The sequence below is a fragment of the Gordonia sp. CPCC 205515 genome, assembly GCF_048537925.1.
In the GTDB taxonomy this organism is placed as follows: Bacteria; Actinomycetota; Actinomycetes; order Mycobacteriales; family Mycobacteriaceae; genus Gordonia.
In genome coordinates this window covers 114,946-158,553 of the sequence record NZ_JBCLVJ010000014.1, presented here as the reverse complement: position 1 = coordinate 158,553, position 43,608 = coordinate 114,946, and the positions used below count along the sequence as shown (strand labels likewise).

General features: G+C 67.1%; 40 protein-coding genes, 2 tRNA genes and 1 pseudogene (1 of these 43 only partly in view). 31 read left to right on the top strand and 12 right to left on the bottom strand.

Annotated elements, in window-relative coordinates:
• Nucleotides 1-74: 74 nt before the first annotated feature.
• Nucleotides 75-1,496, bottom strand: a complete 1,422-nt coding sequence (locus AAFP30_RS21625) for a cation:dicarboxylate symporter family transporter (RefSeq protein ID WP_419232074.1) — start codon at nucleotides 1,494-1,496, stop codon at nucleotides 75-77.
• A 120-nt stretch (nucleotides 1,497-1,616) separates the two neighbouring features.
• Here AAFP30_RS21625 and AAFP30_RS21620 point away from each other — a divergent pair, with 120 nt between their 5' ends.
• Nucleotides 1,617-3,203, top strand: coding sequence for an ATP-binding protein (locus AAFP30_RS21620; RefSeq protein ID WP_419232073.1), 1,587 nt, complete (start codon nucleotides 1,617-1,619; stop codon nucleotides 3,201-3,203).
• Nucleotides 3,200-3,892 (top strand): response regulator, encoded by a 693-nt coding sequence (locus tag AAFP30_RS21615; protein WP_419232072.1) that lies wholly within the window; start codon nucleotides 3,200-3,202, stop codon nucleotides 3,890-3,892. Before AAFP30_RS21620 ends, AAFP30_RS21615 begins: the two co-directional genes overlap by 4 nt.
• 1 nt (nucleotide 3,893) lies before the next feature.
• On the opposite strand, the gene pepN is transcribed toward AAFP30_RS21615, so the two are convergent.
• Nucleotides 3,894-6,479, bottom strand: a complete 2,586-nt coding sequence (pepN, locus tag AAFP30_RS21610) for an aminopeptidase N (protein WP_419232071.1) — start codon at nucleotides 6,477-6,479, stop codon at nucleotides 3,894-3,896.
• Between the two features lie 109 nt (nucleotides 6,480-6,588).
• Here pepN and AAFP30_RS21605 point away from each other — a divergent pair, with 109 nt between their 5' ends.
• Complete coding sequence (locus AAFP30_RS21605; protein WP_419232070.1) at nucleotides 6,589-7,197, top strand: DsbA family oxidoreductase; 609 nt, start codon at nucleotides 6,589-6,591, stop codon at nucleotides 7,195-7,197.
• Here the strand turns inward: AAFP30_RS21605 and AAFP30_RS21600 are convergent, their stop codons facing one another.
• Together AAFP30_RS21600 and AAFP30_RS21595 are read right to left on the bottom strand one after the other, a co-directional pair.
• Nucleotides 7,198-8,901 carry a hypothetical protein gene (locus AAFP30_RS21600; RefSeq protein WP_419232069.1) on the bottom strand — a complete coding sequence of 568 codons (1,704 nt, stop codon included), beginning with the start codon at nucleotides 8,899-8,901 and terminating at the stop codon, nucleotides 7,198-7,200. It abuts the gene before it with no gap.
• Between the two features lie 13 nt (nucleotides 8,902-8,914).
• Entirely contained in the window at nucleotides 8,915-9,931 is a 1,017-nt protein-coding gene (locus AAFP30_RS21595; protein WP_419232068.1) for a M48 family metallopeptidase, read from the bottom strand.
• Between the two features lie 22 nt (nucleotides 9,932-9,953).
• On the opposite strand from AAFP30_RS21595, the gene AAFP30_RS21590 reads away from it, so the two are divergent.
• The 3 genes from AAFP30_RS21590 to AAFP30_RS21580 all read left to right on the top strand — a co-directional run bounded on the left by AAFP30_RS21590 (nucleotide 9,954) and on the right by AAFP30_RS21580 (nucleotide 12,258).
• Nucleotides 9,954-10,430 (top strand): ribose-5-phosphate isomerase, encoded by a 477-nt coding sequence (locus AAFP30_RS21590; RefSeq protein WP_419232067.1) that lies wholly within the window; start codon nucleotides 9,954-9,956, stop codon nucleotides 10,428-10,430.
• Between the two features lie 21 nt (nucleotides 10,431-10,451).
• Nucleotides 10,452-11,255: an Fpg/Nei family DNA glycosylase gene (locus AAFP30_RS21585; RefSeq protein WP_419232066.1), complete on the top strand. Its 804-nt coding sequence runs from the start codon at nucleotides 10,452-10,454 to the stop codon at nucleotides 11,253-11,255.
• Nucleotides 11,256-11,325: 70 nt separating this feature from the next.
• The gene (locus AAFP30_RS21580) at nucleotides 11,326-12,258 is read left to right on the top strand and encodes a PE-PPE domain-containing protein (RefSeq protein WP_419232065.1); all 933 of its coding nucleotides are present in this window, start codon (nucleotides 11,326-11,328) and stop codon (nucleotides 12,256-12,258) included.
• A 102-nt stretch (nucleotides 12,259-12,360) separates the two neighbouring features.
• Here AAFP30_RS21580 and AAFP30_RS21575 read toward each other — a convergent pair whose 3' ends face one another.
• From AAFP30_RS21575 to AAFP30_RS21565, 3 genes are all read right to left on the bottom strand, one after another.
• The gene (locus tag AAFP30_RS21575) at nucleotides 12,361-13,086 is read right to left on the bottom strand and encodes a L,D-transpeptidase (protein WP_419232064.1); all 726 of its coding nucleotides are present in this window, start codon (nucleotides 13,084-13,086) and stop codon (nucleotides 12,361-12,363) included.
• Nucleotides 13,087-13,325: 239 nt separating this feature from the next.
• Nucleotides 13,326-13,511, bottom strand: coding sequence for a hypothetical protein (locus tag AAFP30_RS21570; RefSeq protein WP_419232063.1), 186 nt, complete (start codon nucleotides 13,509-13,511; stop codon nucleotides 13,326-13,328).
• Between the two features lie 94 nt (nucleotides 13,512-13,605).
• Nucleotides 13,606-13,679, bottom strand: a tRNA-Gly gene (locus tag AAFP30_RS21565).
• Between the two features lie 181 nt (nucleotides 13,680-13,860).
• Between AAFP30_RS21565 and AAFP30_RS21560 the strand changes: the two genes are divergently transcribed.
• The 16 genes from AAFP30_RS21560 to proB all read left to right on the top strand — a co-directional run bounded on the left by AAFP30_RS21560 (nucleotide 13,861) and on the right by proB (nucleotide 32,176).
• Nucleotides 13,861-13,934: transfer RNA gene (locus AAFP30_RS21560), tRNA-Pro, on the top strand.
• 61 nt (nucleotides 13,935-13,995) lie between these two features.
• Nucleotides 13,996-15,360, top strand: coding sequence for a trigger factor (gene tig / locus AAFP30_RS21555; protein ID WP_419232062.1), 1,365 nt, complete (start codon nucleotides 13,996-13,998; stop codon nucleotides 15,358-15,360).
• A gap of 206 nt (nucleotides 15,361-15,566) precedes the next feature.
• Complete coding sequence (locus AAFP30_RS21550) at nucleotides 15,567-16,181, top strand: ATP-dependent Clp protease proteolytic subunit (protein WP_419232061.1); 615 nt, start codon at nucleotides 15,567-15,569, stop codon at nucleotides 16,179-16,181.
• A gap of 33 nt (nucleotides 16,182-16,214) precedes the next feature.
• Nucleotides 16,215-16,913, top strand: a complete 699-nt coding sequence (locus AAFP30_RS21545) for an ATP-dependent Clp protease proteolytic subunit (protein ID WP_419232060.1) — start codon at nucleotides 16,215-16,217, stop codon at nucleotides 16,911-16,913.
• Nucleotides 16,914-17,276: 363 nt separating this feature from the next.
• Nucleotides 17,277-18,557, top strand: coding sequence for an ATP-dependent Clp protease ATP-binding subunit ClpX (gene clpX / locus AAFP30_RS21540; RefSeq protein WP_419232059.1), 1,281 nt, complete (start codon nucleotides 17,277-17,279; stop codon nucleotides 18,555-18,557).
• Nucleotides 18,558-18,656: 99 nt separating this feature from the next.
• Entirely contained in the window at nucleotides 18,657-19,262 is a 606-nt protein-coding gene (locus tag AAFP30_RS21535) for a molybdenum cofactor guanylyltransferase (RefSeq protein WP_419232058.1), read from the top strand.
• A gap of 27 nt (nucleotides 19,263-19,289) precedes the next feature.
• Complete coding sequence (locus AAFP30_RS21530) at nucleotides 19,290-21,935, top strand: valine--tRNA ligase (RefSeq protein WP_419232057.1); 2,646 nt, start codon at nucleotides 19,290-19,292, stop codon at nucleotides 21,933-21,935.
• Nucleotides 21,932-23,560, top strand: a complete 1,629-nt coding sequence (gene folC, locus AAFP30_RS21525; protein ID WP_419232056.1) for a bifunctional tetrahydrofolate synthase/dihydrofolate synthase — start codon at nucleotides 21,932-21,934, stop codon at nucleotides 23,558-23,560. The genes AAFP30_RS21530 and folC overlap by 4 nt, the downstream gene beginning before the upstream one ends.
• Nucleotides 23,557-23,958: a DUF4233 domain-containing protein gene (locus AAFP30_RS21520; RefSeq protein ID WP_419232055.1), complete on the top strand. Its 402-nt coding sequence runs from the start codon at nucleotides 23,557-23,559 to the stop codon at nucleotides 23,956-23,958. The genes folC and AAFP30_RS21520 overlap by 4 nt, the downstream gene beginning before the upstream one ends.
• A gap of 122 nt (nucleotides 23,959-24,080) precedes the next feature.
• Entirely contained in the window at nucleotides 24,081-24,497 is a 417-nt protein-coding gene (locus AAFP30_RS21515; protein ID WP_419232054.1) for a hypothetical protein, read from the top strand.
• A gap of 37 nt (nucleotides 24,498-24,534) precedes the next feature.
• Nucleotides 24,535-24,951, top strand: coding sequence for a nucleoside-diphosphate kinase (gene ndk / locus AAFP30_RS21510; protein ID WP_419232053.1), 417 nt, complete (start codon nucleotides 24,535-24,537; stop codon nucleotides 24,949-24,951).
• Between the two features lie 379 nt (nucleotides 24,952-25,330).
• On the top strand, nucleotides 25,331-28,648 hold the full coding sequence (locus AAFP30_RS21505) for a translation initiation factor IF-2 N-terminal domain-containing protein (protein ID WP_419232052.1): 3,318 nt from the start codon (nucleotides 25,331-25,333) through the stop codon (nucleotides 28,646-28,648).
• Between the two features lie 222 nt (nucleotides 28,649-28,870).
• Entirely contained in the window at nucleotides 28,871-29,182 is a 312-nt protein-coding gene (gene rplU, locus AAFP30_RS21500) for a 50S ribosomal protein L21 (RefSeq protein ID WP_286318349.1), read from the top strand.
• Nucleotides 29,183-29,218: 36 nt separating this feature from the next.
• Nucleotides 29,219-29,482 (top strand): 50S ribosomal protein L27, encoded by a 264-nt coding sequence (gene rpmA, locus AAFP30_RS21495; protein WP_419232051.1) that lies wholly within the window; start codon nucleotides 29,219-29,221, stop codon nucleotides 29,480-29,482.
• Nucleotides 29,483-29,594: 112 nt separating this feature from the next.
• Nucleotides 29,595-31,064 carry a GTPase ObgE gene (gene obgE / locus AAFP30_RS21490; RefSeq protein ID WP_419232050.1) on the top strand — a complete coding sequence of 490 codons (1,470 nt, stop codon included), beginning with the start codon at nucleotides 29,595-29,597 and terminating at the stop codon, nucleotides 31,062-31,064.
• Nucleotides 31,061-32,176 carry a glutamate 5-kinase gene (gene proB, locus AAFP30_RS21485; protein WP_419232049.1) on the top strand — a complete coding sequence of 372 codons (1,116 nt, stop codon included), beginning with the start codon at nucleotides 31,061-31,063 and terminating at the stop codon, nucleotides 32,174-32,176. The genes obgE and proB overlap by 4 nt, the downstream gene beginning before the upstream one ends.
• Here proB and AAFP30_RS21480 read toward each other — a convergent pair.
• Nucleotides 32,173-32,955, bottom strand: coding sequence for an acetoin reductase (locus AAFP30_RS21480; RefSeq protein ID WP_419232048.1), 783 nt, complete (start codon nucleotides 32,953-32,955; stop codon nucleotides 32,173-32,175). The two genes, proB and AAFP30_RS21480, sit on opposite strands and share 4 nt — an antisense overlap.
• Nucleotides 32,956-33,174: 219 nt before the next feature.
• On the opposite strand from AAFP30_RS21480, the gene AAFP30_RS21475 reads away from it, so the two are divergent.
• Complete coding sequence (locus AAFP30_RS21475; RefSeq protein ID WP_419232081.1) at nucleotides 33,175-34,323, top strand: hypothetical protein; 1,149 nt, start codon at nucleotides 33,175-33,177, stop codon at nucleotides 34,321-34,323.
• Here the strand turns inward: AAFP30_RS21475 and AAFP30_RS21470 are convergent.
• The 4 genes from AAFP30_RS21470 to ectA form a co-directional block, all read right to left on the bottom strand.
• Nucleotides 34,313-35,203: an NAD-dependent protein deacetylase gene (locus tag AAFP30_RS21470; RefSeq protein WP_419232047.1), complete on the bottom strand. Its 891-nt coding sequence runs from the start codon at nucleotides 35,201-35,203 to the stop codon at nucleotides 34,313-34,315. The two genes, AAFP30_RS21475 and AAFP30_RS21470, sit on opposite strands and share 11 nt — an antisense overlap.
• 68 nt (nucleotides 35,204-35,271) lie before the next feature.
• On the bottom strand, nucleotides 35,272-35,703 hold the full coding sequence (locus tag AAFP30_RS21465; protein ID WP_419232046.1) for an ectoine synthase: 432 nt from the start codon (nucleotides 35,701-35,703) through the stop codon (nucleotides 35,272-35,274).
• On the bottom strand, nucleotides 35,700-36,971 hold the full coding sequence (gene ectB, locus AAFP30_RS21460; protein ID WP_419232045.1) for a diaminobutyrate--2-oxoglutarate transaminase: 1,272 nt from the start codon (nucleotides 36,969-36,971) through the stop codon (nucleotides 35,700-35,702). The genes AAFP30_RS21465 and ectB overlap by 4 nt, the downstream gene beginning before the upstream one ends.
• Before the next feature lie 87 nt (nucleotides 36,972-37,058).
• Entirely contained in the window at nucleotides 37,059-37,586 is a 528-nt protein-coding gene (gene ectA, locus AAFP30_RS21455; protein ID WP_419232044.1) for a diaminobutyrate acetyltransferase, read from the bottom strand.
• A 176-nt stretch (nucleotides 37,587-37,762) separates the two neighbouring features.
• On the opposite strand from ectA, the gene rsmD reads away from it, so the two are divergent.
• From rsmD to AAFP30_RS21415, 8 genes and pseudogenes are all read left to right on the top strand, one after another.
• Complete coding sequence (gene rsmD / locus AAFP30_RS21450) at nucleotides 37,763-38,320, top strand: 16S rRNA (guanine(966)-N(2))-methyltransferase RsmD (protein WP_419232043.1); 558 nt, start codon at nucleotides 37,763-37,765, stop codon at nucleotides 38,318-38,320.
• Nucleotides 38,321-38,372: 52 nt separating this feature from the next.
• Nucleotides 38,373-39,370 (top strand): annotated as a pseudogene (locus AAFP30_RS21445) (NAD(P)H-dependent flavin oxidoreductase).
• 10 nt (nucleotides 39,371-39,380) lie between these two features.
• Nucleotides 39,381-39,869 carry a pantetheine-phosphate adenylyltransferase gene (coaD, locus tag AAFP30_RS21440; protein ID WP_419232042.1) on the top strand — a complete coding sequence of 163 codons (489 nt, stop codon included), beginning with the start codon at nucleotides 39,381-39,383 and terminating at the stop codon, nucleotides 39,867-39,869.
• Nucleotides 39,870-39,985: 116 nt separating this feature from the next.
• A complete protein-coding gene (locus tag AAFP30_RS21435) occupies nucleotides 39,986-40,816 on the top strand; it encodes a DivIVA domain-containing protein (RefSeq protein ID WP_419232041.1) in 831 nt (276 codons plus the stop codon).
• Nucleotides 40,817-40,879: 63 nt separating this feature from the next.
• A complete protein-coding gene (locus AAFP30_RS21430; protein ID WP_419232080.1) occupies nucleotides 40,880-41,473 on the top strand; it encodes a YceD family protein in 594 nt (197 codons plus the stop codon).
• 6 nt (nucleotides 41,474-41,479) lie between these two features.
• A complete protein-coding gene (gene rnc / locus AAFP30_RS21425) occupies nucleotides 41,480-42,217 on the top strand; it encodes a ribonuclease III (protein ID WP_419232040.1) in 738 nt (245 codons plus the stop codon).
• Nucleotides 42,218-42,250: 33 nt separating this feature from the next.
• The gene (gene mutM, locus AAFP30_RS21420) at nucleotides 42,251-43,117 is read left to right on the top strand and encodes a bifunctional DNA-formamidopyrimidine glycosylase/DNA-(apurinic or apyrimidinic site) lyase (protein WP_419232039.1); all 867 of its coding nucleotides are present in this window, start codon (nucleotides 42,251-42,253) and stop codon (nucleotides 43,115-43,117) included.
• An 80-nt stretch (nucleotides 43,118-43,197) separates the two neighbouring features.
• Nucleotides 43,198-43,608 carry the 5' portion of an OsmC family protein gene (locus AAFP30_RS21415; protein WP_419232038.1) on the top strand. The gene runs 48 nt beyond the window's last position, so the window shows 411 of its 459 coding nt (coding positions 1-411); its start codon is at nucleotides 43,198-43,200; its stop codon lies beyond the right edge, outside the window.

The window sequence follows — 43,608 nt, the reverse complement described above, 5'->3', positions numbered from 1 at the left end:
CCAGCCCTCCCCTTTCCGCCCCCCCCGCCCCGCACCCTCCCCTCCGCTGTGGCCCCCCGCTGTTGTCGTTGGTGTCAGTGACTGACCAGCGCGCGATCGTCGCTGTCGGACCGCGGTCGAGTCTCGAGCACGTCGTCGTCGACCATGTCCATCTCGTTGAACGGGTCGCGGCCGGAGAGCACGTCGTCGACCTTGGTCTTGTCGACGGTCTTGGTCCACGAGCCGACCAGCAGGGTGGCGACGGCGTTACCGGAGAAGTTGGTGACCGCACGGGCCTCCGACATGAACCGGTCGATGCCGACGATCAGTCCGACGCCGTCGAGCATCTCCGGGCGGTGGGCCTGCAGACCACCGGCCAGGGTGGCCAGTCCGGCGCCGCTGACTCCGGCCGCACCCTTCGAGGCGATGATCATGAAGGCCAGCAGACCGATCTGCTCACCGATCGACAGCGGGTCGCCCATCGCGTCGGCGATGAAGAGCGAGGCCATCGTCAGGTAGATCGCGGTGCCATCCAGGTTGAACGAGTAGCCGGTCGGGACCACGACGCCGACCGTGGTCTTCTCCACGCCGAGGTGCTCCATCTTGGCGATCAGTCGCGGCAGGGCGGACTCCGAGGACGACGTCGCGAAGATCAGCAGGTACTCGCGGGCCAGGTAGCGCACCAGGCGGAAGATCGACACACCGGCGATGGTGCGCAGCAGCACCCCGAGGACACCGAAGACGAACAGCGCGCAGGTGATGTAGAACGCGAGCATCAGGATCAGCAACTGCTGGATGGCGGCCCACCCGGTCTGGCCGACGACATTGGCGATGGCACCGAACGCACCGATCGGCGCGATCCACAGGATCATCGTCAGGACCTTGAAGACCAGCTTCTGGAAGTAGGAGACGGCCACCAGGATCGGCTCGCCGGTGCGGCCCATCGCCTGGATGGCGAAACCGACCAGCAGCGCGACGAACAGGGCCTGCAGGACGCTGCCCTCGGTGAGCGAGGACAGCATCGAGGTCGGGATGATGCCCTGGATGAACTCCAGGGTGCCGCCGGATTCGTGGGCCTTCTCGGCGAGTTCGGCGCCCTTGCCGGACACCGAGCTGATGTTGAGGCCGTCGCCGGGTTTGATCAGGTTGCCGACCACCAGACCGATGGCCAGCGCGATCGTCGACATCGCCAGGAAGTAGACGAACGCCAGCCCGCCGACCTTGCCGACGGTGGCGGCCTTGCGGACCGAACCGATGCCCAGCACGATGGTGCAGAAGATGACCGGCGCGATCATCATCTTGATCAGGCTCACGAACATCGTGCCGAGCACGCCGAGGTCCTTGCCGACCTCGGGGAAGATCAGGCCGACCGCGGCGCCGGCGACGACCGCCACGATCACGCCCACGTACAGGTAGTGCGTACGATCGCGCTTCTTCGCGATCGCCGGGATGTCGGCGGTCGACGCCGGCTGCCCGGGATCGCCCGGTGAGCCGCTCTTGTCTCGTCGGAGGTTCATCGCTTGCCTTTCTCGTTGCGTCGTCGCACAGGATCGAGATGTGACGGTGTATGGATTGTGGGATGAGTCGGTGACCCGGGTCACCGTTGAGTTCATTTCGTTCAGCGAACGTGGGAGGCGATGATGCGCAAGGTGGCTCCGCGCAGTCTCGCCGGCCAGGCGGTGACCTGGCTGTTGGTGCTGGTGGCGGTGATCGTGGTGGCGGGCAGTGTGCTGGCCGCGATCGACGCCCGCGTCGACGCCGATCGGGCGGCACGGGAGGAGACCACTGCCGTGGCGGTCACTCTCGCGGACGCGCCGTCGACGGCGGTGGCGCTGGTCGGGCCGAACCCGACCGCGGTTCTGCAACCGGTGACCGAACAGGTGCGGGAGGCGACCGGGATCGCGTTCATCACGATCATGAACACCGCGGGCACCCGCTACACCCACACCACGCCGGCGTTGATCGGGCAGCGGTATCTCGGGACGACGACGGAGGCACTCGACGGGGAGGTCTACACCGAGACCTACACCGGCTCCCTCGGCCCGTCGATCCGGACGATCGCGCCGGTACGCGCCACCGACGGGCGGATCGTCGGGATGGTGGCCGCGGGGATCACCCTCGACACCCTCACCGAGAGTTGGTTGCGCCAACTCCCGCTGATCGTCGCGATCGCGCTGGCCGCCCTGGTGACGGCCGGGCTGGGACTGCTGCTGATCCGCAGGCGACTGCTACGCCAGACCGGGGGACTGGCCCCCGAGGAACTGCGACTGATGTACGAGCATCACGACGCGGTGCTGCATGCGATCCGCGAAGGGCTCGTCGTCACCGAAGGTGGGGCGCCGGTCCTGGTCAACGACGAAGCCCGGCGGTTGCTGTCCGACGTTCCGGGCGTGTCCGGCGCCGAGGCGCCGATCACGTTGCCGGACATACTTGCCGCCGACGACGAACCGCTGGTGGACGCGATCTACGTGGAGGGCGGGCGCACCCTGATGATCAGTCGGTCCCCGGTGGCCGGGCAGCGCGACGCGGCGGTGGTCACCATCCGCGATCGCACCGAAATGGCCGAGGCCATGGGCGAACTCGACTCGATGACCCGCTTCGCCGAAGCCCTCCGATCCCAGGCACACGAATCCGCCAACCGGCTGCACACGATGATCGCGTTGATCGAGATGGGTCGCGGCGCCGAGGCCGCGGAGATGGCCACGACGGAACTCCAACTGTCCCAACGACTCATCGACCGGATGTCGGAAGCGGTCGCGGAACCGGCACTGGCCGCGCTGCTGCTCGGCAAGACCGCGCAGGCCGCCGAGCGCGGAATCGCGCTCACCCTCACCGAGGAGTCCGAGTTGAATGACGATGCCACACAGGTGCTCTCGGCGGGCGAGATGATCACCGTCGTGGGCAATCTGATCGACAACGCGCTCGACGCGTGCGATCCCGACGATCCGTGGGTGGAGGTGACGGTGACCGGTGATGCGCAACGACTACAGGTCGTCGTCGCCGACAGTGGCCCGGGCATGGACCCGGAACTGTTCGCGCGCGCCCAGACGCGCGGATGGTCGACGAAGGCGGGTGGTGACGCCGCAGGTCGCGGGCTGGGACTCGCGCTGGTCGCGCAGGTGGTCGCCCGTCACGACGGCACGGTGACCGCGGAGAACACCTACGGGTCGGTGGTCACGGTGACGGTCGGAGCGGCCGGACGTGACGCTGGGGACAACCGATGATCCGGGTGCTCATCGTCGAGGACGAACCGCTCATCGCCGAAGCCCATCGCGAATATCTGGGGCGCCTGGGCGGTTTCGAGGTCGTCGGGGCGGTCACCACGGCGCAGCAGGCGATCCGGGCCACCTCGTCGGCCGCCGCCGACGGCACGCCGATCGACCTGGTGCTGCTCGACCTCGGTCTTCCCGACGCCCGCGGCATCGACCTCGCCGCCGCGCTGTCGGGAATCCGGCCCGACCCCGACATCATCGCGATCACCGCGCAGCGCGACCTGGCGACGGTGCGCAGCGCGATGTCGCACGGCGTGCTGCTGTACCTGTTGAAGCCCTTCACCTTTGCCGCATTCGCCGAGAAGATCCGGCAGTACCTCGGCTACCGCGAAGCCCTCGGCGGCGGAACCGACGCGGTCAGCCAGCGCGACGTGGACCGCGCGCTCGCCGAACTGCGCACCACCGACACCCGCCGCACAGCGAAGAAAGGTGCCGCACCCGACACCGAGGACGCCGTCGGTCGCGCGGTGCGCGACAGCGACGGCGGCCTCACCGCGTCGGAAGTGGCTGCGACCCTGGGATCTTCGCGGGTCACCGCGTGGCGGTACCTGGAGCGGCTGGCCGAGGACGGCGCCGTGGAACGGCTGACCGAATACGGCAACACCGGCCGACCCCAGGTCCGCTACCGCTGGCGGCGGTAGCTCACTGTGCGGCGTCGAACTCCCGGCACCGCAACGACCGGGCGACGGTGTCCCGTCCCTCGGAGATCAGCCGCTTGAGGGCGGGCGGATGATCCTCGGCCAGGAACTCGTCAGCCGCGGCCAAGGCCTCCTCGTTGATCGCCCACGACGGATACAGTCCGACGACGACGGTCTGTGCCACCTCGCTGGACCGCCGTGCCCACACCTCGGGCACCGCCGCGAAGTACTTCGCGACGTACGGGCGCAGCAACTCGCCCTGGCCGGGTCGGGCGAAGCCCTCGATCATGGTGCGGGTGAAGATGTTCGACAACGTATCGTCGTCGATCGCCTTCGCCCAGGTGTCGGCCTTGGCCTCGGCGAGCGGTCGCGATGCGCGTGCGGCGGCGGCCTGCCGGGTGCCGGCGGCGGAGTTGTCGCGCTGCTCCTCGGCGTCGATCACCGGCGTGGCAGCGAAGTCGGTGTCGATGGCGCCGGCGGTCGCCAACGCACGCACCAACTTCCAGCGCATGTCGGTGTCCACGGTGAGCCCGGCCAACCCCTGGTTGGCGGGGTCGTCGCCGTCGAGCAGAGCCTGGATCACCGGGATCTGATCGTCGTTGAGCCTGCCCGCGAGCAGCGTGTTGACGAAGGCGAGCTGATGGTCGGAACCCGACTCGGCGCCGCGGGCGAGTTCGAGCAGCCGTGCACTGAATCCGGGCCATCCGGTTTCCGACGCCCACGACGGGTCCGCGTAGGCCTCCAACGCGCTGGTCGCCTGCATCAGGACTCGTTGCACGACACCGATTTCCGACTCGGCCGCGATCCCGCGCTGCACGAGCTCCACGAAGTCGCGGGCGGCCATCTCGGCCTGCCGCGTCATCTCCCACGCCGCCGACCACACCAGCGTGCGGGGCATCGAGTCGGAGATGTCGCCGATGCGGGCGGTCGCCGTCGCCAGGGACTCCGGATCGAGGCGTACCGAGGCGTAGGTGAGGTCGTCGTCGTTGATCAGCACGAGCTTGCCGCGGGCCACGCCGACGAGGTCGGCGACGTCGGTGCGCTCGCCCTCGACGTCGAGTTCGGCGCTGTGCACACGCTCGAGTTTCCCGGAGCCGTTGTCGTCGTAGACACCCACCTTCAGACGATGCACACGGGTCTCGCCTGCGCCCGGCGCAGCGCCGTCCTGCACGATGGTGAAGCGCGTGAAGGTGCCGTCCGCGTCGAGCTCGAAGTCGGGCCGCATGACGTTGATACCGGTGGTCTTGAGCCACTGGCTGCCCCAGTCAGACAGGTCTCGGCCAGACGACTTCTCCAGTGCGGCAAGGAGATCCGAGAAGGTGGCATTCTCGAACTTGTGCGCGGCGAAGTAGTCGCGCAGTCCGGCGAGGAAGTCCTCGAGACCGACGTAGGCGACGAGCTGCTTGAGGACCGACGCGCCCTTGGCGTAGGTGATGCCGTCGAAGTTGACCTCCACGGCGGCGATGTCGGGGATGTCGGCGGCGACCGGATGCGTCGACGGCAACTGATCCTGCCGATACGCCCACGACTTCTCGACGTTGGCGAAGGTGGTCCACGCGTTGGTGTACTCGGTGGCCTCCGACTGGCACAGCACCGACGCGAAGGTGGCGAAGGACTCGTTGAGCCACAGGTCATCCCACCACTGCATGGTGACCAGGTCGCCGAACCACATGTGCGCCATCTCATGCAGCACGGTCTCGGCGCGACGCTCATAGAGGTACTTGGTGACACGGGACCGGAAGACGTAGTCCTCGAGGAACGTGACGGCGCCGGCGTTCTCCATCGCGCCGGCGTTGAACTCGGGGACGAAGAGCTGATCGTACTTGCCGAACGCATACGGGATGCCGAAGTTCTTGTGGTAGAAGCCGAAACCCTGCTTGGTCTCGGTGAACAGTCGCTCGGCGTCCATGTGCTCGGCCAGCGACGCGCGGCAGTAGATGCCGAGCGGAATGGTGCCGTGCTCATCGGTGTAGGTGTCGGTCCACTCGGCGTACGGGCCCGCGATCAACGCGACGAGATACGTACTGAGAACCGGGGTTTCGCGGAACCGATGAATCCCCGGCTCCGCCTTGAGGTTGTTGACCACGGCCGCATTGGAGATGACCTTCCAGTCCTCCGGTGCGGTGACGGTGATCGTGTAGGTGGCCTTCAGATCCGGCTGATCGAAACACGCGAACATCCGCTTGGCGTCGGCGGTTTCGAACTGGGAGTAGAGGTAGACCGAATCATCGCTCTGATCGGCGAAGCGGTGCAGACCCTCACCGGTGTTGGAGTAGGCGCAGTCGGCGACGACCGTCAGCGTGTTCTCGGCGGCCAGCGACGGCAGGGAAATGCCGACGGACTCGTCGAAGTCGCTGACGTCGAGCTCGGTGTCGTTGAGCGTCGCCGAGACGAGGGTGGGTGCGACGAGGTCGATGAAGGTCTCGGCGCCCTCGGTGGCGGCGAAGGTCACGGTGGTCACCGACCGGAAGGTCGTGGTACCCGGTTTCCCGGTCCCGTCGGTCAGGTCGAGTTCGATCGCGTAGTTGTGCACGTCGACGGTCGCTGCGCGCTCGCGTGCTTGGTCTCTCGTGAGGTTCGGAGCAGTCACAACGGCCAGCTTACGGAGCAACCGGAATCGACGGCGACCATCCGTGGTTGTAAGACGGAGGTAGGGGGTTGGGTGTCGCACGCCCGGCCCGACACAACACGGAAGGACGATGTCGATGAGCGATCGTGTGGATTTCTGGTTCGACCCGCTGTGCCCCTGGTGCTGGATCACCTCGCGCTGGATTCTGGAGGCCGAACAGGTCCGCGACATCGACGTGAACTTTCACCTGATGAGCCTGGCCGTGCTCAACGAGGGCAAGGACATCCCGGACGACTATCGCGAGAAGCTGAAGGAAGCCTGGCGTCCGGTCCGGGTCATCGCCGCCGCGCGCGCCGAGAAGGGGGACGGGATCCTCGCGCCGCTCTACACCGCGATGGGCACTCTCATCCACAACAAGCAGGTCAAGGACTTCGATCAGGTCATCACCGAATCGCTGGCCGAGGTCGGTCTGGATCCGGAACTCGCCAAGGCCGCCGACTCCACCGAGTTCGACGACGCCGTGCGCACGAGCCATCACGAGGGCATGGACAAGGTCGGCGACGACGTCGGCACCCCGACCATCCACGTCAACGGCGTCGCGTTCTTCGGCCCGGTGCTCTCCCGGATTCCGCGCGGGGAGACCGCAGGCACCGTGTGGGACGGTGCGGTCGCGTTGGCGTCGTACCCGCACTTCTACGAACTCAAGCGCAGCCGCAACGAGGACCCCGAGTTCGACTGATCAACGTCCGCTGATCGCGAAATCGGCCAGCTGTGTCGACACCTGCTCGGGACGACCGTTGTTCTGCCGGGCAGCCGCGGTCAGCACGTCGATGTGGTTGTAACCCGGCAGCCGGACCACGCGCTGCCGTGGATTGTCCGGCGGAGTGACCTGTACGCCGCCCTCGGCGACGAAGGTGATCATCGGTGCGCGATTGGCGACGCCCGGATACCTCAGGTGCGCGGCGGTGGACGGAGCCGAGGCCATCGCGAGGCTGGTGGGCAGCGCGGTGGGGAAGTACCACTCGGTGAAGTCCAGCGGCGGCACCGACAGATCGTGGGCGAGTTGATGGATCGAGGTGATCTCGCTGCGCGGTGTCGTGTACCGCCACAGCGACCGGTCGATCTGGTCGTAGTCCCGCCACGAATAGAGCACGCGCGGGTCGAATCCGGTGGGGGAGAACTTGGGGGCGTTGCCGAAGCTTCCAGCGCCGAGCGGTGACAGCGCCACCGCGTTGGGCACCGGGAAGTCCTTGGGCGCCACCGGACCTCCGGTGATGAAGCCGACGCTGGCCTGCAGAAAGCCGAACGGTTGCGAGTTGTCGTCGAGGATCGCCCCGAGGATCGCGGTGTTGGTGGCGTGCAACGACCGCACATCGGGGATACCGGTGACGAACTGGCCCAAGTCCTTGGAGAGCAACACCCGCAGCGTCGCGTTCACGTTCGGGTTGTCGGGCAGGCGACGCACGATCTCGTCGACACCGTTCGGACGCAGATGCGCCGCCAGACCGACGATGCTCAGCAGGTTCATCGTCTCCGGATTGATCACCGCGGGCAGCGCCAGCACGGGCAACGTCTCATCGACCTTGCCGGTGGCGGCCTCGAGGACCGCACCCACCGGCGGCGGAAGGTCCGGCAGCGAGGCACCCCGGAACGAGAAATCCGACGTCACCGCCGTGTCGAGGGCGAAGTAGCCGGCGCACTGCCGATATCCGGCGTCGCCGGTGGTCCGGGGATTGCCGTCGAAGTCCCACCCGGCGAAGTAGCCGGTGACGAATCCGCCCATGGAATGGCCACCGCACAGGACCTTTCGTGCGCGAACACGAGGATCGGGGATCTCGTGGCGGAGGAGATCGTATTCGTCGCGCACGGTCTGGGCGATGCCCTGGTGGCGCAGCCAATCGACGGCGGGACCGCTCGTCGGGAAGCCGGCGAAGCGTCGGCCGGCGACACTCGTGCCGCCGAAGTAGTAGTTCGAGGCGGCGTCGAGGGATCCGGTACGCAGGCCTGCGGCGATGCCGGTGTGGTCCTCGAGGCAATTCGACCGGCGGTCCAGCGCCCAGAACTCGATCCGATGTCCCCGCCCGGCTGCGGCGGTCACGGTGTTGCGGGCGACGCTGTCGAAGGCGCCCGCACCCTCGAAGATGCCGGGCTGGGCAATCAGCACCCGGTCGGCCGAGCCCGATGACGCCGGTCCGTCCGACGGTCGGAAACGCAAGTAGGACAACCAGTCACACGACGCCGGGTGCGGGCCGGCCGAAGCCGGAAGAGGAATGCGCAGCCGGACGACCGACGCGGTCACCCCGTTCTGGGCCGCATAGACGGTTTCGACGCGGTCGCCGGGGCGTGGCCAGGCCGTCGGTGCCGAGACAATACCGATCGTGAGGGCCAACGTGCCCAGCACCGCCCACCACCCGACACCTCTGGTCCGACGACGTGACCCCACGGGTCTGATCGTCTCAGATCTTGGGCGGCACCGTCAGCCCGTTGGGCAGCGCACCGTCGGGCACCAGAGCAGGATGTGCTGGCGGTGGCACCGGTACCACGTTGCCGCTGCCCACACCGCGGACGATCGCCTTGGGCCGGAACAGCATCGCGCCGGGACGGGTGCGGTCACGCAACGCCGCGGCCCGCCAGGTCAGCACCGGATGAGAGGCGAGGGCATTGACCGCCCAGGTGAAGAACCCGCGTTCGTGGGTGGCGCGATCGGCGAACTGATCGAAATCGACGCCGGAGAGCATGTACTTGCCGGCCGAGAGGACGCCGATGACCCCGGGAGCGCCGGCCGGTCGCGTGTAGTAGCCGTAGTTGTCGGCGGTGTACTCCTGCGCCCGCGACAACGCCGAACCGATCACCGGGATGTTCATCCCCACCACGGTCGCCAGTTGGCGCCAGTACGACGTGTGGCCGGCCGCGATGTGCCCGACCTCGTGGCCGATCACGAACTCCAGAGCCTGGGGGTCGCGGGCCCGTCCGCCGACCTCGAACAGGTCGGAATACACGACGATGTAGCGGCGGAAGCCGTGCCCGGACGCCATGGCGTTGATCTGCCCGTTGCCGAGCACCACGTAGGCGTCGGGCACGTATTCGAGTCCATAGCGGGCGGCGGCCTCCACCACCATGCGGTAGCCGTCGGGAAACTGCGACGGCGTCATCTGCACCCCGTTGACCCGCGGTTGCGCATACGAGAGGCCGCGCAGCAGCAACAGTACGAGCGGCGCCGCCAACAGGGTCAGGAAGTAGTCGCTGAACTCGCCGGTCACCACCAACAGCACGATCGCCGCATAGCCGATGAGCGTCAGCAGGATGATGATGACCAGCATCGGGTTCTCCCACGGATGCCTGCGGGGTTCGAAGGCGAACCGCGCCGGCGGCAACCAATACGCGCCGGCGTTGGTCCCGGCCGTCTCGACCGCGGAGCCGAAGGCGGCGTCGGGTACTCCGGGCACATTGGGGATCGGCGATTGAGCGTCCACGCGACCAATCTATAGTGGCGCCATGCGCGTCTACCTCGGTGCCGACCATGCCGGATTCGAATTGAAGAACCAGATCGCCGACCATCTGAGGTCGACCGGCCACGAGGTCGTCGACTGCGGGGCCCACGAATACGACGCCCAGGATGACTATCCGGCGTTCTGCATCGCGGCTGCGGCGCAGACGGTCGCCGATCCCGGCAGCCTCGGCATCGTGCTCGGCGGCAGCGGCAACGGCGAGCAGATCGCCGCGAACAAGGTGCCCGGTGCGCGCTGCGCCCTAGCCTGGAGTGTGGAGACCGCTCAGTTGGCACGCCAGCACAACAACGCGCAGCTGATCGGTATCGGTGGCCGCATGCACAGCACCGAGGAAGCACTCGCGATCGTCGACGCCTTCGTCACCACCGCGTGGTCGGAAGAGCCCCGCCACCAGCGGCGCATCGACATCCTCGCCGACTACGAGCGCACCCACGAGGCGCCGCCGGTGCCCGGCCAGAACTGAGCCGAGCACTCACCGACAGCTGTGCCCGAAGGACATACCCTCCACCGGCTGGCGCGGCGTCAGCAACGCGTCTTCGGTGGACAGACGGTCCACGTCACCAGCCCGCAGGGGCGCTTTGCCGACGGTACGGCGGCGGTGGACGGCCTCGTCTTCGCCAAGGCCGAGGCCTGGGGTAAACACCTCATCCAGCATTACGGCGACCGCCGGTCCCGACGGATGGTGCACGTCCACCTCGGTCTCTACGGCTCCTTCACCGAGGCAGCCATGCCGATGGACGTCCCGGTCGGCGCGGTGCGGATGCGGATCGAGGGCGACGAGATGGGCACCGACCTGCGGGGTCCGACGGCGTGCGAGTTGTTCACTCCCGCCGACCTGGACGCCCTTGTTGCGCGGCTGGGACCCGATCCGCTCCGGCGGGACGCCGACGCGACGCGCGCAGTGACCGCGATCACCCGATCGAAACGGCCCATCGGCGCGCTGCTGATGGACCAGAAGGTGATGGCCGGGGTCGGCAACGTCTACCGTGCGGAAGTGCTGTTCCGTGCAGGTATCGACCCGTACCGCGAGGGACGGTCGATCAGCGACGACGAGTTCGGCGCGATCTGGGCCGACGTCGTCGACCTGATGCGAATCGGCGTGCGGCGCGGGCGAATTCACGTGATGCGCGACGGCGACGATCGCGGGGCGCCGTCGTACGCGCCGGATCGGCCGCGCACCTATGTGTACCGGCGGGCCGGCGAGCCGTGCCGGATCTGCGGTACCACCGTCCGGATCGCCGAACTCGACGGGCGCAACCTCTTCTGGTGTCCGGTCTGCCAGCGCTGATCGGAGTATCACAGCGACTCCTCAGCCTCCGCCCAGCACATTGCCCGACATGCACCGGCATCCTGGGTACATGGAGATCGAGACATTCCGCGACACACGGGTGACCGTGCTCGTCGTCGGCGGCACCGGCGAGTCGTTCGCCGGGGACGACCGCACGACGGTGACCGGGATGCTCGCCGCGGTCACCGACTGCCTCGACGACCGCTTCGCCGCACGCTGGGTCGGCTACCCGGCGAGCTACGGCCCGACGCCGCAGCTCGACGGCGTGAGCTATCGGCAGAGTCTCACCGTCGGCGAACGCCACCTGCGCGACGCACTGCGCGCCACCATCGGGCCGGTCATGCTGATCGGGTATTCGCAAGGCGCCGTGGTGATTCGGGCAGTGTTGCACGATCTGTGGCGGTCGGGGGATCCGATGCTCCGACGAGTACTGGCCGCCGGATTCGTCGCCGACCCGCATCAGCCGCCCGGCGTCGTCGACGGGTGTGACGGCTGGGGTGTCGCGGGTCCGGGGCCGGACCTGCCGCCGGGGCTCGCGACCTACTGGGTGGGCGCCGCCGACGACGTGATCTGCAATGCGGGCGCCGACTCCCTGGTGCGCGACATCGCCGACCTCACCGCGTCGATGGCCTTGCAGCGGCCCCGGGAGTGGGCGCAACAGCTCTGGACGCTTGTGCGGCACAACGCTTTTCAGAATGCATCGCGAACCTCGATCAGCCTGACCCAGATGCGTCGGGATGTCGGCCGCATCGGTGCCGCGGCGCGCGAGGTCCTCGGCTACCTACCCAGGGTGATGCGCTGGCACGGGGTGGCCGTCACCAATCGGCTCGGTGGGCGGCACACCTCGTACGCCCGTGAGCCGTATCGTCGGGCCTCGCGCACCGATCCGGACACCACCGGCTGTCAGGCACTCGCCGCGTGGATGCAGGTGTGCGCGACCTTCGCGCCGCCGCACGATCCCTATGCATCTCCCATGGCAGACTGCGATTCTCGAGCCGTGTGACCGCTCGCCGGTCTTGGGGCAGGCACCCGGGCCGGGGCGGACCCCACCCACGACCAGGCGCCCCCGCCGGAGGGGGGGCCCGCTTCGATGAAGACTCTGGGACTAGGTGCCCTGGTAGGCGCCACCGGTGGTGCCGCGCACCACGATCGGGGTGCCCTGCGGGATGGTGTCGTAGACCCACTTGCCGTTGGCGGTGCTCACGTTGATGCAGCCGTGGCTCACGTTGCTCGAGCCCTGCTGGGCGACCGACCACGGCGCGGCGTGGATGAAGATGCCGTCCCACGACATGCGCGTCGCGTACTCGACGTAGGTGCGGTAGCCCTCTGCGGAATCGACCGGGACGCCGTACGTGGACGAATCCATGTACATATCGCGGTACTTCTCCTTGGTGTGGTACACGCCGTTACTCGTCGGATGCTTGGCCGAACCCATGGAGATCGGCATCTGCTTGACGAACTGACCGTTGCGGTACCAGTAGATCTGGTGCGTCGAGTCCTTGGCGAGCGCGATCCAGCCGGTCGAGGTCGGCACATTCGGCACCGCCGGAACGCCCGCGTTCTGCTTGGCCTCCGGAGTCGGCGTGGGCTTGGGCGTCGGCTTCGGGGTGGGCTTCGGCGTCGGGGCGGGCGGCGTCGGCAGACCAGGGATCTGCGGAATGCCCGGGCCCTGCGGGATCTCGATCGGCGGCAGGCCGGGGATCACGGTGACCGGGGTCGCGCTGGCCGCGACGGGCAGTGCGAGCATCACGGCGAGCACGCCGACGATGGCCGCAACCAGTCGACGGGTCGTGCCGCGAGTGGCACCGCGAGAAGGCTTCGATGTCAGCACGGAGAAAACCTTTACAAGTTTGGGTTAGTGAAGCGCACCCCCAGGAGCGCGCAACCATCGTTACACAAACGTTGCCTTTCGGCCAAAGGCGAGCTGACGAATCCGGTGTCGCTGTGGCACACCACGACCGGGCGTGCGCCGAACTACGTGGTGAGACGTGGTGACCGGGACGAACGATCCAGTCGGTGTGACAACAGTCACATCGACATGAATGACCCTCACGAGGCGCCGGTCGGTGGTCAGGCCGGCTGCGGGTGCTCGGTGCGCAGGTGGCGCGCGGGTTCCGAGCAGGACTCGTCGCGACAGACGAGCATGACGTCGACGCGGCCCGGGCCCTCGTCGCTGTGGGCCACGTCCTTACGGACGTAGAGATTCGCCCCGCAGCTGGGGCACTTGCGCTGGCTTTTCGTGTGACTGGAGGACATGACCTCACCCTACGCCGAGTGTGGTATGGATCACAGGAACTCGGATGCGGTCCGAAACCAAAAAGTCGCCGACGTGAAACCGTCGGCGACCTGGTGGAGCGGGTGACGGGAATCGAACCCGCGTAGCTAGTTTGGAAGACTAGGGCTCTACCATTGAGCTACACCCGCGAGCCGCGTCAACCAATGGGATCACCATCGGCGGCGCGTGCGCTTGACGACTGTACCGGGTGGGCGCGGGATTGGAGAAATCACCTGGTGGCCGTACCCGTTTAGGTGGATACCAAGGCGGCACGTACTATCTTCTGTTGGCTCTGGTCTGCGGCTTCGGTATGCGCGGAAACGGGCCGACCGGGATGTGGCGCAGCTTGGTAGCGCATCCGCTTTGGGAGCGGAGGGTCGCAGGTTCAAATCCTGTCATCCCGACTCAGTGACGACCGAGAACTTTTCGAATGACGCAGAAATGCAGATGTTAGGAGCACCAGGCGTGAAGAGCACTGTCGAGCAGCTGAGCCCGACCCGGGTCAAGCTCAATGTGGAAGTCCCGTTCGAGGAGCTCTCGGGCGAGTTCGACCGGACCTACAAGACGCTCGCCCAGCAGATCCGGATCCCCGGCTTCCGTCCGGGCAAGGCGCCGGCCAAGCTGATCGAGGCCCGTGTCGGCCGCGATTCGATTCTCGCGCAGGTCGTCAACGATGTGTTGCCGTCGAAGTACTCGCAGGCCGTCGACGAGACCGACACCAAGGCGATCGGGCAGCCGGAGATCGATCTGGGTGAGCTCGTCTACGGCGACCCGGTCAGCTTCACCGCCGAGGTCGACGTCCGTCCCGAGATCGAACTGCCCGACTTCGCCACGCTGGCCGTGCAGGTCGACGCGCTCGAGATCGACGAGAACGCGGTCGACGAGCAGCTCGAGGGGCTGCGCGCCCGCTTCGGCACCCTCAAGGGTGTCGAACGCGCCATCGTCGAGGGCGACTTCGTCTCCATCGACCTGTCGGCCACCGTCGACGGCGAGCCGGTCGACGAGGCCTCCACCGAGGGGCTGTCCCACGAGGTCGGCTCCGGTGAGCTCATCGAGGGTCTCGACGACGCGCTCATCGGCCTGTCCGACGGCGAGTCCAAGGAGTTCACCACCACGCTCGTCGCCGGCGACCATGCCGGTGAGGAAGCCCAGGTCACGGTGACCGTCAAGTCGGTCAAGGAACGCGAGCTGCCCGAGGTCGACGACGAGTTCGCCCAGATGGCCAGCGAATTCGACACCGTCGACGAACTCCGTGAGAGCCTCGGGGAGCAGGTCAAGAGCTCCAAGAAGTTCGAGCAGGCCAACGCCGTGCGCGACAAGGTGCTCGAGGAGCTCCTGGAGAAGGTCGAGATCCCGCTGCCGGAGAAGGTCGTCGCCGACGAGGTCGAGGGCCAGCAGCACCAGATCATCCACGCGCTCGGTCACGACGACGAGCAGGTCGCCAAGTTCCTCGAGGCGCAGGGCAAGACCCGCGAGGAGTGGGACGCCGAGGCCCGCGAGGCCGCCGAGAAGTCGGTGAAGACCCAGCTGCTGCTCGACGCCATCGCCGACCAGCAGGAGACCGAGGTCGACCAGGACGAGCTGACCCAGCAGATCCTGTTCCAGGCGCAGCGCTACGGCATGCAGCCGCAGGAGTTCATCTCGCAGCTGACCCAGGCCAACCAGGTGGGCGCGGTCTACGCCGATGTCCGCCGCGGCAAGGCGCTCGCCGAGATCGTCGGCGACGTGACCGTGACCGACAGCAACGGGGACTCCGTGGACACCAGCGAGTTCTTCGGAAAGAACGACGACGTCGAAGAGGAGATCGCCGAGGATATCGCGCAGGACTGAGCGAACCTCTGATCTCCACTCTGAACAGCCGGAGGCGGGCATTGCCCGTCGCCGGCTGTTCTGCTCTCAGCGAAGACCGGTCCCATCGGGACTGACCACCCGACGGTATTCGTTAGGGTCGATGAGGACGTCACGCAACCGGTTGACGCGGCTGGGCTTGAATCCGAGCGCGCCGCATGTCACCACGACAGGCAAAGGTAGGAACAGTGAGTGAGCCGACCATCCACACACCAACCCTGAGTTCGGGAGCGGCCGGGCTGAACCTGACCGATTCGGTGTTCGAGCGTCTGTTGCGCGAGCGCATCATCTTCCTCGGCACCCAGGTCGACGACGACATCGCCAACCGGCTGTGCGCGCAGATCCTGCTGCTCGCCGCCGAGGACCCGACCCGCGACATCAACCTCTACATCAACTCGCCGGGCGGATCGGTCACTGCGGGTATGGCCATCTTCGACACCATGCAGCTCGCCGAGTGCGACGTCGCGACCTACGCGATGGGCATGGCCGCGTCGATGGGTCAGTTCCTGCTGACCGCAGGCGCCAAGGGCAAGCGGCACGCACTGCCGCACTGCCGCATCATGATGCACCAGCCGTCGGCGGGCATCGGCGGTACCGCGGCCGACATCGCCATCCAGGCCGAGCAGTTCGCCGCGACCAAGAAGCAGATGAACGAGCTGAACGCGCTGCACACCGGCCAGCCGCTGGAGCGGATCGAGGCCGACGCCGACCGCGACAAGTGGTTCACCGCCGAGCAGGGCAAGGACTACGGTCTCGTCGATCACGTGGTCACGCGCGCGTCGGTCACCCCGGCCAAGTCCTGATACCCACCGACGTCACACCCTTGGAGTAAGAAGATGACCTACTCTCTGCAGTCACTGCCCGCCGACGTCGCCGCCGGCATCCCGGCCTCGGCGGTCGCGATGAAGAACATCGAGGCGCGCTACATCCTGCCGCAGTTCATCGAGCACACCCCGAATGGCCAGCGGCAGTACGACCCGTACGCGAAGCTCTTCGAAGAGCGCATCGTGTTCGTGGGCACGCCGATCGACCAGACCGTCGCCAACGACGTGATGGCTCAGCTGTTGGTGCTCGAGTCGCAGGATCCCGACCGCGACATCACCATGTACATCAACTCGCCGGGCGGCAGCGTGCCGGACATGCTCGCGATCTACGACACGATGCAGTACGTCCACTGCGACATCGTCACGGTGTGCCTGGGCGAGGCCGCGTCCGCCGCAGCGATCCTGCTGGCCGGTGGCACCCCGGGCAAGCGGGCCGCACTGCCCAACGCGACCATCCTGATCCACCAGCCGCGTACCGGCGGTGCCTACCAGGGCCAGGTCTCCGATCTGGAGATCCAGGCCGCCGAGATCGAGCGCATCCGCAACCGGCTCGACGAGATCCTGGCTGGCCACACCGGGCAGGATGCGGCGAAGATCCGCAAGGACACCGACCGCGACAACATCCTGACCGCCGCGCAGGCGAAGGAATACGGCATCGTGGACGAGGTCTTCGAATACCGCAAGAAGTCGATGCGCAAAAGCGCGTCCTGACTGCCGGCGGCATGCACCTGCGGCCCGACACGCCGGTCGCAGGTGCGTGCCGAATGACCCCCCGACGCGTCATCCTTGACCTCTGCGTCATCGATGCCTCTACGGCGGCGGACCGGGCGCGGAACGTGGAACCCAGAGCGTCACAACAACAGACAGCGTCACAACGAACACCGTGACAACAGACGGCGGACGACGACCGAAAACCCGCGGGCGACATTTGCGCTTATCGGTCGAAGTTCGAGCGGCACGCGGGTACCGTCGGAGTATTGGACGGGCCGGTGTCGACCGGTCATCCATGCCCGGGTGCCTGCGGACACCATGGTTCGCGGGACGACCGGAGCAACAAGGAAGGTACAGCTGGCGATGGCACGAATCGGAGACGGTGGCGACCTGCTGAAGTGCTCTTTCTGCGGAAAGAGTCAGAAGCAGGTCAAGAAGCTGATCGCCGGGCCCGGTGTGTACATCTGCGATGAGTGCATCGACCTGTGCAACGAGATCATCGAGGAAGAGCTCGCCGAGAACGGCGACGTGAAACTCGACGAACTGCCGAAGCCTGCGGAGATCCGCGACTTCCTGGAGAACTACGTCATCGGTCAGGACACCGCCAAGCGGACCCTCGCTGTCGCCGTCTACAACCACTACAAGCGGATTCAGGCGGGGGAGAAGAAGGACTCGCGCACCGGCGAGACCGTCGAACTCGCCAAGTCGAACATCCTGATGCTCGGTCCCACCGGCTGCGGCAAGACCTACCTCGCGCAGACCCTCGCGAAGATGCTCAACGTGCCGTTCGCCATCGCCGACGCCACCGCGCTCACCGAGGCGGGCTACGTCGGTGAGGACGTGGAGAACATCCTCCTGAAGCTCATCCAGGCGGCCGACTACGACGTGAAGCGTGCCGAGACCGGCATCATCTACATCGACGAGGTCGACAAGATCGCCCGCAAGAGCGAGAACCCGTCGATCACCCGTGACGTGTCCGGTGAGGGTGTGCAGCAGGCGTTGTTGAAGATCCTCGAGGGCACCCAGGCGTCGGTGCCGCCGCAGGGTGGGCGCAAGCACCCGCACCAAGAGTTCATCCAGATCGACACCACCAACGTGCTGTTCATCGTCGCGGGTGCGTTCGCCGGTCTCGAGAAGGTCGTGTCCGAGCGAATCGGCAAGCGCGGCATCGGTTTCGGCAACGAGGTCGCCAGCAAGGACGTCGTCGACACCACCGATCACTTCGCCGAGGTGATGCCCGAGGACCTGATCAAGTTCGGTCTCATCCCGGAGTTCATCGGCCGTCTGCCCGTCGTCGCGTCGGTGACGAACCTGGACAAGGAATCGCTGGTGTCGATCCTGTCCGAGCCGAAGAACGCGTTGGTGAAGCAGTACACCAAGCTGTTCGAGATGGACAACGTCGAACTCGAGTTCAGTCAGGACGCGCTCGAGGCCGTCGCCGATCAGGCCATCCACCGTGGCACCGGCGCCCGCGGCCTGCGCGCCATCATGGAGGAAGTGCTGCTGCCGGTGATGTACGACATCCCCAGCCGCGACGATGTCGAGAAGGTCGTCGTGACCGGAGAAACCGTGCGCGACAACGTACTTCCGACGATCGTGCCGCGCAAGGAGAGCCGCTCGGAGCGGCGCGACAAGAGCGCGTAACCGCCAGAACCCGCTTCGCAGACGCCCACCGGTGACAACCGGTGGGCGTTTGTCGTCGAATCCTCCCCGCCGTCGACGATGCCTGGGCACACTGGACCCATGACGCAACAGGACGCAGCACAGGTCGCCGGAATCGTTCTCGCGGGGGGTCGTTCCCGCCGTATGGGTACCGACAAGGCGGCGATGGACTGGGATGGCGAACCACTATTGGCACGAGTCGTACGCATCGTCGGGGAGCGGTGCCGGCCGGTGTTCGTCGTCGCCCCCGAGGAGTCGGCGGCCTATCGGGGGCTATTCGGCACCGGAGGACCCGAGGCGACCTGGGTGACCGACGAGGAACCCGGCGCGGGGCCGCTGGCCGGTCTGGCCGCAGGGCTGGCCGCGGCGGGTGCCGACGGCGCGACGTGGGCGTTCGTCTGCGCCACCGATATGCCACTGATCTCCACCGATCTCATCGACGAACTGCTGCTCGGGGTGACGCCGTCGACGCAGGCGGTCATCGCCCGCGACAATCAGCGTGACCATCCGATGGCCGGGCTCTACCGCACCGACGTGGCGCCGATCCTGGCCGAGCTCACCGCGAGCGGGGAGCGGCGGATGCTGGCCGTGCTCGACGCGGTGACCACCCATCGGGTGGCGGTGACCCAACCGGACTGGCTGACGAACGTCAACGCGCCGGAGGACCTGCACCGCCTGCATGTGTGACCTCGGCCATTACCTAAGATCGATGGGGTGACCACACCCGATCCCACCCGCGAACTCCCGAAGTCCTGGGACCCTGCCGAACACGAGGGTCGTCTGTACCAGGGCTGGGTGGATGCCGGCTATTTCACCGCCGACGCGACCAGCGACAAGCCCGCGTTCTCCATCGTCATCCCGCCGCCGAACGTCAACGGTTCGCTGCACATGGGACACGCCTACGAGCACGTCCTGATGGACGCGCTCTCGCGTCGTCGGCGCATGCAGGGCTACGAGGTGCTGTGGCTGCCCGGCATGGACCACGCCGCGATCGCCATGCAGACGATGGTCGAGCGCAAGCTGGCCGCCGAGGGCCTCACCCGCGACGACCTCGGCCGGGAGAAGTTCATCGAACGGGTGTGGACCGAGAAGGCCGAGATCAGTGGCAACATCGGCGAACAGATGCGCAGGCTCGGCGACAGCGTCGACTGGACGCGTGAGCGGTTCACCATGGACGACGGCCTGTCCCGCGCCGTGCACACCGTCTTCAAGCAGATGTTCGACGAGGGCCTCATCTACCGCGCGGAGCGGCTGGTCAACTGGTCGCCGGTACTCAAGACCGCCATCAGTGACATCGAGGTCAGCTACGACGACGTCGAAGGCGAGCTGGTCAGTTTCCGCTACGGCAGTCTCGACGACGCCGAACCGCACATCGTCGTCGCCACCACCCGGATGGAGACGATGCTCGGGGACACCGCGATCGCGGTGCACCCCGACGACGAGCGCTACGCACACCTGATCGGCGCGGAACTCGACCATCCGTTCGTCGACCGGAGGATCCCGGTCATCGCCGACGACTACGTCGACCCCGAATTCGGTAGTGGCGCAGTCAAGATCACCCCCGCGCACGACCCCAACGACTTCGCGATCGGTCAGCGGCACAACCTGCCGATGCCCACCATCATGGACGACGAGGCCCGGATCGCCGACACCGGAACACAATTCGACGGTATGGACCGCTTCGAGGCCCGGGTGAAAGTGCGGGAGGCGCTCGCCGAGCAGGGCCGCGTCGTCAAGGAGGTGCGGCCCTACCTGCACAGCGTCGGCCACTCCGAGCGCACCGGTGAGCCGATCGAGCCGCGGTTGTCGATGCAGTGGTGGGTCAACGTGGCCACCCTCGCGCAGGCCGCCGGTGACGCAGTGCGCAACGGCGACACGGTGATTCATCCGAAGTCGATGGAACCCCGCTGGTTCGCGTGGGTCGACCACATGCACGACTGGTGTATCTCCCGGCAGTTGTGGTGGGGACACCGCATCCCGATCTGGTACGGCCCCGACGGGGAGATCGTCTGCGTCGGACCCGATGAGCAGCCGCCCGCCGGCTACACCCAGGAGACCGACGTCCTCGACACCTGGTTCTCCTCGGGTCTGTGGCCGTTCTCCACGCTGGGCTGGCCGGAGAAGACCGCCGATCTGGAAAAGTTCTATCCCACTTCGGTTCTCGTCACCGGATACGACATCCTGTTCTTCTGGGTGGCGCGCATGATGATGTTCGGCACCTATGTCGGACCGCAACTGGGCGGCGACAACAAGGTGCCGTTCGACAATCTGTTCCTGCACGGACTGGTGCGCGACGAACACGGCCGAAAGATGTCGAAGTCGCGGGGCAACGGCATCGATCCGCTCGACTGGGTGGAGCGTTTCGGCGCCGATGCACTGCGGTTCACCCTCGCCCGCGGCGCCAACCCGGGCAGCGACATCTCCGTCGGCGAAGACCATGCGCAGTCCTCGCGCAACTTCGCGACCAAGCTCTACAACGCCACCAAGTTCGCCATGATGAACGGTGCTGCCCTTGGTGAACTCCCGGATCGCGCGTCGCTGACCGAGGCCGACCGGTGGATCCTCGATCGGCTCGCGCAGGTGCGCGCCGAGGCCGACGCAGGCTTCGAGTCCTACGAGTTCTCCAAGGCGTGCGAGGCGCTCTACCACTTCGCGTGGGACGAGGTCTGCGACTGGTACCTCGAACTGGCCAAGGTGCAGTTCGCGGAGAACGACGAAACTCGTTCGCATGCAACATCGCTGGTGCTCGGCACGGTGCTCGACGAACTGCTGCGGCTGCTCGCGCCGGTCATGCCGTTCGTCACCGAGGTGCTCTGGAAGGCGCTGACCGGTGGGGAGTCGCTGGTCGTCGCACCGTGGCCGGAAGCCACCGAGAGCACGCCGGATACCGCTGCGGCACAACACATCGACGATCTGCAGCGGCTGATCACCGAGGTGCGGCGCTTCCGCAGCGATCAGGGCCTGCGGCCGGGACAGCGGGTGGCCGCCGAGATCGACGGTCTCGACGCGGCCGGTCTGACCGCGTCGCGCGCCTACCTGGATTCGTTGGCGCGACTCGAGAACGCCGACGACGGCTTCGCCGCCACCGCAACCATCGACGTCCGGCTCTCGTCGGCGACGGTCACGGTGCGCATCGACACCTCCGGCACCGTGGACGTGGCCGCCGAACGTAAACGGCTGGCCAAGGATCTCGCGGCGGCCGAGAAGGAACTCGCCCAGACCACCGGCAAACTCGGCAACGAGCAGTTCCTGTCCAAGGCGCCCGATCACGTCGTCGCCAAGATCCGGGATCGTCAACAGGTCGCCACCGAAGAGGTCGAGCGGCTCACCGCGGCCCTCTCAGCGCTGGGTGGCGTGTGAGCCCGCGCGATCTCGGACACGGCGGCTTCGACGACGAGGACGTCGACGATCTCGACCGGGACCATCTCGGGTCCGATGATCTCGACGGCGATGAGCTCGGCGGGGCCAAACCGTCGGTGTTCGACGGCGTCGAATCCGCCGACCTGGCAGACCTGCTCGGCGGCGAGGGCGACTACGTCACCTCGGGGGGTGGCTCGGGCGGACGGTCGGGCGGTGACGCTGCCACGCCGGCCGACGACGCCGCCACGTTGGCCGAGCTCGCCGAGGTCGAGGCCGAACTCGATACGCGCTGGCCGGAGACGAAGATCGAGCCGTCGCTGACGCGGATCAATCTGCTGATGGATCTGCTCGGCTTCCCGCAGCGCAACTATCCGGCCATCCACATCGCCGGGACCAACGGCAAGACGTCGGTCACCCGCATGATCGATGCGCTGCTGATCGCGCTGCATCGTCGGACCGGGCGTATCACGAGTCCGCACCTGCAGCGCGTCACCGAACGAATCTCGGTGGACGGCAAGCCGATCAGCGCCCGCACCTACATCGACACCTACCGCGAACTCGAGCCGTACATCACCATGGTCGACGACTCGTCGGAAGCCTCGGGCGGCCCGCGGATGAGCAAGTTCGAGGTGCTCGTCGCAATGAGTTATGCCGTCTTCGCCGAGGCGCCCGTCGACGTCGCAGTCGTCGAGACGGGCATGGGCGGCCGCTGGGATGCGACCAACGTCATCGACGCCACCGTCGCGGTGATCACCCCCATCGCCATGGATCATGCTGACTACCTGGGTGATTCGCTGGCCGCGATCGCGGGGGAGAAGGCCGGGATCATCAAGGGGGCGCAGCCCGACGAGCTGATGCCGGTCGACCCGGTCACCATCATCGCGACACAGGAACCCGAGGTGTACGACGTGCTGCTGCGGCAGACCGTCGAATCGGGAACGATTGTGGCGCGCCAGAATTCGGAGTTCGCAGTACTCGATTCGGTCACCGCGGTCGGCGGTCAGCTGCTGCGGTTGCAGGGGCTCGGCGGGGTATACGACGAGATCTACCTGCCGCTGCACGGCGCGCACCAGGCCGCCAACGCCGCCACCGCACTCGCCGCCGTCGAAGCGTTCTTCGGCGCCGGGGCCGATCGGCAACTCGATGTGGACGCGATCCGCGCGGGCTTCGCCGCGGTGTCGAGCCCGGGACGACTCGAACGGGTCCGCAGCGCCCCGACCGTTTTCCTTGACGCGGCCCACAATCCGCACGGTGCAACGGCTCTCGCGCAGGCTCTGGCCGAGGAGTTCGACTTCCGGCGCCTCGTCGGGGTGATCGGGGTGCTGGGGGACAAAGACGTCGAAGGCGTCCTCGAGGCACTCGAGCCGGTCTTCGACATCGTCGTACTGACCAACAACGGATCGCCGCGCGCACTGGACACCGAGACCCTGGCCGAGATCGCGCTGCCGATCTTCGGTGAGGATCGGGTGGTGCTCAAGCCGTTCCTGCCCGACGCGGTGGAGACCGCGATCGGACTCGCCGAGGAATCCGACGGCGAGCCGGTATCCGGGGCGGGCGTGGTGATCACCGGGTCGGTGGTCACCGTCGGCGCCGCCCGCACCCTGTTCGGCAAGGAGCCCTCATGACCGAGCCCGCCCGGTTCACCCCGCCGGCCACCGACCCGTGGAAAGGGTTGCGTGGCGTCATGGCCGGCACGTTGATCCTCGAGGTCATCGTGCTCGGCCTGACCTTCCCGATCGTCGCGAAGATCGGTCCGGGCATCACCTGGCTCTCCGGCTGTTACCTCGGACTGCTGGTGCTCGCGCACATCGTCGCCGCCGGAATGCAGGGCCGTCCGTATGCCATCAAGCTCGACCTGATCCTGCAGCTGTTCGTGATCGCCGGCGGATTCTTTCATTGGTCGATCGCGGTCATCGGGGTGATCTTCGGCTGCGTCTGGGTCTACATCGCCTACATCAAGAACGACGTCCAGAAGCGGATCGATCGAGGGATGCTCGCCGGTCAGGAGCCGATCGAGAGCTGATCGACCAGTCGTTGTCGAACCGTGACCCCCGGGAGGTAGCCGGGGAGGGTGGTCGGCTGTGACAATGCCGGGTGCCGTGGTCGGGTGTTGGCTGCGAACAAATTTGCAACGTGAGGAAATTCTTGTCTTTCGTGAACTCCGTCAACCGTCGTTTCGGGATCGTCGCCGCAACCGTGGCATTGGCCGGTATGCCGTGGGCCGTCGGGGTCGCCGACGCAGCACCGCCGATCGCGCCGAGTGACCTGCCGGTCGCCGGGGAGCCCGTGTCGCCGGGTGAAGGGGAGTACAGCTACATCGCCACCCACGACGTGACCAAGCGCGCGGCGGCGATGAAGGTCGCCGACGGCGTCGCCGCACTCCCGGTGCCCGCTCAGTACCGACCGGCCAACCTCGCGTTGGCCGCTCAGTTCGACATGGCGGTCACCAGCGCACTGCGGTCGAAGGGCGGCTGCGTGCAGGTCATCGTCGACCCGCGCTCGCGCTCGGGCAACCTGTTCAACTACGGGTTCTTCCCGGTCGCGGGACGCTACTGCCAGTAGCCACGGCGTCGTCCGGGCCAGACGTTAAGGTGTGCACGTGACTGAACGCACTCTCGTACTCATCAAGCCCGACGGCGTCGCGCGCAACCTCGTCGGCGACATCATCAGCCGGATCGAACGCAAGGGTCTGCGCCTGGTGGCGCTGGAACTCAAGACCGTGAGCGACGACGTGGCCCGAGGCCACTACGCCGAACACGAGGGCAAGCCGTTCTATCCGTCGCTGCTCGAGTTCATCACGTCGGGGCCGCTGGTCGCCGCGGTACTCGAGGGACCTCGGGCGGTTGCCGCGTTCCGGCAGATCGCCGGCGGTACCGACCCGGTGGAAAAGGCCGTGCCCGGAACGATCCGCGGAGACTTCGCGTTGAGTACCCAGAACAATCTGGTCCACGGCTCGGATTCGCCGGAATCGGCCGAACGCGAGATCGCCCTCTGGTTCCCTGACCTCGGCGCCTGACCTCCCGCGATCGTCTCCCGATCCCCGTTCACCGTGCGGCGCGAATAGCCCAAACACGCATAGTGTGCGGGGATCGTCGGGTGGTGTGGGATACTTGCACAGTTGTCGGCGGCACACTTTGCTTCCGTCAACCGGATGAACAGTTCGGCATCGGTTACCCCGATGACCGTCTTCCCCGTCGGAGCCCTATGCCGGCGGCGTGGAAGATGTAGGCCGAACCAGGTCATCACCACGCAAGGCGCCAACTCGCGTCCGGGTAGTCACCCGGCCGCAGAGAAGACGCGAAGACCACACAACACCGGTCGGCAACGACCGGGACACACCAGCAAAGCCCTCGCGTGGCCGCGTCAGCCGACGCGCCCGGGGGCGAGGAGACGCAGTGACCGACAACGGGTCGCCGACTGACGCGAACGCAGCGTCCGGATCGGCCGATGAATTTCCCAGCAAGATCCGCGTGCATGCCCTGGCCAGAATGCTGGGCCAGACCAGCCGGCAGGTGCTCGCGCACCTGGCCGAACTCGGCATCGCCGCACGTAGCCCCCAATCGAGTGTCGACAACCAGGTCGCCAAGTCGGTGGCCGATCGCATCCGCGCGCACGTCGAACCCGACGAAGCCGCGGTAGAGGCCGCAGAAGAAGCCGCCGACACCGCAGGCGTCGAGGCAGCGACCGAGGCCGAGGCGCCGACCGGGCCCGAGACGCCGACCGAACCCGAGGCGGCTCCGGCGGCGGAGACCGCACCGGAGTCACCGGCGCCCGTCGAGCCTGTGGCCGAGGTCCCCGCGAGCGAGCCGGTCGTCGCGGAGGCAGTCGTGGCGGAGACGCCGGCCGAGCCCGAGGCGCCTGCAGCAGTCGAGGCTACGGCCGAGCCCGAGGTGCCGTCCGAACCGGCGACGCCGGCCGTCTCTCTGTCGACACCGCCGGCCGAGCCCCAGAAGCCGGTCGAGGCCCCGACGCTGTTCTCAGCGGTCGAGGACACCCAGCATCACCCGATCGTGCCCAGCGGCGAGATCGCCCCGGTCGGCCCGCTGTTCCTGCAGCCGCAGGCCGACGCGGTGCGCGAGCCCGCTGTCCGGCCGTCCCGCTCGGAGCGGACCGAGACCGCAGGCGCCCCCTCCACCGACAAGGGCGCCGCGGACAAGACCACACCCGAGAAGACCAAGTCCGACGAGGACACCACCGACACCGCATCCGACGACGATTCGTCCGGTGACGGCGACAAGGGGTCGCGGCGTCGTCGTCGCGGCCGTCGCGGTCGGGGCCGCGGACGCGGCGACCAGGCCGAGGCCTCGGGTACCGACGAGTCGGATGCCGAGGACGACGAGTCGGGTGACGACGACACCGCCGACTCCCGCCCGTCCGGGAAAAAGGGCAAGAAGTCCAAGAAGAAGGACGCCGACGACACCGAGGGCGAACGCGACGACTCCGACGCCGAGGATTCGGCCGACGAGGACGACGACACGGACGCCGAGGACGGCGACCAGGCGTCGTCGAAGCGCCGTCGCAGGCGTCGTCGTCGCAAGGGCGGCGGCGAACCCGATGAGGCCTCGCCCGACGATCCGCCGAACACCGTCGTGCACGAGCGGGAACCGCGCAGCAAGCGTGCCCGCGACGAGGTGCAGGGCATCTCCGGGTCGACGCGCCTGGAGGCCAAGCGGCAGCGTCGACGCGACGGGCGCGACGCCGGACGTCGCCGTCCGCCGATCCTCAGCGAATCCGAGTTCCTCGCCCGACGCGAAGCGGTCGATCGGGTGATGGTGGTGCGGGAACGCAACGCCAACAGCAAGATCGCCATCGACGGCGACGGCGCCACCTCGACCGACGGCCTGCCGGTCGAGGACTACACGCAGGTCGCGGTCCTCGAGGACGGCGTGCTGGTCGAACACTTCGTGACGACCGAGACGTCGTCGTCGATGGTCGGCAACATCTACCTCGGCCGGGTGCAGAACGTGCTGCCCGGCATGGAAGCGGCGTTCGTCGACATCGGTCGTGGCCGTAACGGCGTGCTCTACGCCGGTGAGGTCAACTGGGACGCCGCCGGACTCGATGGCGGCTCCCGCAAGATCGAACAGGCCCTCAAGCCCGGCGACAGCGTGCTCGTCCAGGTCAGCAAGGACCCGGTCGGCCACAAGGGTGCCCGGTTGACCACCCAGATCTCGCTCGCCGGCCGCTACCTGGTGTACGTGCCGGGCGGATCGTCGACCGGCATCAGCCGCAAGTTGCCCGACGTCGAACGCAAGCGACTCAAGAGCATCCTGGGCAAGTTGGTGCCCGAGGACGCCGGCGTCATCATCCGCACCGCCTCCGAAGGCGTCAGCGCCGAAGACCTCGGAGCCGACATCGAGCGTCTGGAGGCGAAGTGGAAGGACATCGACGCCGCGGTCAGCAAGGCCAAGAGTGCGTCGGGGTCGTCGGGACCGCAGGCGCTCTACGAAGAGCCGGATCTGCTGGTCCGCGTCGTCCGTGACCTGTTCAACGAGGACTTCCGCAAGCTGGTCGTCGAGGGTCCCAAGGCGTGGGATCTGGTCGAGCGCTACATCAACGCCGTGGCACCCGACCTGATGGAACGGGTGGAGAAGTTCGAGAAGCCGCGCGCCGACGCGCCGGATTCGTTCGTGGTGCACCGCATCGACGAGCAGCTCGCAAAGGCTCTCGACCGCAAGGTCTGGCTGCCGTCGGGCGGCACGCTGATCATCGAGCACACCGAGGCGATGACCGTCGTCGACGTCAACACCGGCAAGTTCACCGGGTCGGGCGGCAACCTCGAGGAGACGGTGACCCGCAACAACCTCGAGGCGGCCGAAGAGATCGTGCGGCAGATGCGGCTGCGCGACATCGGCGGCATGATCATCGTCGACTTCATCGACATGGTCCTCGAATCCAACCGCGACCTCGTGCTGCGACGCCTCACCGAGGCGCTGGCCCGCGACCGCACCCGTCACCAGGTGTCCGAGGTGACCTCGCTGGGTCTGGTGCAGATGACCCGCAAGCGACTCGGTACCGGTCTGCTCGAGGCGTTCTCGACGACCTGTACGCATTGCGCCGGCCGCGGCATCATCGTGCATGCCAACCCGGTCGAGGTGCGTGCGGAGGACAACACCGCCCGCGACAACGGTGGCGCCAAGCGCTCCCGGCGGGGTGGCGGCCGACGCAAGCCGGAGGCGACGCCGGAGCCGCAGCACAAACCGTTGCACAACCCGGCCGAACACCCGATGTTCCGGGCGATGGCGGCCCACGCACACGACCACGATCATGACGACGAGATCGTGGCCGAGGTCGAGGACACCCTCACCGAGGTGGCATCGGCAGCGCCCGCAGAGGCGGCCGTCGAGGTCGAGGAGACCACGGTCGACGCGACCGAAACCCCGGCGACTGAGTCGGCCGAGCCGGAACCGAAGCCCACCGCGACCGAACCCGTCGTGACCGAGCCTGTAGCGGTCACACCGGAGCCGGCGGCCGCGCCCGAAGCGGCACCCAAGCGTCGCCGACGGGTGGTGCGGCAGGCGGCAGCCCCGACCGTGCACGCCGAGCCGGTGGTCATGACCGCCGACGGTGCCGGGGGCGGGGGAGCGCAACCGCTCACCACGTCCGGCCCGACCGGTGGCGCCTCCTCGGCGGAGGCGACGGTCGCGGTTCGACGACGGCCGCGGCGCCGGACTGCCGGTCGCCCGGCCGGTCCGCCACCCGCCGATCAATGAGTTCGGTGACCGTGTCCGACGCTGGTTTGACCTGACCGGACACGGTCCCGTAATCTTGATTGGTCGCCTTCCGCGGAGGGTTCGCGCTGTGCCCGGAACACCGAGATCCACACCCCGGTTGTCCGATCGGCCACGCGAAACACGTAGGCACGCACACCACACACCCCGGTGCCGGACAACGGCGCCGCGGGTCCGACAGACGAGTTAAAGAGGACAGCTTCGATGGCAACGTACGCGATCGTCAAGACCGGCGGTAAGCAGTACAAGGTCGCTGAGGGCGACATTGTGAAGGTCGAGAAGATCGACAGCGAGCCGGGCAGCACCGTCAGCCTGCCTGTCGCGTTGGTCGTCGATGGCTCGGACCTCACCACCGATGCGGACAAACTGGCGAAGATCTCGGTGACCGGTGAGGTCGTCGAGCACGTCAAGGGTCCCAAGATCCGCATCCACAAGTTCAAGAACAAGACCGGCTACCACAAGCGCCAGGGTCACCGTCAGAAGCTGACGGTCCTCAAGGTCACCGGTATCAAGTAATTCGATTCCCGCACCTACCTCAGGAGGACTGCAGAAATGGCACATAAGAAGGGCGCGTCCAGCTCGCGCAACGGTCGTGATTCCAACGCTCAGCGCCTCGGCGTGAAGCGCTTCGGCGGCCAGCAGGTCAGCGCAGGCGAGATCCTCGTCCGCCAGCGTGGCACCAAGTTCCACCCGGGCGTCAACGTCGGTCGCGGTGGCGACGACACCCTCTTCGCCCTCGCCTCCGGTGCCGTGGAGTTCGGTACCAAGCGTGGCCGCAAGACGGTGAACATCGTCCCGGAGACCGCGGCGGTCTGACCCGGTACTCCTCACACCACAGCTCTACGCAGGGCGGGCAGGGTCATCACGTACCCGGGCTCGCCCTGTTTGTTTTTCCCAGATTGTCTCTCCCCGGAAGGAAGTGGGCCCCGTGTCCCGGTTCGTCGACCGCGTGACGATTCATGTCGCGGCCGGTAACGGCGGCCATGGCTGCTCGTCTGTGCATCGCGAGAAGTTCAAGCCGCTCGGCGGCCCCGATGGCGGCAACGGCGGCAACGGCGGTTCCGTGCGCCTGGTGGTCGACCCGCAGGTGCACACGCTGCTGGACTTCCACTTCCGTCCGCATGCAAAGGGCACCAACGGCAGGCCCGGTCAGGGTGACAACCGCGACGGTGCCACCGGCGAGGACCTCGTCCTGCACGTGCCCGACGGCACCGTCGTGCTCGACGCCGACGGCAGCATCCTGGCCGACCTGGTCGGGGAAGGCGCCACCTTCGAGGCCGCGCAGGGCGGCCGTGGCGGTCTCGGGAACGCGTCGCTGGCGTCGCGAGCCCGTAAAGCGCCCGGCTTCGCTCTCCTCGGCGAAGAGGGGCAGCATCGCGACCTCGTCCTGGAACTCAAGTCGGTCGCCGACGTCGGCCTGGTTGGCTTCCCGTCGGCAGGCAAATCGTCGCTGGTGTCGGTGCTCTCGGCGGCCAAGCCCAAGATCGCCGACTACCCGTTCACCACACTGGCCCCGAATCTCGGTGTCGTGCAGTCCGCGGGTGACGTGTTCACCATCGCCGACGTGCCCGGCCTCATTCCCGGCGCCTCAACCGGTCGCGGGCTCGGCCTCGACTTTCTGCGGCACCTCGAACGCTGCGCGGTGCTTGCGCACGTCGTCGATTGCGCCACCCTCGAACCCGGCCGCGACCCGATCTCCGACATCGACGTCCTCGAAGCCGAACTCGCCGCCTATCAGCCGGCTCTCGACGCCGATCACGGCCTCGGTCACCTGGCGGAACGACCGCGTGTGGTGATCCTCAACAAGATCGACATCCCGGACGCCGCCGATCTCGCCGATCTCGTGGAACCGGAACTGGTCCAACGTGGTTGGCCGGTGTTCCGGATCTCTGCGGTGAGCCATGAGGGCCTGCGGGAACTGACCTTTGCGCTCGCCAAGATGGTCGCGGACTACCGGGAGGCGCATCCGAAGCCGCAGGCGCGCCGACAGGTCATCCGGCCCAAGGCAATCGACGAGTCCGAGTTCAGCGTCGCGCCCGATCCCGACGTCGACGGCGGATTCATCGTCCGCGGCCCGCGCCCCGAACGATGGATCGCCCAAACACAATTCGACAACGACGAGGCCGTCGGCTATCTCGCCGACCGACTCAACCGCCTCGGCGTCGAAGACGAGTTGGTCCGTCTCGGTGCGCAACCCGGTGCGCCGGTGACCATCGGGGACATGACCTTCGATTGGGAGCCGACCACCCCGATGGGTGACGACGTGCCGATCACCGGACGCGGCACCGACATTCGGCTCGACCGCAACGAGCGCATCGGCGCTGCCGAGCGTAAACAGGCACGCCGGCTGCGGCGTGGACTGCCCGTCGAGGACGACGACACCGAGCACTTGTCGTGAGCGACGTCCGCGAACAGATCGCACACGCGCGCAGCATCGTGGTCAAGATCGGCTCGTCGGCCCTGACCGACCTGCACGACGGCCTCGACCGCAGTCGCCTCGATCGCCTCGCGGACGCACTCGAGGCGCGGATGCGCGCCGGGTCGGACGTGATCGTGGTGTCCTCCGGCGCGATCGGCACGGGCATCGCCCCGCTCGGCCTCAAGAAACGTCCCACCGATCTGGCCACCAAGCAGGCCGCGGCCAGCGTCGGCCAACTCGTGCTCGCCCATGCCTGGGGCACCTCATTTCACCGGTACTCCCGCATCGTCGGCCAGGTCCTGCTCACCGCCTCCGACATCTCCAATCGCGCGCACCACGCCAATGCGCAACGGACACTTGATCGATTGCGGTTGCTCGGCGCTGTCGCCGTCGTCAACGAGAACGACACCGTCGCCACCAACGAGATCCGCTTCGGCGACAACGACCGGCTCGCCGCGCTCGTCGCGCATCTCGCGGGCGCCGATGCGCTCGTGCTGCTTTCCGACGTCGACGGCCTCTACGACGGCGATCCGCGCAAGGTGGGCGCCGACGGTCGTCGTGCGCAGTTCATTCCCGAAGTCCACGGACCCGAGGACCTCGACGGCGTGATCGCCGGCTCCGGGGGCGCGCTCGGCACCGGGGGCATGGCGTCCAAGCTCGCAGCAGCCCGACTCTCGGCCGACGCCGGGGTGCCGGTGCTACTCGCGTCCGCCGAACAGGCCGCGCAGGCCCTCGCCGACGCATCGGTGGGCACCGTGTTCGCCGGCCGCCCGGAACGACTGTCCGCCAGACGTTTCTGGGTACGGCACGCCGCCGACGCGCGTGGCCAGCTGGTACTCGACGACGGCGCGGTAGCCGCCGTGGCCCGGCGGCGCCGCTCACTGCTGGCTGCCGGGATCGTCGAGGTCCGGGGACGCTTCTACAACGGTGACGTCGTCGAACTGGTCGACACCCACGGGGAGGTGCGGGCCCGCGGCGTGGTCACCTATGACTCCGAGGAGATCGCGCCGATGACGGGCCGGTCGACCACCGATCTGCCCACCGAACTGCGCCGACCGGTCATCCACGCCGACGATCTCGTAGCGCTCTAGCGGTAGACCAGTCCGCCGTCGATCATCACCGACTGCCCGGTCATGTAGTTCGCGTCCGCACTCGCGAGATAGGACACGAACGACGCGACGTCGTCGGCGGTCTCGGCCCGGCCCAGCGCGATGCCATCGACGAACTTGGCGTAGGTGGAGCCGACGGCCGCGCCGGTCAGATCCGCGAAGCGTTGATCGATCGTCACCCACATGTCGGTCCCGACTACACCGGGGCAATAGGCATTCACGGTGATCTGCTCTGCGGCATACTCTTTGGCTGCTGCTTGGGTCAGCGCCCGTACTGCGAACTTGGTGGCACTGTAGGCCCCGAGCATCGCGAATCCGTCGTGGCCGGCGATCGACGACGCGTTGATGATCTTGCCGCCGTGACCCAGTTCGCGAAACTTGGCCGCCGCCGCCTGAATACCCCACAACACGCCATCGACATTGATCGACCACAGTTTGCTGAGGTCGTCGGGCGTGATGTCGTCGATGGGCGCGACCTGCGCGATACCCGCGTTGTTGACCATGATGTCAAGACCGCCGAGCCCCGTGCTCGTCGCATCGACGGCGTCGAACACCGCTGCGCGGTCGGCCACGTCGGCAACCAGCGGTAGGGCTCGCCGGCCGATCTCGCGGACCTCGGCTGCGACCTTCTCCACATTTTCGGAGTTCACATCGACCAGCGCGAGATCGGCTCCGTCGCGCGCGAGCCGTAAGGCGATACCGCGGCCGATTCCCTGGCCGCCACCGGTCACCAGTGCGACCTTTCCTTCGATGCTCGCCATTATTTGACTCCTTCGTCGATGTCGGTTGAGGCGACTGCGAACGTATGTGAGTCAGAACACACGTTGCCAGAGTTGCCGGGGGTTGCACCGAGGGTTGTGGCAACGAACGCAACCCCACGCAACGCTGTCGGTGCAGGTGTGATCTGGTTCATATTCTCCCCGAGCCCAGGCAGCGAAGGAGAGCTCATCATGTCATCTATCGAAATGTCGTCGGCCACAATGGCATCGACGCCGATCGCGCCCGACGATCCGCCGACCCCGGAGCACCCGGGCTGGGTGCGGTTCGGCCTGGCCAATCTGGTCGTGGTCACGGTGCTCGCGGTGGGCACGTGGTACGTGCTCGCCGATCCCCAGTGGAGTCCGTGGAGTTTCTATCCGCTACCGTTCAATGCCGCGCTCTTCTGGGCAATCCTGTTCGTGGTCTTCATCGGGTTCAACGCGGAATTCGCGGGCTTCACCCGGTTGGGGCAGCCGTGGCGGGGGATCTCGATTCTGCTGACCACCACGGTTTTCGCGGTGGGCGTCACGTGGCTGTTGAGCTGGGGACTGGGCAGTATCGACCCTGACTTCGCGGGTTCGCGCAGCGGTGGGATGGGGTACTTCACCGGTGCGTTGTTTGTGTTGTTCGGTTTCGGGACATTCGTCATGGCCGTACTCAATTGGCAGCATTGGCCGTGGCCGCAGCTCGGCTTGCGGCAGCCATATATCGGGCTGGCCGAGATCGCCGCGATCTCCGGTCCGACGATGCTGCTGTACTTCGTGCTCGGGCTGCCGTCGGTCTCGTTGGCCGAGTTCAACCCCCTGATGTCGATGGACACCGTGCTCGGCTGGTTCTACGCGGTGATCGTCGCGGTCATCCTCTCCGGCCAAACCCTGGACAACTGGCCATGGCGGCTGGCCGGAAGCCCGGGACGGACTGCGCTCGCGGCGACCGTCGGCAACGTCCTGGTGGGTACCGCATTGTATTTCGCGGCCCTGCCGTTGATCGGGGTGCTGCTGGGAGCGGGGACCGTCTCGGCACTCGGCGACAGCGTCCATCAATACCCGGCGCAGTTGGGTGTGTGTTGGGCCTTCTGGATGATCCTCTGGGCCAATGCTTTCGGTAATCGGCCAACGCGGTGGGGTGATGGCGTCAACATGGTTGTCCGGGTGTGCATCACGTTCGGCCTCGCGGTTGTGACCTTTGTCTTCTACTACAGGTTTGCCGCGGAACACATCCTTCACGAGCCCGAAGCCGCTCCCGGTATCCACGGCAACGCACTGGGCTTCCTCGACTGGATGGTGCTGTGGACGTTGTTCTACGTGGTGGGATTCGATTCGATGGGACTACGGCGTCTACTGCGCGCGAGGTCCTCAATCACACGGTGAGGGCGGCATCCGCCAAAGCCGGCAGCACCGTCGACGCGAGGTGATCGATCTTCAGGTCGGCGATGTCGTCGGCGCGGGTGGTTCCGCGATTGACGATCACCAGCGGCTTGCCGGTGCGGTGAGCATGGCGGGCGAAGCGCAGCCCGCTCATCACGGTGAGCGACGATCCGACGACGAGGAGTGCGTCGGCGTCGTCGATCATCGAGAATGCTTGTTGCACCGTTGGTTTCGGTACCGACTCACCGAAGTAGACGATGTCGGGTTTGATGATGCCGCCGCAGGTGGGGCAGTCGATCATGGTGAAGTCGGAGGTGTCGTCGAGTGCCGCGTCGGCGTCCGGCGCCACCTCGATGGCACCGCGTCCGCGGACCCGTCGAGCGAACTCGGCGTTGAGTTCTTCGAGCCGCTGGGCGAGACGGTGTCGCGAGATGTACCAGTCGCAGTCCAGGCAGCGCACCCGGCCGTAGCAACCGTGCAGTTCCAGGACGCGTCGGGTGCCGGCCTTGGTGTGCAGCATGTCGACGTTCTGGGTGATGACGCCGGTGACCCGGCCCTGATCCTGCAACTGCGTGAGTGCGCGATGCGCGGCGTTCGGTTGGGCGGCATCCATGTGGCGCCACCCGAGGTGGTTGCGTGCCCAGTAGTGGCGGCGGAAATCCGGCGATGACAGGAACATCTCCAGCGTCATCGGTGTACGCACGGGCGCGCCGGGGCTGCGGTAGTCGGGGATGCCGGAGTCGGTAGAGATGCCTGCACCGGTCAGCGCGACGAAGCGGCGACCGTCGAGCAGGGTGCGCAGCCGATCGAGCTGCTCGGGGAGATCGGCATCGATCGGCGTCGGTTCGGCGGGGGACCAGCCGATCTGCAAACGCGTACGCACCCTGTCCAGGATAGACAGGGTGCGTACGCGGTGGGTTTCGACGGAGCTCAACCAGCGGGGAGCCGAGCTCAGCTGGTGGCGCCGACCGAATGCTTACCGGTCGGTTCCGGCACCGTGACCAGCGGATACACGCCGTTCTCGTCGTGGACCTCGGTCCCGACGACGGGCGGGTTGAACACGCAGAGCATGCGCATCTGGGTGTCGGCCTTGACCGTGTGCCGCTCGTGTCCGTTGAGCAGGTACATGCTGCCCGGTGCCAGGGGATAGGTTTCGCCGGTCTCCCGGTCGGTCAACGTGCCCTCGCCCTCGACGAGCCAGACGGCCTCGACGTGATTGGCGTAGTGGAAGTTGTTCGTCGAGCCGGCGTTGATCGTGGTCTCGTGGAACGAGAAACCGACGTGGTCGCCGCCGAGCACGATGCGCTTGGAACGCCAGTTGCCCAGCGGGTCGGCGACGTCTCGCTCGGTACCGGTGATTTCTGCTGTGGTTCGGACGATCATCCGATCACCTCCTTGACGGAATCGGTCAGAATCTCCAGACCCGTGTTCAGGTCCTCATGTGAAATGGTCAGCGGCGGTAGCAGCTTGACGACCTCGTCGGACGGACCTGAGGTCTCGGCGAGCAGGCCCGCCTCGAATGCACTCGCGCACACCTTGCCCGCGGCGGTGGCCTCGTCGAACACCAGGCCGCGGACCATGCCTCGCCCGCGGGTGCTCAGGCCGTCGAACCGGTTGCCGAGTTCGGTGAACGCTTCATGGATCCGATCGCCCTTGGCGAGTACATCCTGGGCGAGAACATCGTCGCGCCAATAGTTTTCGATCGCTGCAGTGGCGGTGACGAACGCCGGGTTGTTGCCGCGGAAGGTGCCGTTGTGCTCGCCGGGCGTCCAGACGTCGAGGTCGGGACGGAACAGGGTGAGCGCCAACGGAAGTCCGTATCCGCTGATCGACTTCGACAGCGTCACGATGTCCGGGGTGATGCCGGCCTCTTCGAAGGAGAAGAACGCACCGGTGCGGCCGCAGCCCATCTGCACGTCGTCGACGATCAGCAGGATGTCGCGACGTCGGCACAGATCTGCCAGTGCGCGAAGCCATTCCGCGCGTGCCACATTGACGCCGCCCTCGCCCTGTACGGTCTCGACGATGACCGCGGCGGGCCGGTTGAGGCCACTGCCCGAGTCGTCGAGCACGCGCTCGAACCAGGCGAAGTCCTCCATGACGCCACCGAAGTAGTTGTCGAACGGCATCGGGGTCGCGTGGACCAGCGGCACGCCCGCGCCGGCACGCTTCATCGAATTACCGGTCACCGACAGCGATCCCAGCGTCATGCCGTGAAAAGCGTTGGTGAAGCTGATGATCGACTCGCGTCCGGTCACCTTGCGGGCCAGCTTGAGTGCGGCCTCGACAGCGTTGGTGCCGGTCGGGCCGGGGAACTGGATCTTGTAGTCCAGACCGCGGGGCTCGAGGACCGTCGAAGTGAAGGCTTCGATGAAGCGTCCCTTGGCGACCGTGGCCATGTCCAGGCCGTGCGTGATGCCGTCGTCGGAGATGTAGTCGATGAGTGCCGACTTCATCAGCGGATTGTTGTGGCCATAGTTGAGCGCGCCGGCACCGGCGAAGAAGTCGAGATACTGGCGGCCGGAGACATCGGTGAGCCAGGAACCGCTGGCGCGGTTGAACACCGTGGGCCAGCTGCGGCAATAGCTGCGCACATCGGATTCGTGCTGGGTGAAGACCGAGTCGTCAACGGTGGAGTCGAGAAGTGTCATGATGCTCCCTTTTCTGTTGTGTCGATCAAGAATTGGCGTCGACCAGGCAGGATTGAGCCACTGCAGAGCCGATCGTGCTCGTGGAGATCAGATTTCGGGGATATCCGGCTCGAGCATGTAGAGATGCTCGGGCTCGTGTGCGTCGGGGAATGCCCCCGCGTCGAACAGGTCGCGACGATCGAAGCGCAGCCCGCGCGCCTGTGCCACGGATGCGAAAAGTCGTTGCGAGGCAACATTGTCCGGGCTGATCGTGGTGTGCATCGCGACCACACCGGAGCGCTGGGCGCGATCGAAGAGGTGATGCAGCATGGTCGCGGCGATGCGGTGGCCGCGATAGGTGTCGTCCACGGCGACCTGCCAGACCATCAAGGTCGACGGATCGCTCGGGCGGCGATATCCGGTGACGAATCCGACGGGCGTACCGTCGATTTCGGCGACGATCGAGGTGGTGGGGAAATCGTGACACCACAGGACATAGGAATAACTCGAATTGACGTCGAGAACCTGTGAATCCGAGGCGATTTCCCAGAGTCGCGCACCATCGTCGGTGTTGGGCTGCCGGTAGTCGACAGCAAGGGCGGTAGTTGGGGCCGTGCTTGTTTGGGACGGGCTCATATCTCGTTCGACGTTAACAATGCGCAACGGCGAAGTCATGTACCTTCTGGAATTGGTGGTCGCCAGACCGTCCTTACGCCTGTTCACAGGGGTTATGTGATGCGGGACACGTCCGCGTGTTTGTCTCAGGACGTCCAGGGGATCTCGGAAAGCCGGCGGAGGGCACAATGGGTGCGGTGACGAGGATCATCTCCGGCGGGTTCCGCGGTCGTCGACTCAAGGTGCCCGACGACGGTACCCGGCCGACATCGGATCGCGTCCGTGAAGCCGTCTTCAACATCCTCGATGCCCGCATCGAGGTCGACGGGACACAAGTCCTCGATCTCTATGCCGGCTCGGGCGCGCTGGGACTCGAAGCGCTCTCCCGGGGCGCATCGTCGGCCACGCTGGTGGATTCCCGACGTGCTGCGACATCGGTGATCACCGCGAACGTCAAGACCTGTGGCGTCGGCGACCGCACGACGGTTGTCACGCGCACCACCGCAGCGTTCTTGGCGACCGCGCCCGCGGCACCCCTGGATCTGATCTTCCTCGACCCGCCCTACGACCTCGACGTCGCCGAGGTGACGGCAGCACTGGCCGAACTCGCCGCACCCGCCTGGTTGGCGCCCGACGGTCTCATAGTTCTCGAACGCGCGGTACGCGCACCCGACACCGGCTGGCCGACCGAACTGGAGGTGCTCGTGTCAAAGAACTACGGCGACACCCGAGTCGAGGTGGCGGGTCGTGGCTGAAACTGTGCGGGTCGGTTCCCTGCAGTTCGACCTGCCGATCGTCGGCGCGCCGATGGCCGGCGGCCCGACGACACCTGCGCTGGTCGCCGGGGTGTCGGAGGCCGGCGGGCTGGGCATGGTCGCCGCGGGTTATCTGACGCCGGAGGCTCTAGAAGCGCTCGTCGTCGACGTCGAGAACCGCACCGCCCGGCCGTACGGGTGAACATCTTCGTCTCCGGCCCCGATCCGGGGGTGGGTGACGATCTCGATCGGTACCGCGCGGAACTGGCCGACGAGGCCCGCGCACTCGGGGTCGAACTCGGCGACGCGCGGTTCACCGACGAGCAGGTGGACGGCAAGATCGAGGTCCTGGAACGCTACGGGCCGTCGTTCGTGACGTTCACCTTCGGCGATCCCGGCCGCGACCGCATCGAGCGTCTCCACGCCCGCGGACTGCCGGTCGGCGTCACGGTCACCTCGATCGACGAAGCGCGCGCCGCGGTGGCCTCGGGCGCCGACGCGGTGATCGCGCAGGGGATCGAAGCCGGCGGACACCGTGGCCTGTGGATCGACGACCCTACTCGGGATGCTGGCGGAAGTCGAACTCCCACAATCGAATTGGTATCGGCAATCGTCGCCGAACTCGATGTGCCGGTGATCGCCGCGGGCGGTATCTCCGACGGCGCCGCGATCCGCGCGATGCTCGGGCGCGGTGCGGTGGCCGCGCAACTGGGCACCGCTTTCCTGTGTTGCGACGAGGCGGGGACCTCCGCGCCCTACCGTCAGGCGCTCCTGGACCGCGTCTACCCCGACACCGTGGTGACCCGCGCGTTCTCCGGACGGTCGGCTCGCTCACTGCGCAACGGCTTCACCCGGCGACACGTCGACGCGCCCGCCCGGTATCCGCACGTGCATCACCTGACCAAGCCGCTGCGTGCGGCGGCCACCGCGGCCGGCGACGCCGACTCCATCAACCTGTGGGCGGGCACCGGCTGGCGTGCGGTGACGGCCGAACCGGTGGCCACGCTGATGGCGCGACTGGCGGCCGAGTATGCGGATGCGCTCGCGTAGTTTTCTTCCTATGACCACTGCAGTCTTCCCCGGCTCCTTCGATCCTTTCACCATTGGCCACCGCTACATCGTCGAACGAGCCGCCGCCCGGTTCGACCAGCTCGTCGTCACCGTGGTGGTGAATCCGAACAAGCATGGCCTGCTCGGCGTCGACGAACGGATCGCCCTGATCCGCGAGGACTGCGCCGACCTGCCCAACGTGCGGGTCGACCGCTGGACCGGGCTGCTCGTCGACTACCTCACCAACGAGGGCATTGACACGATCGTCAAGGGACTCCGCTCCGGCGTGGACTTCGACTACGAGGTCCCGATGGCGCAGATGAACCGTGAACTCGCCGACGTCGAGACCATGTTCCTGCTCACCGACCCGAAGTATGCGCACGTCTCGAGTTCGCTGGTCAAGGAGGTCGCCAAACTGGGCGGCGACGTCAAACCCTTCCTCGCGCCGCACATCTACCAGCGGGTGACCGCGATTCTGGCGGGGGAGCGGCAGGTCTGACGGCACGAGCGACACGCCCAAACCTCACCTCACCAATCACAAGCGCACCATTCGGCACAATAGTCACATCTGTTCCACCGAACTGTTCCGAAGGCTCGCGCCGGATAGGGGTAGCTGTGTACCGGGTTTTTGAAGCGCTCGACGAACTGGTCGCCATTGTCGAGGAGGCGCGCAGCGTCCCGATGACCGCGAACTGCGTGGTGCCGCGAGGCGATGTCCTCGAACTGCTCGACGACCTCAAGGATTCGCTACCCGGCGAACTCGATGACGCGCAGGACGTGCTCGACCAGCGGGATACGCTGGTCGGCAACGCCCGGCATCACGCCGACAGCGTGATCACCAAGGCCGACTCCGAGTCGGAGGCCGTCCTCGCCCACGCCCGCGCCGAAGCGGATCGTATTCTCGCCGAGGCCAAGGCCCACGCCGATCGCATGGTCGACGAGGCGGGTGCCCACGGACGGCAGCTCGTCGACGAGGCGACGGCCGAAGCGCATCGCATGTCCACCAGTGCGGCACGCGAATTCGAGGCCGTGACCGGTCGCGCCCGCGCCGAGGCGCAGCGGGCCATCGACGCAGGCAACAACACCTACGAGAAGTCCGTCGCCGATGGCATCGCCGAGCAGCAGCGCCTCGTGTCCGAGGCCGAGGTGGTCACCGCGGCCAAGTCCGAGGCCGAACGGATCATCGACTCCGCCCACGCCGAAGCCGACCGCCTGCGTGGCGACTGCGACATCTATGTCGACGAGAAACTTGCCTCCTTCGAGGAAATCCTCACCGGCACACTGCGTTCGGTGAATCGTGGCCGGCATCAGCTGCGCACCGGTGCGGGCATGCACGACTATGTCGAGTACCCGCGCAGCGTCGACGATCCGTCGGCCCCGCGGGCCGGGACGCCGCACCATGCGCACGAGCGGGTCGACGAGCGCGGGGCGCCGCTCGCGGTCTGATCCGACAGACGCGCGAGCGGGCGCGCCGCGCAGCGTATCGTGCAACCTGTGGCTGATCATGCAATGACCAGAGGTGCGGCCGACGACGCCGTGCGTGACCCGTACGTCATCGACGTCCGGACCCTGGGGCGCCGGCCGGGCACCATGTCCGAGGTGCACCGCACCGTGCGCGCTCCCGAACGGGTCGGGGTCGAGATGATCGGAATCCCCGAGGGATCCGAGATCGATCTGGATCTCCGGCTGGAGTCGGTGAGCGAGGGCGTCCTCGTCACCGGGACCGTCAGCGGCGAAACCGATGGGCAGTGTGCCCGCTGTCTCGAACCCCTCGACGGCACCGTCACCGTCTTCTTGACCGAGCTGTTCGCCTACCCGGACAGCGCGACCGAGCAGACGACCGACTCCGAGGACATCCACCGCCTTCTCGACGATCGGATCGATCTCGAGCAGTCCATCATCGACGCGGTCGCCATGGAACTTCCGTTGTCGCCCTTGTGTTCCGACGACTGCCCGGGCCTCTGCACCGAATGCGGCGTGCGTCTCGCGGTGGCCGAGCCCGGCCACTCCCACGAGATCATCGACCCTCGGTGGGCCGGTCTGCGCGACAAGTTTCCGGCCTCGGACGCCGATGCGGCGCCGGAGAACCGAGGCGGTGACTGAGCAGACGTGAGCACCCCGGACTCAGCCGAGAGCACAACAGCAGCCGAGAAATTCGCGGACCTCTTGACGGCACTGCATGCCGAACTCTCCGACGAACTCCTCACCCTGGCGCTGACCCACCGCTCCTACGCCTACGAGAACGGTGGCCTGCCCACCAACGAACGCCTCGAATTCCTCGGTGACTCGGTGCTCGGCGTCATCATCACCGAACGTCTCTACCTGCGCTATCCCGACCGATCCGAGGGGGAACTCGCCAAGATCCGGGCCAGTGTGGTGAACATGCACGCGTTGGCCGCGGTCGCGCGCGACCTCGGCGAGGGCGGTCTGGGCCGCCACCTCTATCTCGGCAAGGGCGAGGAACTCACCGGCGGCCGCGACAAGGACAGCATCCTCGCCGACGGCCTGGAATCGCTGTTCGGCGCGCTCTATCTCCAGCACGGACTGGCCTACTGCAAGACCGTGATCCTCGGACTCTTCGACGACATCATCGGTCGCGCAGGCGATCTCGGCGCCGGACTGGACTGGAAGACGTCGCTGCAGGAGCTGTCGGCCGAACGTGGTTACGGTCCGCCGCACTACCAGATCTCCTCCACCGGACCCGACCACAACAAGGAGTTCACCGCGGTGGCCGTCGTCGCCGGGGAGAGTCTGGGAGAGGGCGTCGGGCGGACCAAGAAGGAAGCCGAGCAGAAGGCGGCCTCGCTGGCCTGGCAGGCGATCACCGAGCGCGCCGACGCGACGTGAGCGGACTCGACGTGAACCCCGGGAACTGCTGAAGTGCCCGAACTTCCGGAGGTGGAGACCGTCCGTGCGGGTCTCCTCGATCATGTGGTCGGCCGCCACATCGCCGCCGTGGAGGTCCTGCATCCACGGTCGGTGCGCCGCCACGTCGGCGGCGGCGTGGATCTTGCAGGGCGACTCGCCGGCGCCGACGTCGTCGGCGTACACCGGCGCGGCAAGTACCTGTGGCTCGACATCCGGCACGGCGAGGACACTTTTCCGGTCGTGGTCCACCTGGGGATGAGCGGGCAGATGCTCATCGCGCAGGCCGGCACCGACGACCACATCCACTTACGAATCCGTGCGTCGCTCGACGATGGCAACGAACTGCGCTTCGTCGACCAACGCACCTTCGGCGGCTGGCACGTCGACGAGTACCTGCACGCGGCAACCGGCGATCCGGTACCGGAATCCATCGCGCACATCGCACCGGATCCGTTCGATCCGGCCTTCGACGTGGACGCCGCGATCACCCGAATCCGCGCCCGCCGCACCGAGATCAAGCGCGCACTCCTCGACCAGACCGTCATCTCCGGCGTCGGCAACATCTACGCCGACGAAGCGTTGTGGCGTGCGCGGATGCACGGCACCCGCGCCACCGGCGGACTGAGCCGGGCCAAGGTCGGCGAGCTCGTGGGCGCGGTCACCGAGGTGATGGGTGAAGCGCTGAAAGTTGGTGGTACGTCCTTTGATTCGTTGTACGTCAACGTCAACGGGCAGTCCGGATACTTCGAACGATCGCTGAACGCCTACGGGCGTGAAGGCGAGCCGTGCCGCCGGTGCGGTGCCATCATGCGCCGCGAGCAGTTCATGAACCGCAGCTCGTACTATTGCCCCCGATGTCAGCGCCCGCCGCGGAAGTAAACCCGTCCCGCGAGCGTTAACGCCCACGCAGGCCCGCCATCGTACGGCGCCACCCCGACCGAAGGAACGAAGCAGCGACCATGACCACCGAGCAGACGGCCACCTCCAGCACCGAGACCACCGCCCACCCGCACACCGAACTGTGGGTCGAGCGGACCGGCACCCGCCGCTACACCGGCCGCAGCTCGCGCGGCGCCGAGGTGCTCGTCGGGTCGGAGGACGTCGAGGGCGTCTTCACCCCCGGCGAACTGCTCAAGATCGCGCTCGCGGCGTGCACCGGACTGTCGTCGGACCGCCCCCTGTCCCGGCGCCTCGGCGACGACTACGACGCCACCATCCGGGTCAGCGGCGCCGCCGATCGGGAGAATGAGCTCTACCCGGAACTCACCGAGATCCTCGACGTCGACCTGTCCGAGCTCGACGAGGACGCCCAGCAGCGCCTGCTGGTCGTCGTCGAGCGTGCCATCGACGCCGTCTGCACCGTCGGCCGC

Excerpts from the sequence above, each read along its gene's own strand:
- AAFP30_RS21535 (WP_419232058.1), top strand. The coding sequence starts at position 18,657 with ATGACGCAACAGGACGCAGCACAGGTCGCCGGAATCGTTCTCGCGGGG.
- AAFP30_RS21580 (WP_419232065.1), top strand. The coding sequence starts at position 11,326 with ATGGAGATCGAGACATTCCGCGACACACGGGTGACCGTGCTCGTCGTC.
- AAFP30_RS21480 (WP_419232048.1), bottom strand. The coding sequence starts at position 32,955 with ATGGCGAGCATCGAAGGAAAGGTCGCACTGGTGACCGGTGGCGGCCAG.
- AAFP30_RS21615 (WP_419232072.1), top strand. The coding sequence starts at position 3,200 with ATGATCCGGGTGCTCATCGTCGAGGACGAACCGCTCATCGCCGAAGCC.
- coaD (WP_419232042.1), top strand. The coding sequence starts at position 39,381 with ATGACCACTGCAGTCTTCCCCGGCTCCTTCGATCCTTTCACCATTGGC.
- AAFP30_RS21475 (WP_419232081.1), top strand. The coding sequence starts at position 33,175 with ATGGCATCGACGCCGATCGCGCCCGACGATCCGCCGACCCCGGAGCAC.
- rpmA (WP_419232051.1), top strand. The coding sequence starts at position 29,219 with ATGGCACATAAGAAGGGCGCGTCCAGCTCGCGCAACGGTCGTGATTCC.
- AAFP30_RS21620 (WP_419232073.1), top strand. The coding sequence starts at position 1,617 with ATGATGCGCAAGGTGGCTCCGCGCAGTCTCGCCGGCCAGGCGGTGACC.
- AAFP30_RS21465 (WP_419232046.1), bottom strand. The coding sequence starts at position 35,703 with ATGATCGTCCGAACCACAGCAGAAATCACCGGTACCGAGCGAGACGTC.
- AAFP30_RS21520 (WP_419232055.1), top strand. The coding sequence starts at position 23,557 with ATGACCGAGCCCGCCCGGTTCACCCCGCCGGCCACCGACCCGTGGAAA.
- AAFP30_RS21545 (WP_419232060.1), top strand. The coding sequence starts at position 16,215 with ATGACCTACTCTCTGCAGTCACTGCCCGCCGACGTCGCCGCCGGCATC.
- clpX (WP_419232059.1), top strand. The coding sequence starts at position 17,277 with ATGGCACGAATCGGAGACGGTGGCGACCTGCTGAAGTGCTCTTTCTGC.
- AAFP30_RS21605 (WP_419232070.1), top strand. The coding sequence starts at position 6,589 with ATGTCGATGAGCGATCGTGTGGATTTCTGGTTCGACCCGCTGTGCCCC.
- rplU (WP_286318349.1), top strand. The coding sequence starts at position 28,871 with ATGGCAACGTACGCGATCGTCAAGACCGGCGGTAAGCAGTACAAGGTC.
- ectA (WP_419232044.1), bottom strand. The coding sequence starts at position 37,586 with ATGAGCCCGTCCCAAACAAGCACGGCCCCAACTACCGCCCTTGCTGTC.
- ectB (WP_419232045.1), bottom strand. The coding sequence starts at position 36,971 with ATGACACTTCTCGACTCCACCGTTGACGACTCGGTCTTCACCCAGCAC.
- AAFP30_RS21590 (WP_419232067.1), top strand. The coding sequence starts at position 9,954 with ATGCGCGTCTACCTCGGTGCCGACCATGCCGGATTCGAATTGAAGAAC.
- AAFP30_RS21625 (WP_419232074.1), bottom strand. The coding sequence starts at position 1,496 with ATGAACCTCCGACGAGACAAGAGCGGCTCACCGGGCGATCCCGGGCAG.
- AAFP30_RS21570 (WP_419232063.1), bottom strand. The coding sequence starts at position 13,511 with ATGTCCTCCAGTCACACGAAAAGCCAGCGCAAGTGCCCCAGCTGCGGG.
- AAFP30_RS21430 (WP_419232080.1), top strand. The coding sequence starts at position 40,880 with ATGACCAGAGGTGCGGCCGACGACGCCGTGCGTGACCCGTACGTCATC.